Annotated in this window: 55 protein-coding genes and 1 pseudogene (2 of these 56 cut by a window edge); 17 read left to right on the top strand and 39 right to left on the bottom strand. The window is 33.1% G+C overall.

Translation table 11 applies throughout. The annotated features are described in order from the left end of the window. Both ACKI42_RS12840 and ACKI42_RS12835 read left to right on the top strand, forming a co-directional pair. Nucleotides 1-1,202, top strand: the end of a protein-coding gene (locus ACKI42_RS12840) for a fibronectin type III domain-containing protein (RefSeq protein WP_407405980.1). It extends 3,430 nt beyond the left edge of the window; only the last 1,202 of its 4,632 coding nucleotides appear in the window; its start codon lies beyond the left edge, outside the window; its stop codon occupies nt 1,200-1,202. A 514-nt stretch (nt 1,203-1,716) separates the two neighbouring features. Next, the gene (locus tag ACKI42_RS12835; protein ID WP_407405979.1) at nt 1,717-1,953 is read left to right on the top strand and encodes a hypothetical protein; all 237 of its coding nucleotides are present in this window, start codon (nt 1,717-1,719) and stop codon (nt 1,951-1,953) included. Between the two features lie 823 nt (nt 1,954-2,776). On the opposite strand, the gene ACKI42_RS12830 is transcribed toward ACKI42_RS12835, so the two are convergent. From ACKI42_RS12830 to ACKI42_RS12785, 10 genes are all read right to left on the bottom strand, one after another. After that, nucleotides 2,777-5,287: a M1 family metallopeptidase gene (locus tag ACKI42_RS12830; RefSeq protein WP_407405978.1), complete on the bottom strand. Its 2,511-nt coding sequence runs from the start codon at nt 5,285-5,287 to the stop codon at nt 2,777-2,779. Nucleotides 5,288-5,333: 46 nt separating this feature from the next. Continuing rightward, nucleotides 5,334-5,564: a hypothetical protein gene (locus ACKI42_RS12825; RefSeq protein ID WP_407405977.1), complete on the bottom strand. Its 231-nt coding sequence runs from the start codon at nt 5,562-5,564 to the stop codon at nt 5,334-5,336. Between the two features lie 59 nt (nt 5,565-5,623). After that, on the bottom strand, nt 5,624-6,943 hold the full coding sequence (locus ACKI42_RS12820; RefSeq protein ID WP_407405976.1) for a serine hydrolase domain-containing protein: 1,320 nt from the start codon (nt 6,941-6,943) through the stop codon (nt 5,624-5,626). Nucleotides 6,944-7,142: 199 nt separating this feature from the next. After that, nucleotides 7,143-7,937, bottom strand: a complete 795-nt coding sequence (locus ACKI42_RS12815) for a thymidylate synthase (protein WP_407405975.1) — start codon at nt 7,935-7,937, stop codon at nt 7,143-7,145. 50 nt (nt 7,938-7,987) lie between these two features. Beyond that, the gene (locus ACKI42_RS12810) at nt 7,988-8,638 is read right to left on the bottom strand and encodes a hypothetical protein (RefSeq protein WP_407405974.1); all 651 of its coding nucleotides are present in this window, start codon (nt 8,636-8,638) and stop codon (nt 7,988-7,990) included. Between the two features lie 11 nt (nt 8,639-8,649). After that, complete coding sequence (locus tag ACKI42_RS12805) at nt 8,650-9,090, bottom strand: hypothetical protein (RefSeq protein WP_407405973.1); 441 nt, start codon at nt 9,088-9,090, stop codon at nt 8,650-8,652. A 205-nt stretch (nt 9,091-9,295) separates the two neighbouring features. After that, entirely contained in the window at nt 9,296-10,642 is a 1,347-nt protein-coding gene (locus tag ACKI42_RS12800) for an alpha-amylase family glycosyl hydrolase (RefSeq protein ID WP_407405972.1), read from the bottom strand. Nucleotides 10,643-10,734: 92 nt separating this feature from the next. Further along, nucleotides 10,735-11,328 (bottom strand): IS1096 element passenger TnpR family protein, encoded by a 594-nt coding sequence (locus tag ACKI42_RS12795; RefSeq protein ID WP_407405971.1) that lies wholly within the window; start codon nt 11,326-11,328, stop codon nt 10,735-10,737. Between the two features lie 118 nt (nt 11,329-11,446). After that, nucleotides 11,447-12,490: a sensor histidine kinase gene (locus ACKI42_RS12790; protein ID WP_407405970.1), complete on the bottom strand. Its 1,044-nt coding sequence runs from the start codon at nt 12,488-12,490 to the stop codon at nt 11,447-11,449. Nucleotides 12,491-12,534: 44 nt separating this feature from the next. Continuing rightward, nucleotides 12,535-13,218, bottom strand: coding sequence for a response regulator transcription factor (locus tag ACKI42_RS12785; protein WP_407405969.1), 684 nt, complete (start codon nt 13,216-13,218; stop codon nt 12,535-12,537). A 187-nt stretch (nt 13,219-13,405) separates the two neighbouring features. On the opposite strand from ACKI42_RS12785, the gene ACKI42_RS12780 reads away from it, so the two are divergent. Both ACKI42_RS12780 and ACKI42_RS12775 read left to right on the top strand, forming a co-directional pair. After that, entirely contained in the window at nt 13,406-16,057 is a 2,652-nt protein-coding gene (locus ACKI42_RS12780; RefSeq protein WP_407405968.1) for a TonB-dependent receptor plug domain-containing protein, read from the top strand. Nucleotides 16,058-16,094: 37 nt separating this feature from the next. Beyond that, a complete protein-coding gene (locus ACKI42_RS12775; protein WP_407405967.1) occupies nt 16,095-17,288 on the top strand; it encodes a hypothetical protein in 1,194 nt (397 codons plus the stop codon). Nucleotides 17,289-17,370: 82 nt separating this feature from the next. On the opposite strand, the gene hemL is transcribed toward ACKI42_RS12775, so the two are convergent. The 4 genes from hemL to ACKI42_RS12755 form a co-directional block, all read right to left on the bottom strand. Further along, nucleotides 17,371-18,654 (bottom strand): glutamate-1-semialdehyde 2,1-aminomutase, encoded by a 1,284-nt coding sequence (hemL, locus tag ACKI42_RS12770; protein ID WP_407405966.1) that lies wholly within the window; start codon nt 18,652-18,654, stop codon nt 17,371-17,373. Between the two features lie 63 nt (nt 18,655-18,717). Continuing rightward, a complete protein-coding gene (locus tag ACKI42_RS12765) occupies nt 18,718-19,779 on the bottom strand; it encodes a glucosaminidase domain-containing protein (protein ID WP_407405965.1) in 1,062 nt (353 codons plus the stop codon). Nucleotides 19,780-19,796: 17 nt separating this feature from the next. Continuing rightward, nucleotides 19,797-20,705 (bottom strand): 1-aminocyclopropane-1-carboxylate deaminase/D-cysteine desulfhydrase, encoded by a 909-nt coding sequence (locus ACKI42_RS12760; RefSeq protein ID WP_407405964.1) that lies wholly within the window; start codon nt 20,703-20,705, stop codon nt 19,797-19,799. Between the two features lie 98 nt (nt 20,706-20,803). Next, entirely contained in the window at nt 20,804-21,130 is a 327-nt protein-coding gene (locus ACKI42_RS12755) for a hypothetical protein (protein ID WP_407405963.1), read from the bottom strand. Nucleotides 21,131-21,161: 31 nt separating this feature from the next. On the opposite strand from ACKI42_RS12755, the gene ACKI42_RS12750 reads away from it, so the two are divergent. The 3 genes from ACKI42_RS12750 (at nt 21,162) to ACKI42_RS12740 (ending at nt 23,307) form a co-directional block, all read left to right on the top strand. Beyond that, a complete protein-coding gene (locus ACKI42_RS12750; RefSeq protein ID WP_407405962.1) occupies nt 21,162-21,344 on the top strand; it encodes a DUF5522 domain-containing protein in 183 nt (60 codons plus the stop codon). Nucleotide 21,345: 1 nt separating this feature from the next. After that, the gene (locus tag ACKI42_RS12745) at nt 21,346-21,873 is read left to right on the top strand and encodes a DUF4136 domain-containing protein (RefSeq protein WP_407405961.1); all 528 of its coding nucleotides are present in this window, start codon (nt 21,346-21,348) and stop codon (nt 21,871-21,873) included. Between the two features lie 135 nt (nt 21,874-22,008). Next, nucleotides 22,009-23,307: an Ig-like domain-containing protein gene (locus ACKI42_RS12740; RefSeq protein WP_407405960.1), complete on the top strand. Its 1,299-nt coding sequence runs from the start codon at nt 22,009-22,011 to the stop codon at nt 23,305-23,307. A 423-nt stretch (nt 23,308-23,730) separates the two neighbouring features. Here ACKI42_RS12740 and ACKI42_RS12735 read toward each other — a convergent pair whose 3' ends face one another. Both ACKI42_RS12735 and panD read right to left on the bottom strand, forming a co-directional pair. Continuing rightward, complete coding sequence (locus ACKI42_RS12735; protein ID WP_407405959.1) at nt 23,731-24,753, bottom strand: lysylphosphatidylglycerol synthase transmembrane domain-containing protein; 1,023 nt, start codon at nt 24,751-24,753, stop codon at nt 23,731-23,733. Nucleotides 24,754-24,756: 3 nt separating this feature from the next. After that, entirely contained in the window at nt 24,757-25,107 is a 351-nt protein-coding gene (gene panD, locus ACKI42_RS12730) for an aspartate 1-decarboxylase (protein ID WP_407405958.1), read from the bottom strand. A 403-nt stretch (nt 25,108-25,510) separates the two neighbouring features. Between panD and ACKI42_RS12725 the strand changes: the two genes are divergently transcribed. Then, entirely contained in the window at nt 25,511-25,801 is a 291-nt protein-coding gene (locus ACKI42_RS12725) for an HU family DNA-binding protein (RefSeq protein WP_407405957.1), read from the top strand. A 66-nt stretch (nt 25,802-25,867) separates the two neighbouring features. On the opposite strand, the gene pdxH is transcribed toward ACKI42_RS12725, so the two are convergent. Then, on the bottom strand, nt 25,868-26,509 hold the full coding sequence (gene pdxH / locus ACKI42_RS12720; protein ID WP_407405956.1) for a pyridoxamine 5'-phosphate oxidase: 642 nt from the start codon (nt 26,507-26,509) through the stop codon (nt 25,868-25,870). Between the two features lie 24 nt (nt 26,510-26,533). On the opposite strand from pdxH, the gene ACKI42_RS12715 reads away from it, so the two are divergent. Both ACKI42_RS12715 and ACKI42_RS12710 read left to right on the top strand, forming a co-directional pair. Next, nucleotides 26,534-27,082: a YqgE/AlgH family protein gene (locus ACKI42_RS12715; protein WP_407405955.1), complete on the top strand. Its 549-nt coding sequence runs from the start codon at nt 26,534-26,536 to the stop codon at nt 27,080-27,082. A gap of 213 nt (nt 27,083-27,295) precedes the next feature. Next, nucleotides 27,296-27,778 (top strand): annotated as a pseudogene (locus ACKI42_RS12710) (N-acetylmuramoyl-L-alanine amidase). A gap of 71 nt (nt 27,779-27,849) precedes the next feature. On the opposite strand, the gene ACKI42_RS12705 reads toward ACKI42_RS12710, so the two are convergent. The 14 genes from ACKI42_RS12705 to ACKI42_RS12640 form a co-directional block, all read right to left on the bottom strand. After that, complete coding sequence (locus tag ACKI42_RS12705) at nt 27,850-28,668, bottom strand: aminotransferase class IV (protein WP_407405954.1); 819 nt, start codon at nt 28,666-28,668, stop codon at nt 27,850-27,852. 72 nt (nt 28,669-28,740) lie between these two features. After that, nucleotides 28,741-29,127, bottom strand: a complete 387-nt coding sequence (locus ACKI42_RS12700) for an START-like domain-containing protein (protein WP_407405953.1) — start codon at nt 29,125-29,127, stop codon at nt 28,741-28,743. Nucleotides 29,128-29,318: 191 nt separating this feature from the next. Continuing rightward, nucleotides 29,319-30,494 (bottom strand): aspartate aminotransferase family protein, encoded by a 1,176-nt coding sequence (locus tag ACKI42_RS12695; protein WP_407405952.1) that lies wholly within the window; start codon nt 30,492-30,494, stop codon nt 29,319-29,321. Between the two features lie 54 nt (nt 30,495-30,548). Further along, the gene (locus tag ACKI42_RS12690; protein WP_407405951.1) at nt 30,549-31,325 is read right to left on the bottom strand and encodes a hypothetical protein; all 777 of its coding nucleotides are present in this window, start codon (nt 31,323-31,325) and stop codon (nt 30,549-30,551) included. Between the two features lie 8 nt (nt 31,326-31,333). Then, nucleotides 31,334-32,155, bottom strand: a complete 822-nt coding sequence (locus ACKI42_RS12685) for a hypothetical protein (protein WP_407405950.1) — start codon at nt 32,153-32,155, stop codon at nt 31,334-31,336. Further along, nucleotides 32,155-33,051, bottom strand: a complete 897-nt coding sequence (locus ACKI42_RS12680; RefSeq protein WP_407405949.1) for a hypothetical protein — start codon at nt 33,049-33,051, stop codon at nt 32,155-32,157. The genes ACKI42_RS12685 and ACKI42_RS12680 overlap by 1 nt, the downstream gene beginning before the upstream one ends. Before the next feature lie 493 nt (nt 33,052-33,544). Continuing rightward, entirely contained in the window at nt 33,545-35,284 is a 1,740-nt protein-coding gene (locus tag ACKI42_RS12675) for an OstA-like protein (RefSeq protein WP_407405948.1), read from the bottom strand. After that, on the bottom strand, nt 35,285-35,761 hold the full coding sequence (locus ACKI42_RS12670) for a Fur family transcriptional regulator (RefSeq protein ID WP_407405947.1): 477 nt from the start codon (nt 35,759-35,761) through the stop codon (nt 35,285-35,287). It abuts the gene before it with no gap. Between the two features lie 79 nt (nt 35,762-35,840). Then, complete coding sequence (locus ACKI42_RS12665; RefSeq protein ID WP_407405946.1) at nt 35,841-37,832, bottom strand: KUP/HAK/KT family potassium transporter; 1,992 nt, start codon at nt 37,830-37,832, stop codon at nt 35,841-35,843. Between the two features lie 109 nt (nt 37,833-37,941). Next, nucleotides 37,942-38,925 (bottom strand): pyruvate dehydrogenase complex E1 component subunit beta, encoded by a 984-nt coding sequence (locus ACKI42_RS12660; RefSeq protein ID WP_407405945.1) that lies wholly within the window; start codon nt 38,923-38,925, stop codon nt 37,942-37,944. Nucleotides 38,926-38,968: 43 nt separating this feature from the next. Beyond that, complete coding sequence (locus ACKI42_RS12655; RefSeq protein WP_407405944.1) at nt 38,969-39,580, bottom strand: hypothetical protein; 612 nt, start codon at nt 39,578-39,580, stop codon at nt 38,969-38,971. Continuing rightward, nucleotides 39,581-40,081: an RNA polymerase sigma factor gene (locus ACKI42_RS12650; RefSeq protein WP_407405943.1), complete on the bottom strand. Its 501-nt coding sequence runs from the start codon at nt 40,079-40,081 to the stop codon at nt 39,581-39,583. Nucleotides 40,082-40,171: 90 nt separating this feature from the next. Continuing rightward, on the bottom strand, nt 40,172-40,588 hold the full coding sequence (locus ACKI42_RS12645) for a DUF2147 domain-containing protein (RefSeq protein WP_407405942.1): 417 nt from the start codon (nt 40,586-40,588) through the stop codon (nt 40,172-40,174). 125 nt (nt 40,589-40,713) lie between these two features. After that, nucleotides 40,714-42,642 carry an LTA synthase family protein gene (locus ACKI42_RS12640; RefSeq protein WP_407405941.1) on the bottom strand — a complete coding sequence of 643 codons (1,929 nt, stop codon included), beginning with the start codon at nt 42,640-42,642 and terminating at the stop codon, nt 40,714-40,716. Between the two features lie 88 nt (nt 42,643-42,730). On the opposite strand from ACKI42_RS12640, the gene ACKI42_RS12635 reads away from it, so the two are divergent. From ACKI42_RS12635 to ACKI42_RS12615, 5 genes are read left to right on the top strand one after another with little or no spacing between them, the layout of a single operon-like run. Further along, entirely contained in the window at nt 42,731-43,429 is a 699-nt protein-coding gene (locus ACKI42_RS12635; protein WP_407405940.1) for a CDP-alcohol phosphatidyltransferase family protein, read from the top strand. A 56-nt stretch (nt 43,430-43,485) separates the two neighbouring features. Further along, the gene (locus tag ACKI42_RS12630) at nt 43,486-44,250 is read left to right on the top strand and encodes an exonuclease domain-containing protein (RefSeq protein ID WP_407405939.1); all 765 of its coding nucleotides are present in this window, start codon (nt 43,486-43,488) and stop codon (nt 44,248-44,250) included. A 6-nt stretch (nt 44,251-44,256) separates the two neighbouring features. Next, on the top strand, nt 44,257-44,658 hold the full coding sequence (locus ACKI42_RS12625) for a DUF2007 domain-containing protein (protein ID WP_407405938.1): 402 nt from the start codon (nt 44,257-44,259) through the stop codon (nt 44,656-44,658). 46 nt (nt 44,659-44,704) lie between these two features. After that, nucleotides 44,705-45,310 carry a fumarylacetoacetate hydrolase family protein gene (locus ACKI42_RS12620; protein ID WP_407405937.1) on the top strand — a complete coding sequence of 202 codons (606 nt, stop codon included), beginning with the start codon at nt 44,705-44,707 and terminating at the stop codon, nt 45,308-45,310. A gap of 52 nt (nt 45,311-45,362) precedes the next feature. Further along, nucleotides 45,363-45,800 (top strand): universal stress protein, encoded by a 438-nt coding sequence (locus tag ACKI42_RS12615; RefSeq protein ID WP_407405936.1) that lies wholly within the window; start codon nt 45,363-45,365, stop codon nt 45,798-45,800. 83 nt (nt 45,801-45,883) lie between these two features. On the opposite strand, the gene ACKI42_RS12610 is transcribed toward ACKI42_RS12615, so the two are convergent. Beyond that, nucleotides 45,884-46,117 (bottom strand): hypothetical protein, encoded by a 234-nt coding sequence (locus ACKI42_RS12610; RefSeq protein ID WP_407405935.1) that lies wholly within the window; start codon nt 46,115-46,117, stop codon nt 45,884-45,886. A 42-nt stretch (nt 46,118-46,159) separates the two neighbouring features. Here ACKI42_RS12610 and ACKI42_RS12605 point away from each other — a divergent pair, with 42 nt between their 5' ends. Then, nucleotides 46,160-47,065 (top strand): DUF6427 family protein, encoded by a 906-nt coding sequence (locus ACKI42_RS12605; RefSeq protein ID WP_407405934.1) that lies wholly within the window; start codon nt 46,160-46,162, stop codon nt 47,063-47,065. Nucleotides 47,066-47,075: 10 nt separating this feature from the next. After that, nucleotides 47,076-47,660 carry a DUF3109 family protein gene (locus tag ACKI42_RS12600; protein WP_407405933.1) on the top strand — a complete coding sequence of 195 codons (585 nt, stop codon included), beginning with the start codon at nt 47,076-47,078 and terminating at the stop codon, nt 47,658-47,660. Between the two features lie 194 nt (nt 47,661-47,854). Here ACKI42_RS12600 and ACKI42_RS12595 read toward each other — a convergent pair whose 3' ends face one another. The 7 genes from ACKI42_RS12595 to ACKI42_RS12565 form a co-directional block, all read right to left on the bottom strand. After that, on the bottom strand, nt 47,855-50,710 hold the full coding sequence (locus tag ACKI42_RS12595) for a M16 family metallopeptidase (protein WP_407405932.1): 2,856 nt from the start codon (nt 50,708-50,710) through the stop codon (nt 47,855-47,857). A gap of 157 nt (nt 50,711-50,867) precedes the next feature. Then, on the bottom strand, nt 50,868-51,554 hold the full coding sequence (locus tag ACKI42_RS12590) for a hypothetical protein (protein ID WP_407405931.1): 687 nt from the start codon (nt 51,552-51,554) through the stop codon (nt 50,868-50,870). 516 nt (nt 51,555-52,070) lie between these two features. Beyond that, a complete protein-coding gene (locus ACKI42_RS12585; protein ID WP_407405930.1) occupies nt 52,071-53,405 on the bottom strand; it encodes a trigger factor in 1,335 nt (444 codons plus the stop codon). Between the two features lie 137 nt (nt 53,406-53,542). After that, nucleotides 53,543-54,106: a hypothetical protein gene (locus ACKI42_RS12580; RefSeq protein ID WP_407405929.1), complete on the bottom strand. Its 564-nt coding sequence runs from the start codon at nt 54,104-54,106 to the stop codon at nt 53,543-53,545. Nucleotides 54,107-54,132: 26 nt separating this feature from the next. After that, entirely contained in the window at nt 54,133-56,517 is a 2,385-nt protein-coding gene (locus ACKI42_RS12575) for a TonB-dependent receptor (protein WP_407405928.1), read from the bottom strand. Nucleotides 56,518-56,838: 321 nt separating this feature from the next. After that, on the bottom strand, nt 56,839-57,189 hold the full coding sequence (locus tag ACKI42_RS12570; protein ID WP_407405927.1) for a hypothetical protein: 351 nt from the start codon (nt 57,187-57,189) through the stop codon (nt 56,839-56,841). 97 nt (nt 57,190-57,286) lie between these two features. Then, nucleotides 57,287-57,671, bottom strand: partial view of an ABC-F family ATP-binding cassette domain-containing protein gene (locus ACKI42_RS12565; RefSeq protein WP_407405926.1) — the final stretch only. The gene runs 1,532 nt beyond the window's last position; 385 of the gene's 1,917 nt are visible here — the last part of the coding sequence; its start codon lies off the right edge, out of view; it ends in the stop codon at nt 57,287-57,289.

Here is a 57,671-nt window from a genome sequence, read left to right as displayed (position 1 = left end):
CAGGTAATGCTTCTTACTATATGGAATATAGAGAAGTTGGATCTGCTACATGGATACCAATTGCTCCAACCCCTCAACCTCCATTAAATACAATAACCCTTACTGGCTTGGGTTCTTATAAAACATATGAAGTAAGAATTGCTAATAAATGTAATGGTGAAACTACTCAAAATCCATGGTCGAATCCTCAAGTATTTACAACCATTAGAACCTGTGATATTGCGCCTCCAGGGCTTACCATTAATCAGCTTACACCAACATCAGCAGAAGTAACTTGGGAAGTTTATACAGGTACAGATGCTACTAATAACTACGTTCTAAGATATAGAAAAGTTGGCATCCCGAGTTGGACTACCATTCCAGTTGCTACCAATACCTACACCATCACTGGATTACTGGAATTGACAAAATACGAAATGCAAGTAGCTAATATCTGTAGTGGTAATCCAGGAGATTTCACTCCATTATACTATTTTATTACTCCAACCATTACGTATTGCCAAATGGCTTCTGCAGACTCTGCCTCAGAGTTTATCTCTAAAGTTACTGTAGAACCAACAGGTCAACCAATTATGACAAATACTTCATTAGGTTCTAATTATACCGACTATACAAGTATTGTTGCCAGCTTTGTACATGCAGTACAAGGAAGCACAGGTAATAAAATTACAATTGACAAAACAGTTACAGGTACAGAAGGTACAGGTGTAGCAGTTTGGATAGATTTCAATAGAAATGGATATTTTGATCTAGACGAAAGAATTTTGGCAGACGGACCCAACATGAAAACTAGTGTCACAGGTACGTTCTCTATTCCTTCTACAGCTTATGTAAGTAACACAGACTTCCAATATCTGGTAATGAGAGTTGCTTTGATGAAAGGAGGAATCCCTGTAAATTGTATGAATTTTGACAATGGTGAGGTAGAAGACTATACGGTAAGAATAGCTAAACAACCAGTAGCTAATATTATCGATACTACTGAAATCATTATCTACCCTAACCCTGTAAAATCTGTACTAAATATAAAAAATATTAGTAAAAAAGCTAATTATAAAATTTACGCTGCATCAGGACAAGTTGTCTCTACAGGACTTATTGTCAATAATAAAATTGATGTTAGCAGATTGATCAACGGAGTTTACGTGATCGACATCGAAGATGAAAAAGGAACCGCTCAGAAGAAATTCATAAAAGAGTAAATCTTATTTCAAATCTTAATAATGAAAGCTGTATCGTAATAGATACAGCTTTTTTTTGCCTAATTCTAACACTAAAATTTCACTACTCCATTTTTTTCCGTAAGTTTATTAACTCATACCATTAGACAAACCAAGATTTCCCGAATGAATTTTAATAGTATTGAGTTCTTTTTAGATCTATTGAGTTTATTATCAAATTCAAACAGCAAAACGACTTCCACAAGTAAAGATTATCGATTTGCTATCACATTCTCGTGTCTGTTCATTATCACTTCATTAATTTTACTGAGAGTGAATAAAGAAGTTTTTGTGTAGAGCAATTATTCTTACTCATTATTGCCTCTTTAATTTTAGGTTTAATAGCTTCATTAATCATTATATATCTAATGATTTTGTGTAAAATAATGAAACCACTAGAAGTTCAAAGTTTTGTATTCCTACTCCTTTCAACTACAGTTTTATTTACAAGCATTATAATTTTAATTAATGCGAAGATTAAAGTGATTCAATAGCTATGACGGAAAATTATATTCAATACTTGGAAGGTTATCATAAAGAAAATATTAATTTTTCTGATATTGAAAAAGCGATATCAGATATTCTAATAAGAGATAATGAGCATGGAGCTTTTTGGGTTTCTGTATACAAGGAAGAAGAATATGTGACTGAAACTGATCAATTTTTGAACGTAGCAGTCGTATTTAATGATTATCAAATAAACTATAAAGCGAAAAATTGGAAGGAAATATAGAAACTTTATCAACTACTTCTGGATGAAAAATTTGATACTATTCTACAAATCATCAAGCAATAATTCCTGAAAAATCAAAAACACATTTTCAATGATCATTACCCCACAATTCACCTTTAGAAAATGTAAAATAGCTGTCAAAAGCTTTAAGGTAGTGTTCAGAAGTTTCGGGGTAGAAGTCCGAAGCTTTAAAATCGTAGTCCGAAGCTTTAAAATCGCACTCCGAAGCTTTAAAATCGCACTCCGAAGCTCTAAAATCGCAGTCCGAAGACTCCAGGCGGCACTCCGAAGCATCCGGGAGGGCATCCCAAGTGCTTCTAAATGGGGATTTTAACATTTTGAGCCATTTGTAGAGAATTTGGATTGTGAAAAGAGAGTTTTTGTTAAAAATTTCATCAACTGGGATTAAAAATCCAACTATTCTTTAGAGAAAACGGAGTTTAGTTTTTGGGGATTCACTTTTACTATAATCAGAATTTGTTTTTCGAAGCGCTAAAATTTGGCTATTAAATCCCCTCATTTAATTGATGCTTTTTTTATCAACTCAAGTTTTTGTAAAACCAAATTTTGGGACAAATCTTAAAATAATACCATTTTGTCATTAAAATCATTGTAAAATATTGAACACCTACGGAGTTCTTTTTTGTATCGTTCTTTTCTGCTACACAGATATTACTCCATCGGAGTATTTTTATTTTCAGAAAATGCGAAGATAAAATGGTATAAGTGAGAACTCAGCGCAAGATTTTTTTTAATTTTAAACAAAATTATAACCACTGCAATTACAGTGGTTATATTCGTTTTGAGGAAATAATAACTCGTATTATTTGAAATTTTCAATCGCTTTATTTATCGCGTCAATCTGAGGATTTATACTAGAAGCTTTGCCAGGGTTTTGTTTTAGCAAGTCCATTTTCTGGGTCAAACCGCTTTTCAACATCTGAGATATCATCATTTTCACCTGAGGATTATCACCCATTTGTCCTTTAGCCTGACCTAATATTTTGGTTATACTCTCTGTAGCTTTCAAGTTATCCGAATTCATAATCCAATTGTATCCTTCTTCGGCAACTTTCCCTAATTCTGGATTTTGAAATTTAATAAAAGGATAAAAAGCAACCAAAGAAGAAATATTAGCCATCTGCGATGAAACTTTATTTTTTACGACTATTGGCAATAGCTGCGTAAGCATATCTTCTGAAGCCCCTTCTAGATCTATCTTATCTGCTAAAGCGTTCACTTTTGTAGGATCTGCAGCTACAATTGCTGCTAGAGAATTACCTTTTACAGAATTAGACACCGCCGAAACTCCTTTTTCGTACGTTGGGATGTACTTTTTGTCCTTCGTTTTTCCCAAAGCAGCTATTGCAGCTCCTTGTACCAAAGTTTTGGGATCGTTATTGGCTAACTTTTCAATATCTGCACCCAATGCTTTAAGCTGTTCAGCGTTGGATAAGTCTACCAATTCTAGCGCCTTTTGTCTTACTCTGAAGTAAGGATCCTTCAGTGCTGCTGCCAATAACTTGGTTGCTATAGGCGTTTTTCCTACTTGCTCTTTTATTGCCAATAAAGCATTATATCTGCTTTTCAGCTCCTTAGAGTTGGTAAACTGCATCAATAGTTGCTCTGGAGTTTTAGTTTCTGTAATCTCCGCTAACAAAACTCCATCAGCATTAATATTCACCAAATCTGGAGTTTTGGAGGCATCGAAAGTAAAGGTGTTATTTGCCGTAGCATTTACCCAAACTTGCTGTCTTTTTGGTTTCCCGTTATCATAAATATCTATTGCTAAAGGAAACTCGAATGGCTGATCTTGCGATTGATTGATCGTTACTGTCACTTGTTTTTTTACAGGTTCATAGGTATACTTATAATTTAATTTTGGGTTTCCACTTCCGAAATACCACTGATTAAAGAACCAATTGAGGTCTTTCCCAGAGACTTTCTCGAATGCCAATCTTACATCATGTGCTTCTGCACTATTGTACTCGTGAGATTTGAGATATGAAGTCATCCCTGCAAAAAACGCGTCATCACCCAAATAGTTTCTAAGCATATGAAGAATGCCTCCCCCTTTTTGGTAGGTTACAAGATCGAACACATCTTCGCGAGAATCGTACCCGAATCTCACTAAGTTTTTCTTGAAGTCTGTAGGATTGTGAATATAGTTGTTCACATCTTTCATTTGGTGATAATCTGCTTGGTCTTTCCCATATTTATGCTCGTTCCAAAGATATTCAGAATAGTTGGCAAAAGATTCGTTCACTGTAAGGTTACTCCAGCTTTCTGCCGTTACCAAATCTCCAAACCAATGGTGGAACAACTCGTGAGCAATAGTGTCTTCCCAAGTATTTTCATCAATAAGCTGACCCGGTTTTTGTAAAATATCACTTCCATGAAGTGTTGCCGTGGTGTTTTCCATAGCACCACTCACATAATCTCTACCTGAAATCTGCGCATATTTTGACCAAGGATAATCGTAGCCCAACTTTTTAGAGAAAAACTCCAACATTTCGGGGGTATTACCATAGATTTGTTTTGCATAAGGCTCATATTCTTTTTCAATATAATAATCTACGGCAATATTTTTCCATTTATCTCTTACCACTGCATACTCGCCTACACCCATAAAGAAAAGATATGTGGCATGCCTTTTATCCATTACCCAATGGTCTGTTCTCATTCCGTTTGTTTCTTTTTTAGACTCTTTCAGGAGTCCATTAGAAAGGGTAACGTATTTATCTGGTACCGTCATGTAAATTTCTTGCGTGGTCTTCTGATTCGGCTTGTCTATCGTTGGGAACCAAGCCGAAGAAGATTCGGTTTCACCTTGCGTCCAAATTTGTGTAGGCTTATCTGGGTCTTTTCCTTGAGCGTTGATAAAGTATAGACCTTTAGCATCATTTATTGCAGCACTTCCTGCTTGTTTTACTTCATTAGGACGAGAAGTATATTTGATGTAGACTGTATAATCTTGAGATTTGATATAGGTTTTATCTAAATTGATCGTTAGAATATCATTTTTATAATCATATTTTAGAGGTGTTCTTTTTCCGTTAACGTCTAGTGCAACTTCATGGATCAACATACTTTTTGCATCAAGAATCAACTCGTTGGTAGGGTAAAAGTAAGGCGAAGCGGTAATCCATTCTTCCCCATTCATTTGCTCTTTTGTATAATCAAAATTTACTTTAAGCTTGGTATGTTTTAGTTCTGTAACTTTGGTATGTGTTGCTCTATATACTTTTTCTCTACCGGAAGTTTCGGTTTGTGCATAGACATTAGAAGAGAAAATTGCTCCCAAAATGGCTATCGATAAAATGATCTTTTTCATTAATATATTTTATTTTTATTAATTAAATTTTAGGCAAAAAAAACAGTTACTTTTTTGGATTAGTTTTCACAAATACATCAAAGATATCATTCACCAAGGTTTCATAATCTCCCTTGTGTAATTGTTCTTTGGTTTTTGCAAACGCTTTTTTCAGAGCGCTTTCAGGATTTTCGTCATCTACAATTTCCACAGAAGCTACACCTTTTAGTTGTATAATGGCATTCTCTAGCATCTCCAAATTCACGTTTTCTTCTGTATTTATTTTTAAATATTTCATATTGAATCATTTTTGTGAAACGTAAAGTTACCTTTTTGTTGTTATTTTATAAATAAAAATTACTGTTTCTTAAATACATATTGATGAGAACCTTGAGAAAAATCCATGGTCTTTTTTTCTGCATCGAATTTCATTTTTATATGCGCAGTATCAAATTTGAATTCAGTGTTCGAAATAGCAGTTAAAGAAAACTGACCTTGCCCTGTAGCCTGAGCTTTCAAAACTCCATTTTCTGCAACTATATTGATGTCCAAAGGAAAACCGTCTGCTTTATACGTTCCTTCATATTGTTTTAGAAGAGCTGCCTCTACTTGAAATACATTAAAATCTGGCATTTCAAAATCCTGATTGCTAGCCACACTCAGCATATTAATAGAAATTTGGTTGTTATCATAATCCGATTGATTGGTAATAAAACTAATTCCCGCTTTCAACTCTGGAAAATAATATAAAGTAGATAAAAATTGATCTATCCCACCATTGTGTCCGTATCCCCAATATTTGCCGAAAGGTACTTTTGTGATTCCAAGACCATAGCCATCTACAAAATTTTTCATCTGTGAAAGACTTTCTTTGGAGACTAGTTTCCCATTTTCTAACGCAATAATAAAGGTAAGCAATTCTGAAGGCGTAGAAATAAGATTACCAGCGCCAATTGGAATACTCATATCTGTTTCATGCCATTTTACATAATTATTAATCTCGAATACATAAGATTTTGCCTGATTTTTCGACGTATCAATTCTTCCTCCTACTTTAGTTAATTTCAGTTTCAGTGGTTTTGAAATCTTATCCTGAATCAGCTCAGCATAAGATTTTTTGTAAATTTTTTCTAAAATAAAACCAAGCAAAATATAGTTGGAATTGCTGTACTCAAATTTTGTTCCTGGCGCAAAATCGCTAGGATATTTTTTGATGATGGTAATCAAACTACTTTCAGTTTGTGGCAAAGTATTATAATCCCAGTATTCTTTTTCGTCGGTAAGATTATGGATGCCACTTCTATGCTGAAGCAGATTTTCAATCGTAATACTTTTAGCATTGGTGAGCTCTGGGTAAAATTCTGAAAGTGTAGATGACAATTTTAGTTTATTATCCTCAATGGCTTTCATCACCAAAACAGCTGTAAAAGTTTTTGAGATAGAACCAATACGATATTGCGTATTCATGTTGGCCTTTTGCTTGGTGTCTACATCGGCAAAACCAACTGATTTCACAAAATTAGGTTGATCTTGTGTTGCCATCGCAAAACTTCCCATCACTTTGTGGTGCACAAACAAAGAGTCTAAATAATTAATTAATTTCTCTCTCTTATTATTTTGAGCAAAGAAAAGCGTGGAACAACTGATGGCTACTACAGAAAATACTTTTTTCATCATTTTTTTAAAGATTTTGTTTACACGAGATTTAAAACTATAATATCACAAAAGTGAGTATTTATGGTTTTAAACTATTAATTTGATGTCCTTGTTGTTTTAAGAATTTTATCAATTTTTAAACATCTTCATAAAATAAGTCTTTATTTTGCTAGATTTGTTACAAAAAAAATGAAGCCATTGAGACTTCATTAGGTTTACATTATATGGCAACTGGTGCCTTTATGCCTGGATGAGGCTCGTAATTTTCTAGTGTAAAATCTTCAAAATTAAAATCAAAAATATTTTTAATTTCTGGATTGATCTTCATGATTGGAAGTGGTTTTGGATCTCTAGAAAGTTGTCTTTCTACTTGCTCGAAATGGTTGTTGTAGATATGTACATCTCCGAAGCTGTGTACATAATCTCCAACTTCCAGATCGCAAACTTGCGCTACCATCATCAATAATAAAGCATAACTCGCAATATTAAAGGGTACACCCAAAAATACATCGGCACTTCTTTGGTACAATTGTAAAGATAGTTTTCCGTCTGCTACATAAAACTGAAAAAAAGCATGACAAGGTGCCAAAGCCATATTTGGGATCTCGGCAACATTCCAAGCAGAAACAATGAGTCTTCTAGAATCTGGATTTTTCTTTATCTGATCTATAACTTCCGTTATTTGGTCTACAATTTTATTGTCAGCTCCTTCCCAACTTCTCCATTGTGCGCCGTAAACAGGACCCAAATTGCCATTTTCATCAGCCCATTCGTTCCATATAGAAACACCATTATCGGTAAGATATTTAATATTAGTATCTCCTTTCAAGAACCAAAGTAGCTCATAGATAATAGATTTCAAGTGTACTTTTTTGGTGGTAACCAATGGAAAACCTTTGGATAAATCGTATCTTAACTGATATCCGAAAACACTGCGCGTGCCCGTTCCTGTTCTATCTGTTTTGTCGATTCCGTTGGTTTTTATGTGCTTTAAAAGGTCTAAGTAATTTTTCAAAGTAGGAATTTTTAGGAAGTCAAATTTAATGAAAATATATGAGGTAATTTCTAGTTTGATGTGGATACAATGACTGATACCATCTCTGAGTTGCCTTTTATAGATTTCAATTTTCCAAACTTCTGTTTATCAAAAGCTTGATTTTCAAAATAAGATAATTCTACTGCACCAAATTTTGTCACTTTATTAAAATTACCTTTATCGGTATACGATTGCCTTCCATAGTCTATAGATATATTGCCTATGGACTTTAGCTTACCCAACTTAGTATTATCTACAAAATCCTGTCCCCAGTAGTCAATAGATAAATTACCAATCGACTTTATTTTGCCCAATTTTTCAGTCCTAAAATCGTTCCAGTATTCAAATTTTATATCGCCAATAGATTTTAGCTTTCCAAAATCACCACTGTTGATATGGTAAGAATCGTAGTAATCTATTTTCTTATTTCCCAACATTTTTACCCTCATGAATTTCTCTTTATCAAAAGAATCGTTATCATAATACTCTACAGAATAGTCTGAATTTTTGGGATAAAAACGAGTAATATTTCCCTCAGAATCTATGGTTATTACAAAATCACCTAAGGTAACATCTACATTTTTTATAAGATATTGAGGAGATAGATACGCGGTTGTCTGTGCATGGGATAATAAACCTAACAGTAAGAGCGAAATAGAAAATAGATATTTTGAAACCATAATTTTAAACATTAGATTATTTCTTCAATAACTTGCTGAATTGTATTGATGCTAAATTGTTCATCTACTTTCATACCAAACATAGCTTTTACCAAAGGCGATTCCTCCGAAACCGTCATTATTTTTTTACCATCTAATACGATTTCGCCTACGGATACTGAGACATAAAATAATCCTTTGTTGGTCTTTACCAATGCACCGTTTTGAACCTTAGTACAAGGTTCTGCAGAAATTTTTGAAATCTTATTTTGTTGGAGAAGTGTCTCATTAAGATGCCTTTGTAGATTATTTATTTCTTGCTGAAGCATTTCTCTTCCTGTCTCATACTTATCACCCATAGAACTTTTGGTATCATTGCTAGATGCTCTAGTTTCTTCTATTAATGAAGTAAAAGTTTGAATTTTTTGTTGAATTTTATTCTTTACGAGATTTAAAATTTCAGATTTATCCATGATTCGACATCTAAATTGAGTTAAATATAAAAAGCGGACGTTTGCCCGCTCATATTATCGTAGTTTTTGTGCAAATTTTAGTTTAATAAGGTAAAATAATGGTTATCTAATCGAATTATTTATGCATCAAATTCAAATTTACAAAGTATTGTTAACATTGCATTCACTTATCAAGATTATCTATGTTAAGCCCTATTAATATTGATTATTTTTCAAATACCTGATAATCTGATACCTTGAAATCGAACTCTTTTCCCTCACTAAAATCTCTCTTGGTAAGATCAAACACGTTTTTGAAACTTCCAGATAATTTTTCATCTTCGATACTAAATTTTACAGGTTCTTTGGCTAAATTTAAAACAACCAAAACCTCATCTTTACCATTTTTCCTTAGATAAGCTAAAATTTTATCATTAGCAGTAGTATTAAGGAGATGAGTCGTAACTTTGGTATCGCCGCCACGTAAAGCAGGGTTTGATGATTTTAGATTTAATAAAGTCTTATAAAAATCTGCCATTTCATACGTTGTATTCCACTTAATGACATCTTTCTCGAAAAATTCTAACCTTTTCAAATTGGGAAGTTCTTGCCCTGAATAAAGCAAAGGAATACCATTCCAAGTTGCCGAAAATACAGCCATCGGTTTGGTAATCACTCCATATTTTTCATATTCTGTCCCATTCCAGGTATTTTCGTCGTGATTGGTGGTAAACCATGCTCTCATAGAATTATCTCCTATGTCCGAATATTTCTTAAGCAATTCTGTAAGATTCACCAGAGGTTCATTTTTTTTGTAATAATCTGCCGATTGGTGCATCCATTTCCAAGAATAGCTGGCATCAAACACTTTTCCGTATTCTGGATTTTCCAACTCGTCAAATTCCCCAATCCAAAATAAAGGTTTTACTTTTTCTACTTCCGGACGCGCTTGCTCCCAAAAATCTACTTCTACCCAAGAGGCAAGATCGCATCTGAAACCATCTATCTGAGTTTCTTTTACCCAAAACTTCATGGCTTCAATCATTGCTTTTCTCATTTCTTGATTTTTATAATCTAGCTCAATGATATCATCCATACCTGAAGCAATTTGAAATTTACCATTAGTATCTTTCAAATAAAAATCTGGATTAGATTTTGTCCAAACATGGTCCCAACCAGTGTGATTAGCTACCCAATCTATAATCACTTTGAAACCCAATCTGTGAGCCTCATTTACCATATGCTTGAAATCTTCTAAGTTACCAAATTCTGGATTAATGGATGTATAATCTGCTGCTGCATACTGACTTCCTAGGCTTCCCTTTTTCTTTTCTTGCGAAATGGGTGTTATTGGCATAAACCATAGCGTTTTTACCCCCATATTTTTCAAACGAGGCATCTCTTTTTCGAAAGCTTTAAAAGTTCCCTCTTGAGTATATTGTCTCAGGTTAACTTCATATATATTGGTGGTATGTTTCCATTCTTTCGGTAACTCCATATTTGTTGTGTTTTTTTGTGTAGTACAAGATAAAATCCCAATACTTAGTGCGGATAATAGTATTAATTTTTTCATTCTATAATTTTAGCAAAAATAGCAATTGTAAATTAAAATAGAGGGATAGAAAAAAACCCTGAATAAGAAATCCAGGGTTATATTGTTAATTTTTAAATGGTATCATCTTCTTCTTCTTCGAAAACATCATCATTAAAATCATCCTCCTCGTCATCATCAAAGTTGTCGTCCTCATCGGCAAAACTGTTACTTACCCCAAAGTCATCATCAAATCCAAAATCATCGTCCATCAAAGACATTGTTGATTTTTTATTTTTGGAACCTCCCGCTTTGCCATTTTTAATTGGAGCTTTTAGAGGTGCATTTCCAAATCTGTAGGTGGTAATTGGGTAGTTAACACCTTTTGTTTCATCGGTAATCTCTACCAACTCACAGAAAAACTCCCAAAGATCTAGTAAACCATATTGAAATTGGGTTTTATCTCCCAAAGTTTCAAAAGCTTCATCAATGTAAACGTCTGACATAATTTCGCCATCACCATCATCACTCATATCCTCCAAAGGTACACTCTTCACAATTGTGCCATCTTCTTCCAAAAGATTAAAAGTAGAAAGCTCTTCCCCACTAAGGTTGAAAGCACTTTTAATACCCAAATGAAGATTCCAAAGTGTTTGTTTTCCTTTAATTTCAATATCACGGAAAATATCTTCTTTTGTATCTAATATTACACGGATTTTGTAAACCATATCAATTATTACTATTACGTTTTGCCTAAATTTTTATTTGACCAAATTTCTGGTGCAAAGATATAATAAATGAAATTTCACAAAAAAATATTTCTCTACTTTTTAAACATTTTTTTCCTTACATTGATGGAAATTTTGCTTTTTCAAGCATGAAGCTAAATTTGGCTCCTTCCAAATAAGTGCTCTCTACTGTAATAATTTCTTTATGAGCTTCTAGAATATGTTTTACGATGGCAAGACCAAGACCGGAACCTCCCTGTTTTCTACTTCTACTACTGTCTACACGATAAAATCTTTCAAAAATTCTTGGTAGTAATTCTTCTTTTATTCCCATTCCGTTGTCGATTACTTCCACTAGAACTTTATTTTTAAGAACGATAGTTTTTACAATTACTTTCGCTTCTTGTCTATTGGCATAATGTATAGCGTTGGAAATAAGATTGATGAAAACTTGAGAGATTTTCTGTTTATCTGCCTCTACCAAAATTTGGTTTTGCAAAGTTTGTAATTGAAGAATGGTTGTATTTTTTTCAGCTTCTAGATCTAAAAGGTCAAAAATTTCTCTGATTAAAATATTAATATCAAAAACAGAGTGATTAAGATTAATTTCTCCAGCTTCTAGTCTATTTATCATATCCAGATCGTTTACAATAGCAATGAGTCTTTCTACAGAGATCTCTACCCTTTCAAGATATTTATCTCTAATATTTAGATCATCTACAGCTCCTTCTCTCAAAGTTTCTACATAGCCTTGTATAGAAAACAATGGTGTTTTCAGTTCGTGTGATACGTTACCTATATACTCTTTTCTATAACTTTCCATCTCCTTCATCATATCCATCTCCGTCACCTTTTGCTGATTGAAATCTGAGAATCTTTCTCCTAATTCTTTCAGGGTTATATTTTCCTCTGGGTTATAGGTGATTTCTTCAGGTAGAATTTTGGATATATTTCTTAATTGTTTTTTAGAATAATAGTTAAATAAGATCTTCAAAACAAAATAATTGAGGATGAATATCACCAGTACACTTGCTAAAAAACCTAGGCTGATATAAGAATCGTGAAAATATCTATCATTAAGGATTTGAAATAGATATACCAACAAAAACATCACTAGGGTAAGTAGTGATGATGATATAAAATTGAGTCTATAAAACTTCAATGTTGTAATTTTTTATTCATTAATAAAATAATAGAGCATCAAACTTATGGTTGTACAATTAGTTTGTAGCCAATACCCTTCAGTGTATGGATGGTACTGATCCCCAGTTTTTCTCTCAATCTACGGATGTGCACATCGATGGTTCTTTCTCCAACAATAACGTCATTACCCCAAACTTTTTCCAATATTTCTTCTCTTTTGAATACTTTTTCGGTATTAGACGCCAATAGATAAAGCAGATCGAACTCTTTTTTGGGCAGCAGAAATTGCTGATCGCTTTTGGACACTTTAAAATTATCTTTATCAATAGTCAGATCTCCAATTTTTATTAATTTGGTATTATCCGATACTTGCGATGTCAATTGCAAAAGGGCATTTACCTTAGAAATTAAAATTTTCGGCTTTATCAATTTTACCACATAATCGTTAGCACCTGCCTGAAATCCTGCCAACTGGGAAAACTCTTCGCTTCTTGCTGATAAGAAAACTATCAAAGTTTTTTGCAATTCTTTTATTTTGCGAAGTTCTTGGCATGTCTCTATACCATCTTTCTCGGGCATCATAACGTCTAATAGAATCAAATCTGGAATAATTTCCTTCGCTTTCTCTATCCCTTCGTTACCATTGGTAGCGGTATGAATATCGTAACCTTCCTTTTCAAGATTGTAAGAAAGAATTTCTAAAATATCCAGTTCATCATCAATTAAGAGAATCTTTTTTTGGTTCATTTTTAAATTTTACATTTCAAAGTTAACAAATTTTAACGGATATGATAACTAATTCCTTTTCGTTTACAAAAAGTTAATATAGATACCGATTCGTTAATGTTTAGTTAAGAAAAATTTAAATATTAATAAACCATTTACTCCACCTAACTTCTATTCCTTTGTTGCGAAGAAATTAGTAAAAAAAGAAATGAATTTTAGAAAACTGAGTATCGCTGTATTGTTCTTATCTACTTCTGGAACTTTATTTTATGCCCAAGAAAAAAACGATTCTACCAAAAGGGAAAAGAAATTGGAAGGTGTTGTAATCCGAGGAAATAGCAACAAAAAAACTGAAACAGCCGTTTTGGGAGAGCAAAAAAAAGCAATCGTACAAAAGCAAGCTATAAGTGCAGAAGAAATTTCTAGAAAAGGTATTTCTAATGTGGAGCAAGGGCTTACAAAGGTTACAGGTATTACTTCAGTTGAAGGTAGAGGACTTTTTGTAAGAGGTCTGGAAGAAAGATACAATTATCTTTTAATAAACGGTCTGGGATCGCCTTCTAACAATCCATTTCAGAAAATAATTGCTTTAAAGCAGTTCCCGACAGATGTTGTGGGCAAACTTAATATCTACAAAACATTTAATTCTAATCTTTACGGAGATTTTGCAGGAGCTACATTTGATATTGAAACTTTAACGATTGATAAAGCTTTTACAAAAATAGAATTTGGAGTAGGTTATAATACTTTATCCACTTTTAGAGATGGTTTTAAAGTTGCTGAGCATGCAGATGGAATAAATGGATATTTGGGACTAAATTCTAAAAACAGAAGATTACCAAATGAAGTAAGAAACTCTAGACCCAACAATTATATTTTCACTGCCACAGAATCTCAAAATTCCTTTAAAGACTCTTGGAATGTAGATAATGTGAAATCTATGCCCAATACAAGTTTCGGTTTTACAACTGCACAAAAAATAAAAATGGGTGAAGCGAGTACTTTGGGCGTTTTACTTTCTTTAAACCAAAGTTCAAAATTCGAGTATAAAGAAGGGGCAAACAACCAGTTTAGATCTCAAGGACAAAATTCGGGTATAGAAAACATCAATTATCTTACTCGTAAACAATATAATTACGAAACCGAATCTTCTGCACTATTGGGTTTAGCGTACAAGAACAGAGGTACAGCCATCAACTTTAATGCAATTTATTTGCAAAATTCTGATAATATTATTGAAGATAATTTGGGATACAAAGACCAAAAAGTACAAAATATAAATGATGGTTTTTTCCGAACAAATCAATTAGATATTTCTAGATTCTTGGATTTGCAACTTACAGCATCACAAAAAATAAATGATAGAAATCTTATAAAAGCAGGTATTAGTTATGTAAGTAATAATTATAGCCAACCCGACAGAAAAATCATCGAAGGAAACAGACGAGACCCAATCAGCGGACAATTGCTTCCCAACAACCAAATATTGATGAATTATGGTGGAAACAACCTTATTCGTCAGTATCTAGATGTAGATTCTAGATTTTACGGTTCTGCATTCGCAGAATATCAATTATCACTTGGCGAAAAGGGAGGTCGTAAAGAATACCCAATTCAGATTGCTCTTGGATATAATGGTTTTTCAGATTTTAGAAAAAATTCGTATCGTTTCATCTTCGGAAGACCTGTAAATGGATATGCTAATCCTTTTTTTGTAGTAGATGTAGACCAACCTCAAAATACATTCAACCAATCTATTGCAAACGGAAATATGCATTATGTAGAGGGATCGGATGTTTCTCAGTTTTACTCGAGTATTTACCAAATTGTAAATGCAGGTTATGCAAACATCAATTATAAACCGAATGAAACTTGGGACATTTTGTTAGGAGCTCGCTATGAGAAAGATATGACGCTTATTCGATATTCTAAACTTAGCGCCGAAACAAAGGAAAATTTAGATAAAACTAGAGATTTATTTTTACCATCATTAGCCATTAAAAAAGCTTTGAATAATAAAAATAATCTTAGATTTTCTTTCAGTAAAACGGTTACAAGACCTGTTCTTATAGAAACGATGCCGATAGAATACATTAGCCCAGACAATGTTTCTATTATTGGAAACAAAAATATTACTTCCAGTGATAATTACAATCTAGATTTGAAATGGGAGTACTTTCCTACCAACAAAGAGATGTTTGCAGTGAACCTTTTTGCTAAAAGAATTGATAATGCTATCGAACGTTCTTTAGCTCCATCAGCAAACGCTACTGGGACAACAATTACATTTTTTAATGCAAAAAAAGCTGAACTTTTTGGAGTTGAGTTAGAAGGTATTTTAAACTTAGGAAGAATTTCTGAATCCTTAGATAAATTTACTCTAGGAGCCAATGCAACCATTATGCATTCCAATGTTGAAAGAAGCCAACAACAATTGGATATGGAATCTCCCGAGTGGTTTGATAAGACTGGCGAAAAACTCAGAAAAAGAGGCTTGCAAGGAGCTTCTCCTTATACGATAAATGCAGATTTGAAATACGAATTCAAAAATAAAAACAATTTTGCACATACTTTTTCTATTGTTTATAATGTTTCGGGAAGTAAAATCTACGCAACTGGAGGCGCTGGAACAGACAATTATTACGAAAAACCTTTCAGCCAGCTAGACTTTGTGTACCAAGGACAACTAACTAAAAATTGGAATTTGAAATTTGCCGTTCAAAATATCTTAGATAGTAAATATAAAATTCTGATCGGAGAGCACAACTATACTCCACTCAATCTAGAGAACAATAACAATACGCTTACAGATTATTACAGAGGTGTAACCTTTAATTTTAACATTGGTTATACTTTCTAAAAATCATCAATTATTAATACATAAATCTACATATAAAATGAAAAAAACTTTTTTAACACTTAGCGCATTTACTTTGGTACTTGGACTTACTTTGAACTCTTGTACAATCGAAGTTAATGATGGTTTTGAAACTGTTAACGTACAGCCATCCAATACAGAGCTAAAAGGTGAAATAAAAAATGATATTACCTTCAAAAAAGGGAATTATACTTTAAAAGGTATTGTAAAAGTAACTGGAGGCGCTACCCTAACAATTGAGCCTGGAGCAACATTTACAATAGATACTTCTACTACAAGTGGTTTAGTAATATTACAAGATGGTAAAATAAACGCTGTAGGATCAGTTTCTGAGCCAATTGTATTTACTACTTCCACAAAAACGCCTGGAGATTGGGGAGGAATTACAATTTACGGTTCTGCACCAATAAAAGCAGTAAACGGAAATACTTCTGCTCTTTCTGAAGATGGAAATAACGTGTATTACGGAGGAAATGATGCCAATTCTAACTCGGGTACGATGAAATTTGTAAGAGTAGAATATGCTGGTAAAAAAATTGGTGATGGTACTTCTGAGACCAATTCTATGACTTTCTATGCTGTAGGAGCAGGAACTACTTTAGAAAATCTAGTTTCATATAAAGGTACCGATGATGGTTACGAATTTTTCGGAGGCACTGTAAGTGCCAAAAACATTATTTCTTACGGTAATTATGACGATTCTTTTGATTGGCAAGATGCTTGGAGCGGACAAAACAATACCAATTGGTTTGCTTTCCAAACGGGTACAGGAAATTTTGGGATGGAGATAGAAGCTTCTAGTAATGCAGACAATGTTGCTCCAAAAATATCTAATATCACATTAATTAGAAATGCGAATACAAATCCTGAAGCGGCAAATTCTCCAGAAATTTCTGCAATTCAATTTAAAAAGCAAGGAACAGGAATTTTCTCGAATGTATATATTAGTGGTTACAAAAATATTGGCACACAAAAATCATATGCAGTCTTAATTCAGGATGCTGCAACAGAAACAAGCCAAGTAAACACTGGAAAAATTGTTGTAAATCCTTTAACGTATCTTAATTCTGACCAACCAGGAGTTTGGGGATATGCTTACAATCCGAATGGTGCAAAAACATTTAGCAATACAACTACAGTAACCAAGGTTTCTCTTCCTGCTGGTGCTTGGGCAACAGTAGATGGCGTAAACCTTCTTACAGCTTTGCAATAATAATTTCAGAATAGTAGTTTTAATTAAAAATCCCCTTCAAATTTTCTTTGAAGGGGATTTAATTTTTAAGAATATCATTTAATTAAGAATACTGAAATTTTCTTACAGCTTCTAAAGTCATATCAATTTCTTTATCTTTTATCGCATCACTGATGAAATACGTTTCATATCCACTTGGTGGAAGATAAATACCATTGGTTAGCATCTGATGGAAGAAATTATTAAATAGTGAATGATTGGCTTGTTGCGCCTCATCAAAATTTGAAACCGCATTGATGTGGAAGAAAATAGACATCATAGATCCTTTTCTGTTGATTCTGTGTGCGATACCTTTTTCATTTAAAATTTTACCAATTTCGAAATCTAAAGTTTCTGTTGTTTTATTAATTCTCTCGAAGAATTTTTCATCTTTTTTTATGATTTGCAAAGTTTTCAAACCTGCTCTCATTGCCAAAGGATTTCCACTAAGTGTTCCAGCTTGGTAAACACCACCTTTTGGCGCCAAATGATCCATAATTTCGTTTCTTCCTGCAAAAGCCCCCACTGGAAGTCCTCCACCGATCACTTTACCATACGTTACCAAATCGGCTTTCACATTATACAATTCTTGTGCACCACCAAAAGCTAACCTAAAACCAGTCATTACCTCATCAAAAATAAGCAAAGCGCCATTTTCGTCACAAACTTGTCTTAAGTTTTGTAGAAAATTGTTTTCAGGAAGCACACAACCCATATTACCCGCTACAGGCTCTACAATGATAGCTGCAATTTGTCCTTCATTATGTCTGAACAAATCTCTTACTTGCTCCATATCATTATATCTAGCCAACAAAGTATCCTTTGCTGTACCTTCTGTAACTCCTGGAGAATTTGGGTTACCAAAAGTGGCTGCACCACTCCCCGCTTTTATTAAAAACGAATCTGAATGTCCGTGGTAACAACCTTCAAATTTGATGAATTTGTCTCTACCTGTGAAACCTCTCGCCAAACGTATAGCACTCATACAAGCCTCTGTTCCAGAAGAAACCATTCTTATTTGGTCGATATTTGGCACGTTGGAAACGATATATTTTGCAATTTCCGTTTCCAATTCTGTAGGAGCACCGAAAGAAAAACCTTTTTCAGCTTGCATTTTAAGCTCTTCTAAAACTTCAGGATGAGTATGCCCCAAAATAGCTGGTCCCCAAGAGTTGATATAGTCTACATAGGTATTATCATCTGCATCTGTAAGTATAGCTCCTTTTGCAGATTTCATAAAAACAGGAACACCTCCTACAGATTTAAATGCACGTACCGGAGAATTTACTCCTCCAGGGATGTATTGGTAAGCTTCATCAAATAAAGCTGAACTTCTTTGGTATTTCATTTTTTATAAGTTAAAAGTTGAAAGCTTAGATTATTTAATCATACACTAAACCCACAACCAATATTAATTTCTTGGTTTTTTATCAATGAGATAAATCATTTGTCCAGGAGTTGGATGGCTTCCCTCGTCCATACGATTTTTAGAATAAAGCTTATTGAGTTTTATACCGAATTTCTGAGCGATATCATGCATCTTTTCTCCGTTTTCAGCTTTATATAAAGCTGAATTTCCTTCAGAGTTTTTGGATTCTAAAAAGATAATATCATTTTTTGCTAACGATTCTCCTTCTAGTTCATTCCACTTAATCAGTTTGCCTTCACTAATCTTGAATTTTTTAGCAATAAATAGAAGATCAGTATCTTCTGGTATAACAATATATTTCAGGCCACCATTAGGATGACTTTTTATTAAGATAGAATTTAAAAGTTGTTGTTTAGTTTTTGCTTTAGCTACTTTAGGCGTAGCTTGTGCATATACTGGAGCCTTCGCCGGAGCTTTTACTACTAGTTCTTTCTCTTTTTCTTTTCTCTTATTTTTTATAGACTCAACCTGAGCGATAAAACCTTTATCCTCTTGTAAATTCGGATATTTTTTTAGCAATGCAAAAGCAACTTCTTTAGAATTTACATGATCGAATTCATACAATCGATGACGCTCTATTTTCCCAATAAGAATAGATGCATAACGGGGGTTAGTAGCATATCCTGCTTTTTTCAACCCATGAGCCCATGCTTTATAATCTTTCATGTCCAAAGAAAACAAATTCGTGTAATATTTTCTAGTCGCAAGAAATATAGAGTGATCTTCATAAGATTGTCTGGGATCATCATATACACGGAAACACTCATTTGGTGCATCATCAGTGTGTTTCATTGTTTTACCCGTCCAATTTTCCTTACATTTTATCCCGAAATGATTTTTACCTTCCAAAGCCAATCTGCTTTGTCCACCGCCCGTTTCTAGAAGTCCCTGTGCCAAAGTAATAGAAGCAGGAATTTTATATTTTTCCATCTCCTCCACTGCGTATGTCGCAAATTTCTGAATATACTGTTCTTCTGTAGTCCAAGTCTGAGCAGAAAATTTTGATAAAACTAAAAGGCTTACGAATAAAAAAAGTCTTTTCATGTTTTTCAATTATTATGTTAAATTAGTATTTGTCTATTTTGTTTTTTAAGCATCAAATTGGCGCCTCCAATTCCTTGCAAACCTCCTGTATGAAAGCATAAAACTTTACTTCCTTTAGGAAATTCTTTCTGATCAACCATTTGGAATACCTTCTTTATCATTTTTGCCGTATAAACAGGTTCTAGCGGAATATGGTACAGAGCCTTAAATTCATTAGTAAACTGAATGATCTCATCGCTTATTCTACCATAACCTCCATAAGATGCGTCTTTTAGAATAAAATTATTCCGATTGCTTAAAGCTAATATAGTATAGTCCAAAGAATCATCTCTCACCACTTTAAAACCAATAACCTGCTGATTATCTTCACAATATTTCGATATCCCTGCAATGGTACCACCTGTCCCTACTGCGGTGCAAAGATAATCAAAATCTTTTGTATCATTATTCAGCATCATTTTCACCCCTTGCACGGCATCTTCATTGGTTCCTCCTTCTGGTATTATGATAGCATCTGGAAATTCTTGTTCTAGCTTTTGAGCTAATTTATTTTTATCACGATACTCTTCTCGCGTAACAAAACGAAATTCCATACCGTTTTTTGAAGCAAATTGTAAAGTAGGATTTTCTTGCCATCTATCTAGTAGTTCTTCACCTCTAATAACACCTAACGTAGATGTTCCAGAAAGTTTCCCTACGGCTGAAACCGCAGCAATATGATTAGAAAAAGCACCGCCAAAAGTAATGATTTTAGGTTGAAAAAGGTTCAAACTTAAATAAGAATTCACATTATGAAATAATTTCCAATATTTATTACCCGAAATCTGAGGATGTACAAGATCTTCTCTTTTCATGAAAATCTCTATATCATTTTCAACTTTTATCTTCTGAATAGGAATTGAATTTTGTGGAATAGGTAAAATCATGCAGGTATTGAAAATTTTAAATTTGAAAAGACAAAATTAGGCCAAAAAAACATTTATAAACTCAAGTTTAATGATCATTTAATAGCAATTAAAAAGAGTTAAAGGTATTTCCTGAAACTTAGCAGTTTTCTATTTTTTAGATAATTGAGATTGCCTTCGTTAGCATAGGCTTCACGCTCGAAAGAGATAGCTCTGTAAGCCTTGTGTGCATCTTTTATTTTTACCAAATGATAATAATATTCTATTACGTACCAAAGATAAAAAAAGATAATAAACAGCTCCAATTGCTGTCTGATATGTATCTTTTCGTGGTTGATGAGTACCTTATTCTGTTTATCTTTAGCATTTCTAAGGATAATAAATGGAAATAGCGTAATGCCATTTATTTTTGTATTTTTGAGAAACTTTTGACACACAACAATCATAATAACAAATATAAAAGTTTTGTTTTAACTTATGGCACTATTTGATATCAAAGAAAATGAAGACTTTTACTATAATGAGCAAGGTTATAAGGTTTTTACAGAAAAATTTCATCTCAAAAGAGGACATTGCTGTAAAAGTGGATGCAAACATTGCCCCTATGGATATGATAAAAAGACAGATACTTTCATTAAACCATTAAAAAAAAATAAATAGAATGAAAAAATATATTTTTATTTTACTCGCTGCAACTTTAGGTTTGTCATCTTGTAGTCCTTTCCAAGTGCGTTCAGATTATGCTGATACCGCTAGTTTTACTTCTTACAAAACTTACAAACTTAGAGTAGACGATTTAAAACTAAATGATATTGATAAAGATAGAGTTCTGAATGAGCTTTCTAAGCAACTTCAATCTAAAGGTTTGTCTTCTGGAGAAAACCCAGATTTGATTATCAATGTAAAAGCAAACCACAAAAAAGTAACTGATATTAACCAGAGTAGCCCCTATGGGATGTATGGCTGGGGCGGAGGCTTTGGTTGGGGAATCGGGATGAACAGAACTTGGTCTAGCAACTATAACGAAGGTGCTGTAATTGTGGACATGATAGAAGCGAAAAGCAACAAATTGGTATGGCAAGGGATAGGAAGCGGAATCTCTGTAGATTCTCCGAAGTCTAAACAAAAGCAGATCCCTCAGATAATGGCAGAAATTATGGCTAATTATCCTCCGAATATGAAAAAATAATCTTACACAAAATGATAATCTTATCCGTTCTCACTTATTTGTGGAGCGGATTTTTTTTGTTTAAAATTAATTTAAAAATTTAAATCTTTAAAATAATACTTCTAATTTAGCCGTTACCATTTTAAAAAATAATAGATGAAAACATTTTGTACATTTATATTTACTTTTTTGATTACCAGTGTGTATTCACAAAACTCAAATAAAATTTACACTTCAGATATTGATAATTTTTGGACTGCGTATGATAGTATTCAGAAGTCTAAAGACTTCCACAAAAACATACAATTCATCAATACATTATATATCGAACCAGGTACAAAAGGACTGCATGCCTTTATGAAAGCTAGAAATTATAATGACAGTCTTTATGTTCAACTGATAAAAGATTATCCCAAATTTTGGAATTCGGTAAGACCACATACTTTAGAAATAAAAAATAAAACAACTGAACTCAATCTTGCTGTAGAAAAGCTTAAAAAACTATATCCAAATCTAAAGGATGCAGAAATGTATTTTACCATTGGTGGATTGCGTTCTGGAGGAACTGTAGATGGAAATAAAGTTCTTGTAGGTGCTGAAATTGCAACTGGTAATTCAACCGTGGATGTTTCTGAATTCGAGAATAGTTGGTTGAAAAATACCTTTGAAAAGCAATCTTTAGACAATATTGTTTACCTAAATATTCATGAATATATTCATACTCAACAAAATGGAGGAAATAATAGAGTATTAAACCAAAGCATAAAAGAAGGCTCTTGCGATTTTATAGCTCAATTAGCTTTGGATAAACCTATACAAACGCAGTACCTTAATTACGGTAGAAGGCGCCTAGCGGAGATAAAAGATTCTTTTCGAAAAGAAATGTTTTCTGCCAACTTGAACAATTGGTTGTATAATGGAAGTAAAAAAACTGAAAATCCAGATTTAGGCTATTTTGTTGGATATGAAATTTGCAAATCGTATTATCAAAACTCTGAAAATAAATCTGAAGCTATAAAAGATATTATAGAACTTAATTATAATGACGACCAAGATGTAGAACATTTTCTAATAAAATCTAAATTCTTTAGCGAAAAAATTGATAAAAATAAAATTATAAAAGAATATAATAAAAATTTACCAATGATAACTAAAATAGATCCTTTTAAAAATAATGCTCAAGCGGTAGATCCATCAATAAAAGAGCTTAGGATAACCTTTTCTAAGCAAATGGATACTAAAAATTTCTCTATTAGTTTATCGGAAAAAGGCAAAGAATATTTCCCAATTACAAAAATTAAAGGGTATGAAAATAATGATACAACATTGGTTCTCTTAATAGATTTAAAACCGAATAAAAACTACGAATTCATCATTAATAACAAAGGATTCAAATCCAAAGATGGTTACCCATTAAAAGATGATAAATATAGTATCCAATTTAAAACAAAATAATCTTACTTGATATTCCTACTACACCATCTAACCCAAAATAGCTCTCATCACCTTGTAATTTGTATTCATAAGTAATAAGGTAGAAATAAGAGATAGCAATGCAACGTTCAGTATACTAAAAGTAGAAGTCCGAAGCTTTAAAGTGGTCGTCCGAAGACTACGGGCGGCAGTCCGAAGCATCCGGGAGGGCATCCCAAGTGCTTCTAAATGAGGATTTTAACATTTTAAGCTAAAATATGAAGATGCTCATCAAAAACTCATTTTTATGGGAGAAATATTTCGAGAATATAAGTTCAGATTACAAAATCCATTGAGTTGTAATTGATAATAAAATGGCGATTTACAGAGAAATTAGCGCCAATAATCAACAAAAAAGGCTGATAATACACTAATTTTCAGCCGTTGTTTTATTTAAATATTTTTTTATAGATTTGAATTTTTGCTTAAATCATTTCTTGCTTTAGCCAACATTGGGATAGAAAGCAATCCTGTGGTAAGCATAATCACGATTTGCATCGGTAACGATATAAACGAATAAGTAAGACCAATTTCGCCACCTAACTCTGCACTTTTCCCCATAGAAAGGAATAATGCCATAAAACCATATTTTATTGCCAGATTAAAAGCACCAATACCTCCACTTGCAGGAATTATCATCCCTAATGTTCCTACCACGATGATGAAAAATCCGTCTGCAATAGTGAAATCTGAAGTTTCGGGTAGTGCAAAACAAACTAGGTAGGCTGCCATAAAATAGCTAACCCAGATGCCTAATGTGTACAATATAAATTTTCCTTTTTGTTTTAGCCTTAAAATTGAAGTAAGACCTTGCATAATGCCATCTATTACTCCGATTATTTTAGCTAATCCTGGTACTTTTGCTAATTTATTTTTAAATATAAAAAAAGAACTTACCGCAGCAATCATAGCTACTATTAAAATGATGATTTTTGTAGGATTTATTTCAATTTTAGAATTTTTGAAAAAAGAAACAATTACATCATACTTAAATATAAGCGTCAGTCCCAAAAATCCCATCATACAAACTAAATCTACTACTCTTTCTAGGATAATTGTACCAAAAGATTTGTCTACAGGCACTCTTTCTACACCATACAAAGCTGTTGCTCTTGCAACTTCACCACTCCTGGGAATGGTAAGATTCATTAGATATCCAAAAGAAATCGTCCAGAATGCATTAGCATTAGAAATTTTATATCCCATAGGCTCTAGTAGAAGATTCCATCTAATCGCTCTAAACCAATAAGCTAGTACACCGAATACTGCTGCAAATAAAACCCATATATAATTGGCTTTCGCCAATGATTTCTTTACAACTTTGACGTCAAAATCTTTCAGGGCAAGCCACAAAAAAAATCCTGCAAAAGCCAAAGATATTACGATGGTAACAATTGTCTTTAGAGGATTAGAAGGTTTGTTATCCATAGATTAGGTAAGAAGATTAGTCTGTTCGTCTGGAAAAACAATTTTGGGTTGAAATTGGTTGGCTTCCTCTGGCGTCATCTGTGCATACGCAATAATGATAATAATATCATCACGCTGTACTTTTCTAGCCGCTGGACCATTAAGGCACACTTCACCCGATTTTCTCTTTCCTTTGATAACGTAGGTATCAAAACGCTCACCGTTGTTTACATTCACGATGTATACGCGCTCTCCTACTACAAGTCCTGCAGCATCTATTAGATCTTCATCTATGGTAATACTTCCTATATAATTAAGGTCAGATGCCGTTACTCTTACTCTATGAATCTTAGATTTAAATACTTCTATTAACATGGTGCAAATTTATTAATAAAATTTTATAAAATCATTTTAAAATCAATTTTTAAAGCAATAGGTTGCCCTCTTTATAATTACCAAAGAAACAAAGTATTACAAGTTTAATTAGGAAGTTCATAAGCATATTTGAAATATAATTACACCTAAGTACCAGATTAACGATTTAATAATTATTAATTTTCAAATCTTATATTTGTAAAAGTCAATACAGACAAGGAGTTGGCATGATTTTAGATTCACGAAACCTATATTTTTGGCAATTATTAAAATTACGACTTATCACCAGAATTCGGGATAATATAAATTTATTTACAATTATTAATAAATAATTTGTGTAATTTGAAAATTGTTTTATATTTGTCTTACATCTAAATAACTAACATTTAATATAAAAAAAATTATGAACAAATCAGAACTAATCGATGCAATCTCAAAAGACGCTAGCATCACTAAAGTTGCAGCTAAAGCTGCTTTAGAATCTTTTATCTCTAATGTAACTGCTACATTGAAAACAAAAGACGGTAAAGTTTCTCTGGTAGGTTTCGGTACTTTCTCTGTATCTGAAAGAGCTGCAAGACAAGGAATCAATCCTGCGACAAAAAAACCAATCAAAATTGCTGCTAAGAAAGTAGCTAAGTTTAAAGCAGGAGCAGATTTGGCAACAGCTGTATCTGGTGTTAAGAAAAAATAATTTTATTTTACTTTAAAATAAAAAAACCTCGTATTAATACGAGGTTTTTTGCTTTTTGTATCTAATTTACGGAGCTAATCTAGATATTTTCCAATCCAAATTCTCCAATTGATAGATCAATCTATCGTGAAGTCTATTGGGTCTACCCTGCCAAAATTCTATCTCGTAAGGTTTCGCAATGTATCCACCCCAATTTTCGGGTCTTGGTACTTCAGAATTTTCATATTGTTGCTCCAATTCTTTTAATTTATTTTCTAAAAGGCTTCTATTTGGAATAACTTGGCTTTGGGGTGAAACTACAGCTCCTAGCTGGCTCCCCTTGGGACGAGAATGAAAATATCCATCGCTAAGGTTGGGCGCAATCCTCTCCAAATTTGCTTTTATAATTATTTGTCTTTCTAGGCTTGGCCAAAAGAAATGCAAACATGCTTTTTGCGTATTCTCTATAGCCAGTCCTTTTCTGCTATTGTAGTTGGTATAAAATACAAATCCTTCAAAATTGTACTCCTTCAGCAAAACCATTCTTGTACGTGGACATCCGTCATTTTCTACCGTTGAAACCGCCATAGCATTGGCTTCAGCCACCGCTGAATTCTGTGTAGCATCCAAAAACCAATCTCTAAATTGCTCTATCGGATTTTCTTTAATCTCACTTTCAATTAGTTGAGATTTTTCGTAGACTTTTCTATTATTGTGAAGGTTTTCCATTAATAATTTTTATTAAATTTGAGTATGAATTACTCATACAAAGGTAAAATATTAATCTCCACACCAGATATATCTGGAGATCTTTTTTCACGATCGGTTGTGCTGATCATTGAGCATGATGAAAATGGCGCATTTGGATTAATTTTGAATAAAAAAAATACCAGAATGAGTAAAAAATTCGAGAATTTTTTCGATTTTAAAATTGAAGTTTACGATGGTGGTCCTGTAGATAATGAAAAAGTATTTTTTATTATAAAAGGTGAAAAGGTATCCGACTCATACACTGAAATTAATGAGGATTATTATCTAACTGAAGATATAGAAATAATCATTAGTAAAATAATGAACAGCCAAATAAATATAGAAAACCTAAAGATTTTCTCAGGATATTCAGGTTGGTCATCGCAACAACTAGATAGAGAAGTAAAAAGGAAACTTTGGACGGTAGTGGATCTTTACAATATAGATTACACCCTACCCAACGACCAAACTTTGTGGCGTAACATTATGCAAAACTTGGGAGGAGAATTTCTGTTATGGGCCAATGCACCCGAAGATATTTCTTTAAACTAGTAGTAAGTTTTTATTTCTAAAAGTAACTTTAACAAACTTTAAGTATTTGTTATGTAATTTTTTACAACATTTTCACGTTATTGTATCACCAAAATACTAATATATGAAAGCTATTAAATTACTCGTTTTATCTCTTGCAACTACTGCAGCTTTATCTTTTTCGCCCACAGCAAAAAAAAAATCGTGATTGATGCTGGTCATGGCGGTACAGATATGGGTGCAATACGAGAGGGTATCGCTGAAAAAGATATCGTAATGGGAGTTGCCTCACAGATAAAAGAATTGAGCAGTCCATACAGTGACTATCAGATTATTCTAACTTGAGATTCTGATTCTTATCCTTCTTTAGGAGAAAGATCTGCGATGATCAACAAACTGAATCCTGAGATGGTACTTTCTTTACACCTGAATAGTTCACCAGGAAATGATAGTAATAAAAAAGGAGTAAAAATATACACTCAAAAAACAGACGCTTCAAAAGCTTTAGCTGAAAAAATTTCTAAAAAATTGGGAGCTAATAAGATTTCTGAAGAAAATATGCATATTTTGAGAGAATCCAAATCTACAGCAGTTTTGGTAGAATTAGGTTTTATCAGCAATAAAGAAGATCGAGATTATTTGAAAACTGAAGCCGCACAAAAAGAAATAGCGCAAAAATTGGTAGAAGTTATCACAGAAAAATATTCATTTATATAAAAAATTTTCTGAGCGTATCAGAATAAAACCCGATAAAGGACCATTATGTTGTTTATCGGGTTTGTCAATTATTAGAAGCTGCTTTTCCAGCTTTGTATCATCTCTTGAAAACGAGAATTTCCAAAAGGTTTATTTCTAATTTTTCCTACCGAGAAAATCCCTTTCTCTTCTGAAATTAATAAGATTTCTTCTGATTTTTGAGACTCGAAAGCAATAATTTCATGTTCTTGGATATCAGCCAAATTATTTTTGTGCAAATAGGTGATAAAATTCTCCATTAATGGTGAAATGTAAGCACCTTCTGTCTGCTTTGGCACCTTAATAATGTTGCCATCCAAAAATAATAAATTACCAGTAGTAGAACGGGCAATTCTTTTGTTAGGGTTAAGCAAAATCACCTCATCCAAATCATTTTCTTGAGCATAAATCTCTGCATAGATATTTTCCGGACAATGAACTCTAATATTACTTAGAAGATTACTATTTACATTTATTTCTTTGATCAAATCGAGCTCCAATGGACGATTATGAAGTGATAAAACATCATTCATTTCTAATACGTCATAGTAATAAGAAACCGAAGATTTAGACAAAGTGATGGCATCAGAGTTTCTGAAAACAAGGAAATTTATAATACCGTTTGAGATCCCTGCTTTTTGTATTACATTTTCATTAAAAATATTTTGAAAATATTCTAAAGTATAAGTAAGAGGTATATGCATTCTCATTTTCCTCATGGATGCCATCATAAAGAAATAGCATTCTTCATCCATTATTAAAGATGAGTTTCTAATAAAAAAAGAAACCTTCACAGCATCTCCCATTAGAAATGCTCTATTTTTTAGTTTTAAATCTTGAGAAGTAAAATATGTATTTTCCAAAGTTGTCATTGTTTATAAAAAAATAATGAACGATAAATCGTTCATCAGTTTTACCATTAAGTAGGCTGCTTCTAGTAATTACTAAGAAGCTCCCAATTTTATTCTAAGGTTTTCTATTAGGTTTTCCCAATATAAAGCGTTTTCTTCCTCGTCTCCTTCTTCGCAAAAATCTGTAATATTAAGAGCTAGGTCTTCAGTAATATCATCGATAGTAATGGTCATTTCAAAGAAATTTTTTGTTCCTTCATCCTCTTCCCATCTGAAACGAACGAACCCTTCAGGTTTATATCTTATAAGAGTTGCTTTCTCTTCTGGTCCTCCACCCCAACTAAAAAAGAAATCGTCCCCCTTTTCTATCACATCATCTGCAAACCATTCAGACAATCCCTCTGCACTTGCCAAGTATTCGTACAAAATCTCTGAAAGACAATGCATTGGGAATTCGTAATGGACTTTATGTTTAGCCATATAACTTATTTTTAACGTCACGCAATATATAAATTAATTTTTTCATAACACAAAATTCCACCTACATTTTTAGGCAATATGAATGATATTTATCAGAAATATTGATATTATTTTTTACATTTCCCAATTTCTTTGTATATTATCATTTACCTCTTTTCCAACAAAAGAGGTAAATGATTTATGATAAAATTTTAATTCTCGTTAAGTACTTCAAGAATAATGTTGCAGCCTTCTATAATTTCTTCCTTAGAAATTGTAAGCGGTGGAGAAATTCTTAAATATTCATTCCTATACAATTGCCAAAACACTATTAGACCTTTATCCATGCATCTTTTAGCCACATCTAATGTATAATTTGGGTCTTCTAAATTAACAGCCAACATCAAACCTTTTCCATTGATGTTTTTAATTTTTGGATGCACCAATAAGGACCTGAATAGTTCTTCTTTTGCTAGCACTTCATTCATCAAACCACTTTCGAGTACTTCCTTTAATGTTGCATGAGAAGCTGCGGCTATAAGAGGATTACCTCCAAATGTGGTGATATGTCCTAGTTTTGGGGAATGGGATAGAGTTTCCATTATCTTTCTAGAACTCATGAATGCACCTACTGGCACTCCTCCACCCATTCCTTTTCCCATCACCAGAATATCGGGTACAATCCCGAAATGCTCAAACGAAAATAACTTCCCTGTTCTACCGAATCCAGGTTGTATTTCGTCTAATATTAGCAACGCTCCTACTTCCTCACACCTCTTTTTTAGATTCAATAAGTAATTATCATCTGGCACTAGAAATCCCGCCGCTCCTTGTATCGTTTCAAGGATTACACAAGCTGTTTTTTCAGTAATTTGATCGAAATCTTTCTCATTATTGAATTCAATAAATGAGACCATTGGCAACAAGGGTCTGAATTCTCTCTTATGATATTCATTTCCGGAAACACTGAGTGCTCCGTGAGTATTCCCATGATAGGAGTTTTTGAAAGACACAATTTCTTCTCTTCCGGTGTATCTTTTTGCCAATTTCAAACTACCATCTATAGCTTCTGCCCCACTATTCACCAAATAGGTAATTTCTAAAGGATCTGGAGTTGCTTCCGCCAAAAGTTTACATAAAGCTACGGGTTTTTCTTGGGCGTACTCTCCGTAAACCATCACATGAAGATACTGATCTGCTTGTTCTTTTATCGCATTTACAATTTTCGGATGAGAATGTCCCAATGTATTTGCCGAAACGCCTGCTACAAAATCTAAATATTTTTTGCCATTCTTACCAAAAATATAACTTCCTTTGGCTTTTTCCACTTCAAAACCAGCTGCAAATTGCGTGGTTTGTGCCTGATATTTAAAAAAATCTTCTTGCATTCTTTTGAGAAATAAATTTAGGCAAAGCTAAAAAAAATATTATCCTAAGCGCAATTATAATATTTTTTCTACAGTTACGAAACTATTATTACTTACCGTAAAACTAGCAGAACCTCCAATTTCTGACAAAGTTTCTAGTGTTAAATAATCGCCTTGTTTTGCATATACTGTAAAATCCAAATTAACTTTGTTATTATTAGCATCATAATTTGCTATAGTTTCTAACAATTGAAATCTTTTGGAATCATTTACGAACATTGTAGCTCCTAGTCTACTGCTAAAAACTCCACCACTTCCATTAGTTAAATTAAGACTTACATTAACTCTATACAATCCAGTTTGACGTATATACAAACGATTAATATTTGGACTTGTAGTGAGCACATTCGTTTTCAATTTCAACGGATCTGCTAAATAATTAGTTTTATCTATTGTATTATTAATTGGTAGTAAAACTGTACCCGTGGTTGTTGAAACACTATTGATTCTAAATCTTGAAATATTGTCAGCTTCTACCTCGAAAGCTTTTGTCCATACTAAACCATCAAAAACCATGGCCTCACCTGTACTTCTTACAAACATAAGCATTCCTCGAAGCGCTTCAATCTTTGTTAAGGGAGCATTTGATCCTGTATAAGGTAAATCTATAAGCGTTGCTACAGTTGGTAGACCAAACCCTTTAATATTTGTTGTTTCTGATGCGTTATCAATATAAACCATAATCTGATCAGCAGGAACAATATTATTAGTTGTAGAATTTGTAAAAGTAACTTGAGCATTCAAAAGACTTCCATGCAATAAAACTCCAATTAAACATATAAGTAATTTCATAATAAGTATTATTTAATTAAGCGAAGAACCATAAAAGAATAGAGTGAGTCGGTATTAGTTGTATAAGCTGATAAAGAACCACCAGAAAGACTATTAGAGGCTATTTGTGGTACCACTCTTAATTCCGTACCCGCAGGCAGAGTGACTGTTTGAGAAAAGCTCGAGGTTTTATCACCACCTGTATCTATTATAAAAACCAGAGAATAGTTGGTTTTAGAAACGATAGATTGCCATTCTGACGATAAAGGATATTTGGCTTGTAAAGTTATTTTAAACTCAGTAAGCCCTGCTTGAAAACCAAAACTTCCTCCAGAAAAACCTAAAGAAACACCTACATCATAAAGACCTGACTGTTTCACAGTAAATGTACTTGAATTTTTAAGCCCTAAATGATCTATAAGAATTTCATTTCTATCATCAGCTTTCAAAAAAGTAGGTACGCTAGTTGAAAAACAAAAACCAATTCCAAACGAAATACAAGGAATAGATAATCCACTAGACACTCCCAGACGTGAAGCTTTTTTATGAAAAATACCTTGAAGCTGTCTAGAAGGGTTCCAAGAATATCCATCATATTTATAATACTGATCATCATCTTTATTATAAATTACACTTCCATTTAAATTAGCATAATCACTAAACAAATCCTTATCAGTAGATACATATTTAGGAAAACTTGTATAAGCATTCGCCGAAGTAAGAATCACTCCTTTACTTCCATCGAGTATTTTTATAATATTTTTATTGTTAGCCGTAGTTGCTCCTATAAAAACCTGCGAAAAGAAAAATTGTTGCATCAACAATAATCCAAAAATATAGAGTGTTCTCATTATTGCATATTTATTTTTTCAATGATAATTTCTGAATTTGCAGATCCTGTAGAATTCATAATAAAGTTTAAGGAACCAAGTCCGCTAGTACAAGCACCAGTACCGAAATTTTGATTGCCATAAAATTTCAATCTCACCTTATCTCCAGCATTAAAAGTTCCTACATAGGTAAATGCTAAAGTTTGCCCTACATCAATTGCAAAGGGCGCTAATGATGCTACTGACAAAGCTCCACTAGAACTATTATTAACAGTTTTATTAATCGGTCTAAATGTAGTATCTGCTAATGAACTCACCTCTAAATCTAATCTTGAGTATAAATTTATACTGACACCAAGACATAATGCAGTATTCACTTCAATTGGACCACTACTAAATGTGACGCGATATAAACCGCTTTCTAGAATATTGATAATATTACTGGTACCTGAACCTAAGCTAATTGAGGTAGACACATCGTTAAAACTAGGACTTGAAGTAGTAAAGTTAACATCAGCATTAGCACAGGTTTTATTTTGTAACGCACAAATTGCACAAGATCCACAATCTGTTGTGCTATTGCCACTTCTCACGAATCTTGCTATTCTATTGGATTTCATAGCACTTACGATCTTATCCGATATTTTCCAAGTTGTACCATCACTTTCTATAATACTTCCTGTTTCCTTATCGAAAATAATTGACCCCTGGGTTCCATCCACTGTGGTTCCCAAGGCGGAAGTTGGCAATAATGTTGAATTATTTACCCTTGGTAATCTTACCGCTTCATTATCTTGCTTTACATGCAATTGTGCTCTAGAATCTGGACGAAAGCTCATGTCTTTCGAAATCCCTACTTGCGCATAAAATTTCAGAGAACAAAATATAATTAAGAATGCTGTTATTTTTATCCACATAATTTGATTATTAATAAGCAAAAGGTAATAATTTTAATATAATATCCTTAAAATTATTTAATTATTTATAATTTTTACAATTTCAGAAAAAAAATGATAAATATTTAGTTAAAATTTTTATTTTCTCCATTAACAACACCGTAAATAATGCGATAAAATAAACACGAAAATTATTATTTGTATTAATTATAAATAAATTACGTCATATATATAAAGATTCCCCCTCTAATTTAACGGTTTAACCCCACACAATTAGCACTTTATAGAATTAACGACATCTATTGTATTCTAATTAAAAAATTTGAAACTACTAACTACACATTTAACAAATTCTTTATATATTATATAACTAGATATTAAATTGTTAATATTGGATTTTTAATGAATATTTTAAATAGAAATAGAAAATAATATAGTATAAAATTCAAATAATAGATTATCGCAAATATTCGCAAAAAAAAATAGACCTATGCTTTCATAGATCTATTTTTAATTATTGTTTTTTTACCCTTTTAGGCTTCTTAGCTTCTTCTTTTTCTCGAGCTTTATTAATGACGTCTTGAGCATTATTATAAAGCTCATCATCTGCCTCGTATTCGATTTCAGGATAATCTGGTGTATCTACCATAATGTCCTGCCATTTCCTGATACGATCTTTGGTGTTCCAATTAAATTCTGGAAATTTCTTTTGCTCTGGAGCAATTTTACTCATTGGATATAAAGTTGATGCAGCTCCGATAGAACAAGAAATTACGTTTAAACGTTGCTCCTCAAATAAAGCGCCAATAATACCACAAGAAGTGAGTGCAATACCAGTTCTTACATTTTCTTTTGTTTTTTCATTTTGCTCATCAACATATGTAATAGCTTGTGCATTGCCAATTACTTTGATTTCCTTTATTTGTTTGTCTTCATAATACACAGACATCAGTTTGCCTTTCACTTGGTTGAATTCATCCTTATTGGTAAGAGAATCTGCCTTACTAATAGCGAAAGCATTACCTAGAACTTTAAGAGAGTCTATATTTTTAGTTTCTGTATTTATGTATACTTCCACTTTATCACCAGTTACTTGCTTTTCTCCACTCCACAAGATTGGCGCAGTGTACATATGCATTACACCATCAGTTTCGTTGAACGCAATAGAATCTGCTCTTGCCTGAGCATTAGATTTATAAATTCTGGCTTTCTTGTAAGCTCTTAGAAACGTTTTCTTGATAGATTGTAATTCTTGTTTTTGGTAAGAAAGAATCTTCTCTGCCGCAAAATAGATGGAGTCTTTCTCAAGAATTTTAACAGCATATGGAGATTTGGTCATCATTGCAGAATCTTTTTTCTCAAAAATTTCTCCATAACCACCCTTCATATATCTTTTTTCTAATGGATCATCTATAGTTACGTTTCCTGTACCCGTCCCGAATCCCGTAATCTGATTAAAGTACAAATTGTCTCCCGTGAGGATCTTGTCATTATAATAAATCCTAGAATTTTTGGTAAGAAAAGCTTCTTTAGAATTCATATTGTAAGTACCCATTTCGGTAATAATTCTATTTTTAGGATTTTTCTTATTAGTTATAGTAGTATAACCGTTGATATCTACAACATTGGTATTTTGGTTCTGGACCACATTTTCACCTACCAATGTATAATCCTTGTCATCTATTTTTACGGTACCCGATAAATCTATAGTTCTAGATGTCAACAAATAGGTACCAGTTTTAGAATAAGTAACACTTTTACCATCATCTATCGTTCCACCAGTATTATAAAAAGCTTTATTAGAAACTCTGTCATAGTACATGGTTTCTGTTTTTATAATGGTCCCTTTAGAGTCATTTAGTACTACATTCTTTCTTGCAACACCCTTTTGTGTAACCCCATCATACTCCATTTCTGCTGCAGTAATAACAGATCCATCGCTATTCGAGAGTCTTGTATTACCAATTGCTTTTACAAAATTTTCCTCTCTATAGATTACTACCTCATCAGCACTCAGAATAGAACCTTGATGTTCTATCTGAACGTTGCCTACCAAATATTCGTTACCATCATATTTGGTATCTTTCTTCATTTCATCAGCATTAATGATTCTTACAGTATTATTAACATTAGATTTCTGAGGTATCCCATTGTTTGTATTTTGCAAATAAGGATCTCTTTGCACAGGGTTTTTTGTTTCCTGAGCAAAAGAAATTATGGTAAAAAATAGAAAAAGAAATAAGAACTTTCTCATCTACTGCTCATTCTTAGTACCGTAAAAGTACAGAGAGTGTGATGCGATTTTCACTCCAAATGCTGACTCTATAGCCTCTTTAATCCCTTGTATTCTAGGATCACAAAACTCTATAATTTCCTCAATTTCTTTATCCGAATCTTTTTTATAAATAACAAGGTGATCGTGTTGCTTATCAAAATAAGATTTTTCGTAGGAAGATGATGTCAATGTTTTTTCACCAAATTGATGCTTACGAATAAGACCTGCATCCAAAAATATCTCTATTGTATTATAGATAGTTGCTTTAGATACATGGTATTTTTTCTGCATCATAAGTAAATATAAATCATCTACGTTGAAATGATGTTCCATACCATAGATTTCTTCTAAAATAGTATAGCGTTCTGGCGTATTACGAAATCCCTTTTCTAGCAAATAATTTCTTAATACGTCTTTTATCAGAGTTATATTTTTTTCTTTTTGTAAAGTATCCATTCAATATTATATACTACAAATTTATCGAATTTTATTTAAATAAAATCTATTGATTAGAATTCAATGCTACTATTAAAAATTATAAATTATGACGAAAAAAATCGGCTTGTTCAATTTTTTTAACACTCACTGTTTCCTCAGTAAGTGGCGCAGATTCTACAACAACGTTGTGCACATTAACCCCCCAAGCCTTGAAATCATCGCTTCCAATATACTTCACAAAATTATATATATTAAGTGTAATTTTCTGTTTTACGGTTAAAAGTATATCGTTTATATAGGTATTATCTATGACTACATACTTTAAATCTGGTGGAATATTGTGCGCACGCAATGAAGGATGGCTACTACGTGATGGTATCGTTCCGTCAGCCATGAGATCTTTCAGAACCATATTGAAATAATCGTTGATTCTACGGTCTACTTTAAAACCTAACAAGAAATTCACTTTATAGATTGTTCCTGGTAAAATTTCATCAATGGTATATTTAAATGTATAGGGATCTTCTTGGTTTACTATGCTCAGAATAAAGTAATGATCGGCTCTTTTCGGCTGCTTTTTAATTATTGAATAAATAATCTTAGATTCTATTTCGTCATTTCTTTTTGCTCTGCTTAGATAGGCTAAATTGGTACAATATTTCGGAATAGTTTCATCCAGTTTCATATCTTTAATAATTGAAACGTATTTGCTAATTTTAACAAAATTAATAAATTGGGCTTTGATCAGTCTACCGTTATACCATGCATACATACAGACTGCAATAAAGCCTCCTAAAACCATTGTTAGCCAACCACCATCTACAAATTTGAGAACATTAGCATAGAAAAATCCAATTTCTAACGTAAGATATACAATTGCAAAACCGATAATGAAAATCCTGTTCACCCTACTCCTACTCAGCCAATAGATAAGAAGAATGGTAGTCATCATCATTGTGATGGTAATGGTAAGTCCGTACGCAGCTTCCATCTTCTCAGATTCTTTGAAAAAGATTACTACCACAAAGCATAATACCATCAACCCCCAGTTGATTCTTGGAATATACATTTGTCCTTTGATCCCTGAGGGATAGGAAATTTGCTGGTTGGGCCAGAAAGAAATAGACATTGCTTCCGAAAACATGGTAAAAGATCCTGTAATAACTGCTTGACTCGCTATAATTGCTGCTAATGTTGCTAAGATTACTGCTGGTAAAACTGCCCATTCTGGCATGATTCCGAAGAATGGATTGACCCCTGTAAAAACTTTTTCATAATTATTAAGAAGCCATGCACCTTGTCCCAAATAATTAAGGATAAGCATTATTTTAACAAAAATCCAGCTCACTCTAATATTTTTCGCTCCACAATGTCCTAAGTCAGAATACAATGCTTCTGCACCAGTAGTACACAAAAACACCGCTCCCATAATAACAATTGCGCTTGGAGAATGCGTAATCAGGTTATAAGCATACATTGGGTTGAATGCTTTAAGTATTTCTAAGTGATCTAAAATGTGAACAGTGCCGAAAATTCCTAGTCCCAAAAACCAAGTGACCATAATTGGACCAAAAAACTTACCAATAGATGCTGTACCAAATTGCTGAACTACAAATACAATAAATAAAATAATCAGCGTAATGAATACTACAGGAGTTTCGGGATTGTATATTTTTAGCCCTTCTATAGCAGACATTACGGTAAGAGAAGGAGTAATAACACTATCTGCCACCAAGGTAGAACCTCCGATAATGGCAATGATGTAGAGCCATTTCTTTTTGAGTTTTTTCACTAATGAGTATAAGGCTAATATTCCGCCTTCTCCCTTGTTGTCTGCACGCAGAGCAATGATTACGTATTTTATGGTCGTTTGTAAGGTAAGCGTCCAAATAATACACGAAAGTGCGCCTTCTATATATTCATCAAAGGGCATTGTCCCTCCTAGTTTCCTAGCATTTACAATAGCCTTCATCACATACAGAGGTGAGGTACCAATATCTCCGAATACAATTCCGAGTGATACGATAATTCCTACGAATGATAGTTTTTTAAGGTTGATGTGGTGACCTCCATCTGTAACTTCTGCCATTTTAGCTTTATAATTTTTTGAATGCGCAAATGTATACTAAATTTATCACCTCGAGCATAAATAGTGATGAATATAATAAATGAAAAAACTTCCTTTCGGAAGTTTTTTTCTATGATTTAACGTACATTGCTTTTTTAATCTCTTCTTTTACTTTTTCAAGTTTTGGAAACCATTCAGCAAACAAAGCTGCTGAGTAAGGAGCTGGAGCATCTGGTGTAGTGATTCTTTTAATAGGAGCATCCAAATAGTCGAACGCTTTTTGTTGTACCATATAAGTAATTTCTGATGATATAGAGGCAAATGGCCAAGCTTCTTCTAGAATTACCAATCTATTTGTTTTTTTCACTGACGCAATAACAGTATCAAAATCTAATGGTCTTACGGTTCTAAGGTCAATAACTTCTACAGAGATTCCTTCTTTTTCTAAATCTTCAGCAGCTTGGATCGCCAACTTCATGATTTTTCCGAAAGATACCAAAGTTACATCAGTTCCTTCTTTTTTGATATCTGCTTTCCCGATTGGCAAGTAGTACTCTTCCTCCGGAATTTCCATTTTGTCACCATACATTTGCTCAGATTCCATAAAGATGATTGGATCGTTATCCTGAATTGCAGATTTTAATAAACCTTTTGCGTCATAAGGGTTAGACGGTACTACCACTTTAAGACCTGGGCAATTGGCAAACCAATTTTCGAATGCTTGAGAGTGCGTTGCTCCCAATTGTCCTGCAGAACCTGTAGGTCCACGGAAAACGATTGGGCAATTCCATTGTCCTCCACTCATCTGACGGATTTTTGCTGCATTATTTATAATCTGGTCGATACCTACTAATGCAAAGTTAAATGTCATATATTCCACAATTGGTCTATTTCCATTCATTGCAGCACCTACAGCAATCCCTGTAAATCCTAGTTCCGCAATGGGTGTATCGATCACTCTTTTAGCACCAAACTCATCCAACATTCCTTTAGAAGCTTTGTATGCACCATTATATTCTGCAACCTCTTCTCCCATTAAAAAAATGGATTCGTCTTTACGCATTTCCTCGCTCATTGCTTGTGCAATTACCTCACGAAAAGTATATTCTGCCATATTTATTTGAAAAATTTATATTACAAAAGTAATTATTTTCCTTTTATAATGCATTACTTTCTTCCAACTTTGTAAGCTCTGTGTAATTTAATTTAAGTTTATTGAGAAGTTTTCCGTACGTTTTTTTGTAAATTAATATTAGAATACCGGTAAAAGCCGAAGACATTAATACAAACATTAAATAAGACGTAAATTTTGGTGTCACATTTTCAGGACTCACAGAATATTTTACGCCTTCTTCAGCAGACTCCCATCCTGCTAAAAGGTGATGAACATGGCTTTCAAAGTCTATTAAAATATCATAAAGTATAATACCTAATGTTAAAATGACGTATAAGATTACATAATTTCTCAATCTCAGAATATTCTTCATGAGTTTTTTCACATTGTCTTCTGTCCTAATTTTGTAATAACCATAAATCATTAATCCAACAAAAATGATAAAAATAATATAACGAGAAATTGGATAATTAAAAGTATAAAAATAATCAAATGACATCCAAATAAATATCTCGAATAACCCAATTCCAAAAAGCAAATGCGAAATGGAAATTGATTTTTTCTGAATCATTTTATAAACTTCCTCTTCTGAAAATTTCTTATAATCTCCTATATTGGTTTCCCAATCTTTTTTTAGTAATTCTAAATCGTCCATTTATTTAATTTTTGAGATAAGGGTTTTTAAATTATTTCTTGCTCTGTTCATTTTCACTCGAGCATTGCCTTCTGAAATTCCGAGAATCTCACCTATTTCTCTATAGGATTTGTCCTCCAAAAACAACATTATCAAAGCTTTTTCAATATCAGAAAGTTGATGTATAGCTTGGTACATTATTTTAATTCTTTCCTCTTTCTCTTCCTTCTCAGACTGAGATATTTTTATGGTAGAAATATCGATATCTGAATTGACAGAAATTTCTTTTTTATTTCTCCTGAACAATGAAATAGCAGTATTTAAAGCAATTCTATACATCCAAGTTGAAAATTTAGCTTCTCCTCTAAAATTCCCAGAAGACCTCCACAATTGAATAGTAATTTCTTGGAAAAGATCTTCATGATCGTCTTTATTGTCAGTATATATTCTACATATCTTGTGTATAATCCCTTGATTTAAGGTGATTTCATTAATAAATTTTATCTCCAATTGTGATTTCATACTTTATAAGTGGGAAAAAAAAAAATTCGTTACAATAAAAAACAAAAAAACACCTCAATGAGGTGTTTTTAATAAAATATCAGGTGAATATTAATTTACTTTTTCCCAAGTTTGCGTTTTCATGGCGATTCCCATGATGATTGCTTTTACCTTTAGTTTATCTCCTTCTCTTACCAATGCTGTTTTATAACTCTTCCCATCCTGAGGGTTGGTAATGGTTCCATTTACAAATTCATTTCCCTCTTTCTTAAGACCCCGTATAATTTCTAATCCAATTAAAGGTTTATTTTTTCGGTCATCTTTACAATTTACACAACTATTATTACTTGGTTTAATCAACAATTGATGAACTTTACCATAATACTTACCATCCGATTTTTTGTATATCTCTACGATAGATTTTGGTTTTCCAGTTTCATCATCAATTGTTTTCCATTTGCCTTCAATTTGTGCGAATGACATAATGCTAAAAAGTGAAAGTACAAATGTTGCTGCTATTTTTTTCATTGTTAATTTATTTAATTGTTACCGATTTGATAATAAAACTTTATTAAAGTTAAAAATATAAATAATTTTCCTATCTAACCAACTATTTTACTATACAATGCATACATATAGTCCAAATTTCACCTTTAATCGAGCTTTCTATTGATCACTCTGTCCATATAGTCCTGATACCAAGCCTTCGCGAGCATCTTACCTTTGGTAACTTCCGCATTATTTATTTTTGAAACCAAATTATTTTCAAAGCCCAAATCTGTCTTATCGTACACTCCAATGATTTCTTTCCCATCAAAACGGTACATATAATTGCCAATGATAAACTGCTCCGAGGTAGAATCAGAATTTACTATCAAAGAAGGATATTTCTTATCACTCACCAAACTTCTTCCCCAACTTCTTATTTTCTTGTGGTAACCCATTAGATCTGCTAATGTTGGATAAATGTCAATTTGTTGTGCTTCCTCATTATTGATCCCTTTCAAATTATACTTAGAATTCGGCGAATAAAATACCAATGGAACTGCAAAACGATTCATGGCTTTTTCATATTCCGAATAATAAACTTGGTTGGTATGGTCTCCGGTGAAAACAAATATTGTATTGTTGTACCAAGGTTGCTTTTTCGCCGTTTCAAAATACTTTTTTATCGCATAATCGGTGTATTGAATGGGCTCATGCATTGGAATATGTCCTTTTTTGAACTTTCCATTGTACTTTTCTGGAATTTTGAAAGGATGATGAGAAGATGCCGTAAAAATAGTTGCCATAAGCGGTTGAGTTTTCCCAACATTTCTAGCAAAGTATTGCATAAATGGCTCGTCCCAAATGGCCCACATTCCGTCAAAATCTTTATCGTTATTGTACTCATCTTTCCCATAATAATGTTTAAATCCAAGAATATTTCCGAAACCTAAAAATCCCATAGATCCATTGGGCGCACCATGATAAAATGAAGTATCATAGCCCATATCATTGCACACGGAAACCAAAGATTGGATTTTCTGGTTAGAATAGGGCGAACTGGTGAACGCATCTGTAAGGCTAGGTATACCAGCCAAAATACTGCTCATCCCATGGATAGATTGTCTTCCATTAGCAAAAGTATTAGGGAAAATAAGACTTTCGTTCGCCAAACTATCTAAAAAAGGAGTGTAAGAAACATAATCTTTAATCACTTTATCTTTATTGAAAGCACCTGAATATTCTCTTCCAAAAGATTCAACAATAAAAATTACAATATTAGGTTTCCCTTCTACCTGACGATCATAAATTTTGTAAGGTTGAATTTCATTTTCTATAAATTTTTCATCTACAAAATGTACTTCCTTGAAATTGTTGGTTCCTAATGTTCGGAAAAAAGAAAATGTACTATTGAGTACAATATTACCTTGCAATGGGGTTTTCACAAATTTGTTAGCATCCACTAGATTGATGGGCCTTGTACTATGTTTGAAATCTCCACGTATTCCTCCTATTACTAAAATAGCTGTAATACAAAGACTTAGAATTGAAAAAGCAAAATAGGGAATTAGTTTTTCTGGTTTTTTTTCTTCAATATTAATCTTTTTATATAAAAATACCCACGATGCTAGCGATAAAATAAACCAAATTAATACAAACGGATGTTCTTTAACGGAAATCAAGAAAACTTGTCCGATATTAGATTCATGTTGTGCTACTTGAAAAGCCGCAGACGTCAATCTAGATTGAGAAAATTTGTAATACACAAAATCTCCAAAATTCATAGAATAAGCAATCCCATTGGTTACAAAATAGATCCAAAACAATACTTTTTGAAAAATAGGTTTGGTATTGATGATTATTGGAATCAAACTCAATAAAATAAACAAAGCATTCACGTACAAAATAGCTGTAGTATCGAACGCGGTGCCATGATAAGCCAAACTCAAATAGTCAGAAACGCTATCTACCTTGATGATATCTTTATTGAAAAACCAAAATAAAAGTCTTGCCAACTGATAAAAAACAAACGCTAGAAATAGTCTGTATCCTAAAACTAAGATTTCTTGCTTTCTAAATTCTCTAAAAAATTTCATGGCACAAATTTACATCAAATTCGCATTATTGTGATTTTTGATAAGAATAATTAAGGTTAAAAATTATAAAAACAGTAATTTTGCTTTTATGAATTTCATTAAAAACAATCTTGCGAATGCCATTACACTTGGAAATTTGTTTTCTGGCTGTATTGGTGCGGTACATCTTATTTTGGGCGATTACCAAACCACTGCGATATGCATAATCGTATCCTTGGTTTTAGACTTTTTCGATGGTTTCATTGCACGAGCCCTAAAATCCAATTCCAATCTGGGAGTTCAACTAGATTCTCTTGCTGATATGGTGAGTTTTGGATTTATTCCGGGTCTTACGATGTTTGTGGCGCTTACAGAAAATCATTTTGAAAACATCCCTTGGTATTATTATTTAGGATTTGTAGTTACGCTTTTTTCTTGTCTAAGATTAGCAATTTTCAATCTAGATGAAGAGCAAAAATACTATTTCAAAGGGTTGAACACTCCTTCCAATACCATATTATTATTCGGGATGTATTATGCCTTTAAAGAAAACCATAGCTTTAGCTTTTTATTTGAAAACCACACTTATTTGCTTATTCTTACTGCAATTTGTTCATGGCTTTTGATCAGTCCGATAAAAATGATTGCCATGAAGTTCAAATCCATGAAATTGGAAGACAATTATCCAAAAATAGCTTTACTTGTCGGGGCAATTATCCTTCTTTTGATTTTCAAAACGATGGGGATTCCTTTGGTCATTATCTATTATATGATTATCTCTATAATATTTCAAAAACAACTTAAATAATTTTTTTGATTTTTAAACAAATCAAGAAACGATCAACCTTTATTTTACTTAAAAAAATGAATTTAAAACTCTATAAACCGCTTTGTATTTTTGATCTTGAAACAACAGGTATCAATGTAGGTAAAGACAGAATTGTAGAAATCTGCATCCTAAAAGTAAATCCTGATGCATCTAGAGAAAGCAAAACTTGGAGAGTGAATCCGGAAATGCCAATCCCATTACAAGCAAGCGAGATCCACGGAATTTACGATGAAGACATAAAAGATGCACCAACCTTCAAAGAAATTGCTTCTAAAGTAGTAGAAATGATAACTGGAGCTGATTTGGGAGGTTTTAATTCTAACCGTTTTGATGTTCCATTATTGGCTGAAGAATTATTGAGAGCTGGATTAGATTTTGATCTTACGAGATTCAAATTGGTAGATGCACAAACTATTTACCACAAGAAAGAACCTAGAAATCTTGGTGCAGCTTACCAATTTTATTGTGGTAAAACAATAGAAAACGCTCACTCCGCAGAAGCTGATGTGATGGCAACTTTTGAAGTTTTGGACGCGCAAGTTGGAAAATATGACGATATACCGAAAGATATTAATGCATTGAGCGAATTTACTTTCCATAATAAAAATGCAGATTTAGCAGGTTTTATTGGGATCAATGCCAACGATGTTGCCGTATTTAATTTCGGGAAATATAAAGGACAAGAAGTAAAAGAAGTCTTCAAGAAGGACTTGGGCTACTACGGATGGCTTCAGAATGCCGATTTCCCATTGTATACCAAAAAGGTATTTACAAAAATCCAGCTTTCGAGCAAATTTTAAATAAAAATGAACAACTTAGTTAAATTCAAGTTTTACGAAAACGCGCTAGAAGCAAATAGAGATAAGCAAATCTTGGCAGAAAATGATATCCAAAGCTTTATTGCCAACGAGCAAACTATACAATCAGATTGGTTGCTTTCTCAGGCATTAGGCGGCATACAACTTCAAGTTTTTGAGAATGACTTGGAAAAAGCACAAGCCATTTTGAATGATTATCACGACAATGAATCTGTATCTTTGGAGGTAGAGCACACTTTGGAAAAGCCAGAATTTAACTTTGTTTGTCCGAAATGTGGTTCCAACCATATATATAGAAATAATAAAGCGACAAGTTTTTTCGGAGCTTCTTTGCTAAAGAGCCATCAATTTGTTTGTTACTATTGCGATAATGTGTTTGATCATGAATAGCATTTCTATTTTAAATTATTATTAAACAAACTAAAACCAACCTTCGATGAAGATAATCTGCATAGGAAGAAATTATAGCGAACACGCGAAAGAATTGGGAAATGCAATACCAGAGCAGCCTGTAATTTTCATGAAGCCTGATACGGCATTATTAAAAGGCAACGATTTTTATTTGCCAGAATTTTCTAATGATATACATTATGAACTAGAAGTTGTAGTGAAAATATCGAAACCTGGAAAATACATCCAAAAAGAATCTGCACACAAATATTATGAAGAAATTGGGTTGGGGATAGACTTCACTGCGAGAGATCTGCAAGCCGCCTTGAAATCTAAAGGCTTACCCTGGGAACTCGCGAAAGGTTTTGATGGTTCTGCGGTAGTAAGCGAGTTTTTCAATAAAGAATCCTATAACTTGTCGGCTTTAGAATTTACTTTAGAAAAAAACAAAAAAGCGGTACAGCAAGGAAACACCAAAGATATGTTATTTTCCGTGGACGATATCATAGCATTTGTATCCCAATATTTTACATTGAAAAAAGGAGATATTATTTTTACAGGAACTCCAAAGGGTGTTGGTAAGGTTTCTGAAAACGATATCTTGGAAGGTTACCTGGAAAACCAAAAGGTGTTAGATCTAAGAATTTTATAAGATATTTACTCTAGTTATTTTTTACTATCTTTAGTATATAAATTTTGAAGCCATGATAAATATTGTATTACCAATAGATTTTGGAGAAAAAACAGAGCAACTAGTGGCAGGTGCTATCGCATTTGCAAAACAAGTACAAGGAAAAATAAGTCTGATTCATATTGCTCCTACAGACTTAGGATTTACTTTGGGCGACATGGGATATCAATATTTCCCTGAAATTGAGGAAAACGGAATACGTGAAGAGCTCATACTCTTAAATAAAATTAACCAAAGAATCTTATCTGAAAGGATAGATTGCGAGCATATAATGAAACAAGGGATTGCTAAAGAATTAATTCTGGAGCATGCAAAAACTAAAAATGCAGATTTTATCGTGATGGGATCCCATGGAAGAAGCGGAATATATGATGCCTTTGTAGGTAGCCTTACCAAAGGAATTACCAAAAGTTCTCCTATCCCTGTTTTGGTATTACCAATACACGACTAAAATAAAATTGATTCAATATTCATAAAAAAAAGACCGATCAAATATAAAACATTGATCGGTCTTTTTATTATAATACCAATTATTTAACCTTCTTTTTTGTAGATTTTTGGGTCATAATAAGGGTGTTTACCCTCAGTTGGAGAAAAATAGGCTTTGTCTTTGTCTCCTCCAAGTGTCACCACCAAGACATAGCACCAATATGTGAACAATGCACAGCAAACTGCAAACAAAATCCAATTCAATAAATTTCCAAAGGCATCGTAAAAACCGAAAGCCCATGTGAAAACATCACTTAAGAATAGAAAGAAAGACGTCATTATTTTCCTTTTTTAAATTAACTTTGTACAAATTTATAAAAAATGTTTAGATTACTTTCAAAAGAAAGCAATATATTTTCAATACCTGTGTATATATGTTTTCTTCTTTTTATAGTAATTATTTTCAATATACTGAATTTCAGTACTTATGAGGCAATTATCACTGGAATTACATTTCTGGGAGTTGCCTTGGGATATTTTTGTTTTAATGCAATAGCACTTAATTATCAACGACATTTGCCATTATTCTTATATTCCTTTTTTATATTTGGTTTATTTCCCGGAAAACTAGATATAGGTATCGCGGTAGCTTTACTTACCAACTCTTTTCTATTGCTCTTACTCACAAGTACAGACGATGATCTTCGCAAGAAATCTTATGTTTTGGTAGGTTCTATATTGGCACTCAATTTTATATTTTTGCCCACTACATGGCCGCTTATTGTATTTGTACTGATCCACCTCATCGTGACTTCTGAGCGCATAGGCCTGAATATTTTCAGATTTCTACTTGGGATGTTGCTCGTGGCGATTAGCTATTTTTCTATTATGTTTTACTTGAATTTTAATTCTTGGGATCCAGATTATTTACCCTTCGGAAACATCCGTGTAAAAGATGATTATACACCACTATTTCCGTTGATACCGATTGCCTTAATGCTCATTTATTCGGTGATAGATCATTTTAATAATTATAATAAAAAAAGCCCTGTTAGTAGATATAAATATACTTTTCTATTGGTTTTCACGTTGGCACAATTGGTTACCATTATACTATATATGAATACAACCTATGAGTATTTGTTGCTTTTGGCATTCCCAGTTACCATTATACTCAGCAGAATGCTCAGGTTTTTACCTAAATATTGGATGCAAGAATGTTTTTTCTGGCTTATTATAATATGCTTAGTGATTTATAAAGCAGGGAACCATTTTATGTTGTTTTAAAAAAAAGATTATGATTCAAATAGACGATAAATTAATTTCTGAAGATATTTTTTCTGAAGAATTTGTGTGCAACCTAAGCAAATGTAAGGGTGCATGTTGTGTAGAAGGAGATGTAGGTGCACCATTAGACAAAGACGAGTTGGTGATTTTAGATAATATTTATGACAAAATAAAGCCTTATCTTACAGAAGATGGTATAAAAGCTTTGGACGAACAAGGCACTTGGACTACCGATCCAATGGATGGTATGTATGTAACGCCCATGATAGAAGATGCAGAATGTGCTTATGTAACCTTTGATGATAGGGGAATAACCAAATGCGGTATTGAAAAAGCCTATGAAGATGGCGCTGTAGATTGGCAAAAGCCTATTTCTTGCCACCTCTACCCTATTCGTGTTACAGAATATTCATCATTCACTGCGCTAAACTATCATGAATGGCCTATTTGCAATGATGCTTGTACCATGGGTAAAGAACTGAAAGTACCCGTTTACAAATTCTTGAAAACCCCTCTTACCAGAAAATACGGAGAAGATTTCTACAATACTCTTACACTCGTAGCTGACGAATGGAAAAAGGAAAATGAAGGATAAGTGAGTGGGAGGGTTGGAAAGGTTTTAGGCTTGGAGGGTTTTAGCGTTTTAACTTTCTAGCTTTCTAAGCTGAATTACATATTAAACTTTAGAATTTTTACTTTTCACTTTAAAATTCTCATTTAACGAAATAAATAAAAACCACCACAGGCATTTCAGTGGTGGTTTTAGTTTTAGTAAAAGGCTATTACCCATTATTTCACAACCGTAGTGGTTGTCATTTTCGTAGTTTCTGACTTTTTAGGAGTGTTTTCCCAACCATCCTCTGGCATTAAAGTAGCCACAATTCTGTTTTTGGTAAGATATTTTTTGGCAACATCTTGCAGATCTTTTACGGTAAGTGCCTTCACTTTATTTTGATAATCTAAAATTTGATACTTATCAGAACCATCATATTGGTTTTTAGTCAAATAGTTGATCCAATAATTATTGTCTTTCATATTCGTTTTATCGTCATTCAGCTCTCCTTCCTTGAATTTATCTAGATCTTTTTGGTCTGGTCCGTTATCTACCAATTTCTGAATTTCTGCCAAAGCACTTTTCGTCAATTTATCAGCATTTTCTGGTCCACAAGGGAAACTTACGGTAAAGTTGTAGGTGCTATAAGGCATTTTGTTCATGCTTCCTCTAGCTCCACCACCATAGATACCACTTTCGTCTTCACGAAGTTTTTCTATAACTTTGATGGTTGCTACTTCTCCTAAGGCAGATAATGCCAAAGCTTCTTTTTCATTGTATGGTGCTTCTCCCGAGAATGCAATCTGAACCATACTCTTAGGATCTTTTCCTTTTTTGTACGTTCTGGTGAAATCTCCTGTAACATTTCTGTATCCTGTATCTCTATATTTAGTAGTTTTTCCTGTAGATGGTAAACTTGCCAAATATTGCAATACCTGAGTTTTGAATTGCTCATCAGGAATATTTCCTACAAAATAGAATTCGAAGTTTCCAGCATTGGCAAATTTCTCTTTATATACATCATATGCTTTTTTGTAATCTGTATTCGCCCATTCTTTTTCAGATGGGATAATGCTAATAAATCTAGGATTGTTTTTGTTTAAAAATTTAGCATGCTCGTTACTGAAATACGTCTGAGGATTAGAAAGCATATTATCCGTCATTGCAGATTGCTTCATCTTGAACGCATTAAAGGCTTCTGGGCTATAATTAAGACCAGTAAAGTAAGCATACACCAATTCCATCGCTGTCCCGAGATCTTTCTGAGAAGAACGTCCAGAAATACCATCCACATAAGTAGAAATAAATGGATTTACACTTACTTGTTTCCCTGCTAAATAATTGGTAAGGTCAGATTTAGACAAACCATTTATACCCGCTTCAGTAAGCGCATTGAAAGCAAATTGAGTCTTGTTGTAGTCGGTATCGTTTAATAAAGAGCTTCCTCCCAAACTTCTAGCTGTGAAAACAATTTCATCATCTTTGAAGTCTGTTTTCTTGAACGTCACTTTTACACCATTGCTCAATGTATAAGTAGTAGTTCCTAATTTTGCATCAGTATCAGTTTTCGTAATTTTCCCTTCAGACTTGAATGGTTTTACCAAATTCTTCACTGTTTCTTTTTCCTGATAAGGTTTTAGATCTGCCATCTTTACATTATCAAAGGTTTTCAATACCATTGCTTCTGTAGGCATTGTGATATTATCCTTTTTCGGACCCGTAATAACAATTACTCTACTATCATCTTTCACCATATTTTTGATGACCTCATTAGTTTGTGACAAGGTTATTTTAGGTAAAAACTTCTTGGTGTCTTCATATTCCCAAGCGATACCTGGAATAGGTTCTTGTTCTAGGAAGTTTCTTACATATTCGTCTACTAATCTATCACTTTCTGTTTTGTCGCGGTTGTTGTAAGAGCGCTCTAGATTAGATAATAATTGAGACTTTGCTCTATCCAATTCACCTTGTGTAAACCCAAAACGCTTCGCTCTTTCAGTCTCTTCTAATAAAACCTTTAGTGCATTTATTTGTTCTCCATCTTTCGTCATAGCAAAACCTTGAAAAGCTTCTTTGGTTCTTGCATACGTTCCACCATGATATACAGATCCGAATGTAAATGGAGGATTATTAGAATTCACCAATTCTCTCAATCTATTATTAAGCATTGTAGAAGCTAAAGATTCTATTATACTTTGGTTGTATTGCTCTACGGTTACGTCGGGCTTATAAGAATCTTTATCCTTCATGATAAACTGCACCATAGAGTTTGTCGCATCCGGATCTGTTTCAATTGCTACCAGCGTTTCAGCATGATTTGGCAAATCGTAAGTTTTTCTATCTCTAGGTTTTGTCGGATTTTTGTATTTGCTAAAATTGGTTTTAATCTTTTGTTCCACCTCATCTACATTGATGTCTCCCACTACTACCAATGCCATAAGATCTGGTCTGTACCAATCTTTATGAAACTGTCTTACCACATCGGGTTTGAAGTTTTCTAAAACTTCTTTGGTACCAATAGGCAATCTTTCAGCATACTGAGATTTGTATAATAGTTTGGGCAAATATTTATCAGACATTCTTTTGTCCGCTCCCAAGCCAAGCCTCAATTCTTCTAGCACTACGCCTCTTTCTTTATTTATTTGTTCGTCGGTAAGAGTAGCATTGAAAGCCCAATCTTCCATCACTTTAAGCCCAGAATCTAGATTACCAGGTTTGTCCAAAGGTACAGGCAACATATACACGGTTTCATCAAAACTTGTATAGGCATTAAGGTGCTGACCGAATTTTACTCCAATAGATTGTAGAAAATCTACCAATTTGTTGTCTGGGAAATTTTTGGTACCATTGAAGTTCATGTGCTCCATAAAGTGAGCAAGACCTCTTTGGTTTTCGTCTTCAAGGATAGAACCTGCATTGATGGCTAAACGGAAGTCTACTTTTTTTTCTGGCATTGTATTTTTTTTGATATAATACTTCATGCCGTTAGGGAGTGTACCTGTTCGTACCGAAGCATCTACGGGAATGGTTTGTGCAAAGCCATTAGCTGAGGCCATGAAGACAACGCCTAATGATAATAAAATTCTTTTCATAAATAATATATAAATTTTGTGCACTAAAATTATACATTATTCACAATTTATCCTCATATCAGATAATTATTTTTAGTTAAAATTGAGTTAAATTTTAATATCTACCAAAAAAAACTAGAGCAAGCCCTAGTTTTCCTATTCTGTGTATCGGGTTGTATTATTGAAAATCTGCCTCAGAAACCCCACTGTTGACGGTGATTTTACTTGTTTTCACTACAATATTTTGTCCATTGCCTTCTGCTTCCATTTGCTCAGGAAACTTCAATCCATCTACCTCTTTGTAAGATTTGATGGTCATATTTACCCCACCTATATTTGTTTTGTACAAGAGCCCAGTAGCTGTATCAAAATACAGTTTCCCTCTATCTGACGTCAAAACATTATAATTTTTGTTATCTATTTTCTCTACTGAATTGGTATAAGTAGTGTCACCAAATCCCAATGCATCAATCGTTTTTGCTTTCTTTAGTTCTTCTATCTTATCTTGTGGAAAATCTGTTTTTGTCCCCATTTGGTCCATATATCCTTTATTTCCATCAAATACAGTGGTTACCTTTTGCCCCATTACTGTCTGCACAGACTTGAATTTGTTGCCCATCTTTTTAGTGACTGAGATAATATCCATTCCTTGTACGCTTATTTGCTCTTCTGTAATGATAGATTTTACAGCTTCCAATTTGGCTTTTCCTCCCAAAGCAGTAAGATAATTATCCAATATAGTTTTAGAGTTTACCTCTGCTACTGCAGGTTTTGCAGATTCTAACTTTGTTGTAGCTTTTTTTTGTGCAGATACTGCTGTAGAGAAAAGCGTAACGCAAAGGAAAGGTATGATGATCTTTTTCATATGTTTAAATTTTAGAAGGTAAATATAAGAATATAGATTGATTCTGAAATAAGAGATTTTATATGATATTTTAAAAAAAATAAGGAGATAATATCCTAGATAAGGCAGGCACGTCCAAACCTTTTATAATAAGTAGTTTTCATCACCTAATGAAATGAAAGAAAATTTATATTGTAATAATTAAAAAACTCATGCGCATGAGTTCCGCAATTCATGCGCATGAGTTTGACAATTCATGCGCATGAAATATGAGATTCATGCGCATGAATATTTTAAGCCTAAATAACAAAAGCAAAAAGATATTTAATTTTAAATAAATTTAAGCTGAAAATTTAAAAGAATCCTGCAATTAGTACCAATATTTTAAGAATAAAAATTAAAAAAATAGTTACAATTAATTTTGAAAGGATTGAGATTACTTAAAGCAAAAATCTCTACTCTTTACAAAAAAACTTAATACCAAAAACAACAAAACCCACCGAATGGGTGGGTTTTGTTTATGTATAAGAAAGAAAATTACTTCTTCAATTCTTCTAAAAATTCGTCGTGAGAGATCACAGTTTCTTTTTTAGTCGCTTTTTCAAGAATTACATCTTTCAATTTAGCCATACCTACTTCAGAAGAGATTTGTCTTACTTGATCTTGATCTTTCAACATCTCAACTGCGTATTTCTGGATTTCTTCATCACCTAAGTGGTGAATACCATAGATAGCCAATTGGTTTCTTACCATCAATTCAGCTTGAGCTAAAACGTCAGCGTAGTCTAACTTCACTTCGTTCTCCGTCATCAATTTACCTTCGATGATTTGGAATTTCAATTGGTTTTTCTCGTTTTCAAGAATTAGTTTAGCTTGCTCCTCAGTTTGTACTGTATCGTTAGAGAATACCAACCATTTTACTAAAAATTCTTCTGGAAGTTTTACTTCTTCTTTTTCAGTAATTTGCTCTAAGATTTTATTTACAAAATGTACATCTGCATTCTGTTGGAAGTACTCATCTAGCTCAGTTTTCACTTTAGCTTTTAGTTCTTCTTCAGTTTTGATGTTATCTGCACCGTATACTTTATCGAATAATTCTTGATTAAGTTCTGCTAAGTTCAAAGCATAAAAATCTTTTACTTTAACTTCTACTTCAGAGTGGTGTAGGTGTTCTACTTCTTCAGTAGAGAAACCTAAAGCTTTAGCTAATGCTTCGTCACCTGCAAGAGTTTCTTTAGAAACCTTTACAGACTCGTCCATTTTCAATGCTTTTACCAATTTAAAAGCTTCTTTGTTTTCAGCAGAGATGCTTGCTTGTTTTGGAGCATGGTTGTGCTCACCTTCAGCGCCTTCTTCTACTACCTGAGAAATTTCTAAAGCAATGTAAGAATCTTTGTTGATCTTATCTTGAGGAACTTGCTCAGCGAAACGCTTTTGCATGTTTTCAATGCTCTTTGTAATTTCTTTGTCAGACGCTTCTACTTTGTAGTGTAGCGCTTCATATTTGGATAAATCTATAGTAAATTCTGGTTCGTATCCTACTTCAAAAGAAACTTCAAGCTGATCTGCGTTATGATTGAAATCATTTACAGGCTGAGGTACTGGTTGACCTACTAGTCTCAATTTGTTTTCGTTGATATAGGTATTCAAAGCATCAGAAACTTGTTTGTTGATTTCTTCGAATGCAATTCCTGCTTCATATTGCTTTCTAACCATACTCAAAGGCACTTTCCCTTTTCTAAAACCAGGAACTTGTGCATTTTTAGCATAATTAATCAATTGCTTTTCTACTTTTTCTTTGTAGTCAGATTTCTCCAATGTTACTGTAAGTAATGAACTTACATCATCATGGTTTTTTGCGGTAACCTTCATTATTGATTAAAATTTTAGGTTGCAAAAATAATGTTTTTTTTCTTAAAATCACTTTTTCTGTACATTATATTAAGATTTAAATAAAAAAGACATCCTATAAAAGATGCCATTTGTTCAATTTTATATAAAGTACTCAACTACTCGTGCACTTCAAGGGTAATATCTACATCTGTTTCTCCGCCATTGGTTTGTCCTAGCTGGTTTGTAGCAGATGGATAATTCTGGTTTACTGAAGTAGCACCATGAACCAGCTTAATGTTCATTTTTCCTGTAGATTGGGCAGAATTGATAGTCCATTCTGTTTTCAGACCCAACTTTTGTCCGTCTGTTCTCACCAAGTCATTAGCTGCTCTCATCACGATGATATTTGCATTGGCAGGAGAATAGGTAATGAAATGATGGTCTTTTTCCTCTTCTATCTCATGTGACGAGTGATAATGATCGTCATGCTTTATTTGGAAATCCAATTCTGCAAGATAAATATCTCCTGCATGCACATGCAAGTGGTTATCTGTTTTTCCAGAAATTACATTTACCGTTTGTACATCTGTAGCATCATTTTTATTAGTCAGTTTCAATACTATTTTACCTATTTCGTCGTGCTCATGCACATCTTCAGGAATGCTGTCGTTATCATTTCTACAAGATAAACAAATGATTGAAAATAAAAATACGAGTGATATATTGATGAATTTTTTCATTTTAATAAAATTTAAAAAAGTTGTTGTTAAAAATTATATTTCAAAGTAAGTACGAAGTTCCTTCCAGGCTCGTACATATAGTATCTCAATCTATTCAGATATTCACGATACTCTGTGTTAAAAATATTATTGATTCTAAAATTGATATTCATATTCTTGAAAATATCAACACCCATTGATGCATTAAACAAAGTGTACGCAGCTGGCGTAGAACTGAAATCTACTGTCTCGCTCGTTTCCACCCCATCCTTAATAAAAGTTACAGGCAAATCTCTTATCGGAAATCTGTTTTGCTTAAACACGTTTTCGTTTTCTATAGTAACATAAAAATGAGAAGGTTTATCAAGATTCAATTCTATCGAGTTTCTAAGCTTTGTAGGCATCATCAAAATCAATGATTCATCGTTAGACAAATCATCTCCTCTCAAAATGCTAAATCCAGACTTCCATTTTAAATGATCCAAAATAGAAAGCTCAGCATCTGCATCCAAACCATACATTCTAGACTTAATTTGCTGATACGTCCAAACTGGGAAAACACCTCTATTGGTGCTCACTACACTTGTAGGAACTTGATTAACGAAATTGTTCGAAATCATTAAATAAGGATTCAATTCTACATGAAGACCTTTCAAAATATCGAAGTTTCCAGCCACAGCAAGATTAAAATTATATATCGTTTCTTTTTTGATGTTTAAATTTCCTTCTTCCATAATCGCCGCAGAATGATGCAATCCATCTGAAAAAAGTTCTGCAGGATTGGGAGTTCTATCCGCTCTAGAAATATTTAATTTAAAATCTAAATTTTGCATAGGTCTATAGTTAAACCCCAAATTGGCTGAGAAATTATGATAATCTAAAATAGGTCTTGTAAGCGTTCTACTTCCAGATTCATTTACAAAAAAGCTCGGAAAAGTAGATGCATATTGGTCTTCCCATTTATCAGAATCATAATATTTGTAAGCATCATATCTGCTAAAATCGTATCTCGCTGCTACTTCCGCATTAAGTTTAGCATTAAATTTATATTTGAATACCGAAAAAATTCCTGCATCATATTTATAATAATCAGGGATTAGTCTTCTCGCTTTGGTTGCAGGATTGGGAAAATTATCCTGAAACGCACCTGAAATTCCACTTTCTAAACTCCAGTTTGAGCGTTCTACCAAATGTACCAAACTTGCAGAATGCGTGATTAATCTTAGATCCATAGACGCCAAATCATTCAGTTCTCCTCTTCGGATGTCATATTCTTTTCTACGATTTTGCTGATAACTATACTGAAAAGTCAACTTCCCGAAATTTGCAAATCGTTTGTAAGCAGAAATCTTGGCAATATGATGCGCTACGTTTTGTTTTGGATTGTCTATATCATAAGAAAACTGATTTAGATAATACGATTGTCCGAAATTAATGGCATTATAAAAATCTTCCGGGCTCGCTAAATGCGCACCTCTATAGATCCCAAATTCCTGATTGATGCCACTGTAAGAAACATCAAAACCTTGCATAAAACTATGTTTCCCAAAAGAAAAATTGAAAGAATTTACTTCTGCACCAGTGTTTTGAAGCGTGTGATGAGGCACATACAAATCTCCCAATTTCTTGTAGCTTCCACCCGTTTTCACATACCAATCTTGCTCCCACGATTTCAGAATATTAGCCGAAAGTTCGCCACCTCTTCCATTAGATATTGCAGAGAGTTTTACATTTCCCATTATCGTATCTTTTTTGGGAATCGCCATTGGCTCCATGATTACGACACCGCCTACTCCATCATTTCCGTACTTCAATGCTGAAGCACCTTTGATGACATCTATATGTTCGAAATCATTGACATCAACATTCGGAGCATGCTCCACACCCCATTCTTGTTCTGCCATTTTCACCCCATTATTAAGAATAGAAATCCTACTCCCATACAAACCATGTATCACAGGTTTTGATATATTATTTCCTGTTTTCAAAGCGGTAACTCCAGATAACCTAGACAGTAGATTACCCAAATTCTCGGAAGAGTTTCTTTCTATATCCGACTGAGAGAGCGTTTGCATAATCACAGAACCTTTTGTTTTGTGATTGCTATGCAAAGTAATAGTTTCTATAGAACCTTCGTGATGTTCTAAAGTAATAGACAAATTAATATCCTGCGTGATGGCAATATTTTCAGTATAATCATCACAATCTGGATGTTTCGCAATAAGTGTATAATTGCCAAATGGCACTTTACGAATAGAAAAATGTCCGCTTTTATCTGTTTTGGCAGAATATCCACCAAGCTTTACTACGGCATTTTCTAAAAATGATTTATCATGAAAATCTTGTACAGTACCCTGTATGGTAAATGTTTTCTGCGCAAAGGTGATTGCAAATCCAAACAGGATAAGCAAAAAGCTATATTTAAATTTCATTTTTTTTGAATGTAAATTTTAAGACATGCTTCGTTTATTTTAAATCTTATTTAAATAAAATTATAACCTCATCGCAAAACCTCAACAATTAAAAATTTTAAAATAGAAAATGAATTCTAAGATAAAAATCATAAAAGAAGGTTCTCGAAAATCGGTTTAGTACATCTATCAATGAAAAAGATAAAAAAAACGAATAAGATTGTCTGATTAAGTTGTAAGTAAAATTCTATTGTAAGCTACGATAAGTCCATCTGTACTCTTTAAACAGAGGGTACAACGAAACACTTTTCGTAGAAAAGAGAATTTTTAAGAATAGATAAATTAAGAAAAACTTGGTGGACCCCGAAGTTGAAAGGTAAATTTGGTTTGAGACCAAATAAACTCCTGAACGGTGAAAATCTGTGCAACATCGTGCGTATAATTTTCACATAAGAACACAAATTCTTCAGGTACAAGGGTATTGCCTGTCGCATGAAAATGACAAGCCAAACAATCGCCGCCCTTTTCTAGTGTTTTGTTTTCGGAAATGTTATTTTCAGATTTTTTCAGATGAAATCCTGCAAATACATCCGAAGAACTGTGACTATGAAAACTAGAAAAGAACAAAGCAAAAAAGTACACTCCAAGCAAAATCCTGGATAGGTACGTTTTAAAATATTTATTCTTCTTCATATTCATTCGCCAAAAGTAAGAATTTTAAATAAAAAAAACGGCTTATTAAGATTAATAATCATTAATAAGCCGATGTTATGTTATTTAATTTAAAAAATTAATCTAGTTGCGTGCCTAGATACTCCCACTCTTGTAGAGCAACATCTAGTTCTTCTTTGGTTGCATTGTATTTTACTAATGTTTCTTCAGAAGGATTTTCAGTTGTAAAAGAAGCTTCCATTTTTTCAATGTGGGTTTCTAGCTCAGAAATTTTCTCTTCTACTTTTCTGAGTTTATTCTGAATGCTTTTTTGCTCTTTGCTAATTATAATAGTCTGTGGCTGTACTTTTGGAGTAGGTTTTATTTCTACTTTTAGTTCCTCATCGTGTAGTTTTGCTTTCTCGGCAGAGATTTCTCTTATCGATTCTTTTTGTCTGTATGCAAGATACTCATTCACACTTCCTAAGAATTCTTTCATCCTCCCATCGCGGAACTCATAGATT

Origin of the sequence: Chryseobacterium sp., assembly GCF_045629545.1 — a bacterium.
Lineage (GTDB): Bacteria > Bacteroidota > Bacteroidia > Flavobacteriales > Weeksellaceae > Chryseobacterium.
This window is presented reverse-complemented; position numbering and strand designations above follow the sequence as displayed.

Bases quoted from the DNA above. Each gene is read 5' to 3' on its own strand.
- ACKI42_RS12835 (WP_407405979.1), top strand. From the start codon at position 1,717: ATGACGGAAAATTATATTCAATACTTGGAAGGTTATCATAAAGAAAAT.
- ACKI42_RS12830 (WP_407405978.1), bottom strand. From the start codon at position 5,287: ATGAAAAAGATCATTTTATCGATAGCCATTTTGGGAGCAATTTTCTCT.
- ACKI42_RS12825 (WP_407405977.1), bottom strand. From the start codon at position 5,564: ATGAAATATTTAAAAATAAATACAGAAGAAAACGTGAATTTGGAGATG.
- ACKI42_RS12820 (WP_407405976.1), bottom strand. From the start codon at position 6,943: ATGATGAAAAAAGTATTTTCTGTAGTAGCCATCAGTTGTTCCACGCTT.
- ACKI42_RS12810 (WP_407405974.1), bottom strand. From the start codon at position 8,638: ATGGTTTCAAAATATCTATTTTCTATTTCGCTCTTACTGTTAGGTTTA.
- ACKI42_RS12805 (WP_407405973.1), bottom strand. From the start codon at position 9,090: ATGGATAAATCTGAAATTTTAAATCTCGTAAAGAATAAAATTCAACAA.
- ACKI42_RS12800 (WP_407405972.1), bottom strand. From the start codon at position 10,642: ATGAAAAAATTAATACTATTATCCGCACTAAGTATTGGGATTTTATCT.
- ACKI42_RS12795 (WP_407405971.1), bottom strand. From the start codon at position 11,328: ATGGTTTACAAAATCCGTGTAATATTAGATACAAAAGAAGATATTTTC.
- ACKI42_RS12785 (WP_407405969.1), bottom strand. From the start codon at position 13,218: ATGAACCAAAAAAAGATTCTCTTAATTGATGATGAACTGGATATTTTA.
- ACKI42_RS12780 (WP_407405968.1), top strand. From the start codon at position 13,406: ATGAATTTTAGAAAACTGAGTATCGCTGTATTGTTCTTATCTACTTCT.
- ACKI42_RS12775 (WP_407405967.1), top strand. From the start codon at position 16,095: ATGAAAAAAACTTTTTTAACACTTAGCGCATTTACTTTGGTACTTGGA.
- hemL (WP_407405966.1), bottom strand. From the start codon at position 18,654: ATGAAATACCAAAGAAGTTCAGCTTTATTTGATGAAGCTTACCAATAC.
- ACKI42_RS12765 (WP_407405965.1), bottom strand. From the start codon at position 19,779: ATGAAAAGACTTTTTTTATTCGTAAGCCTTTTAGTTTTATCAAAATTT.
- ACKI42_RS12760 (WP_407405964.1), bottom strand. From the start codon at position 20,705: ATGATTTTACCTATTCCACAAAATTCAATTCCTATTCAGAAGATAAAA.
- ACKI42_RS12755 (WP_407405963.1), bottom strand. From the start codon at position 21,130: ATGATTGTTGTGTGTCAAAAGTTTCTCAAAAATACAAAAATAAATGGC.
- ACKI42_RS12750 (WP_407405962.1), top strand. From the start codon at position 21,162: ATGGCACTATTTGATATCAAAGAAAATGAAGACTTTTACTATAATGAG.
- ACKI42_RS12745 (WP_407405961.1), top strand. From the start codon at position 21,346: ATGAAAAAATATATTTTTATTTTACTCGCTGCAACTTTAGGTTTGTCA.
- ACKI42_RS12740 (WP_407405960.1), top strand. From the start codon at position 22,009: ATGAAAACATTTTGTACATTTATATTTACTTTTTTGATTACCAGTGTG.
- ACKI42_RS12735 (WP_407405959.1), bottom strand. From the start codon at position 24,753: ATGGATAACAAACCTTCTAATCCTCTAAAGACAATTGTTACCATCGTA.
- panD (WP_407405958.1), bottom strand. From the start codon at position 25,107: ATGTTAATAGAAGTATTTAAATCTAAGATTCATAGAGTAAGAGTAACG.
- ACKI42_RS12725 (WP_407405957.1), top strand. From the start codon at position 25,511: ATGAACAAATCAGAACTAATCGATGCAATCTCAAAAGACGCTAGCATC.
- pdxH (WP_407405956.1), bottom strand. From the start codon at position 26,509: ATGGAAAACCTTCACAATAATAGAAAAGTCTACGAAAAATCTCAACTA.
- ACKI42_RS12715 (WP_407405955.1), top strand. From the start codon at position 26,534: ATGAATTACTCATACAAAGGTAAAATATTAATCTCCACACCAGATATA.
- ACKI42_RS12705 (WP_407405954.1), bottom strand. From the start codon at position 28,668: ATGACAACTTTGGAAAATACATATTTTACTTCTCAAGATTTAAAACTA.
- ACKI42_RS12700 (WP_407405953.1), bottom strand. From the start codon at position 29,127: ATGGCTAAACATAAAGTCCATTACGAATTCCCAATGCATTGTCTTTCA.
- ACKI42_RS12695 (WP_407405952.1), bottom strand. From the start codon at position 30,494: ATGCAAGAAGATTTTTTTAAATATCAGGCACAAACCACGCAATTTGCA.
- ACKI42_RS12690 (WP_407405951.1), bottom strand. From the start codon at position 31,325: ATGAAATTACTTATATGTTTAATTGGAGTTTTATTGCATGGAAGTCTT.
- ACKI42_RS12685 (WP_407405950.1), bottom strand. From the start codon at position 32,155: ATGAGAACACTCTATATTTTTGGATTATTGTTGATGCAACAATTTTTC.
- ACKI42_RS12680 (WP_407405949.1), bottom strand. From the start codon at position 33,051: ATGTGGATAAAAATAACAGCATTCTTAATTATATTTTGTTCTCTGAAA.
- ACKI42_RS12675 (WP_407405948.1), bottom strand. From the start codon at position 35,284: ATGAGAAAGTTCTTATTTCTTTTTCTATTTTTTACCATAATTTCTTTT.
- ACKI42_RS12670 (WP_407405947.1), bottom strand. From the start codon at position 35,761: ATGGATACTTTACAAAAAGAAAAAAATATAACTCTGATAAAAGACGTA.
- ACKI42_RS12665 (WP_407405946.1), bottom strand. From the start codon at position 37,832: ATGGCAGAAGTTACAGATGGAGGTCACCACATCAACCTTAAAAAACTA.
- ACKI42_RS12660 (WP_407405945.1), bottom strand. From the start codon at position 38,925: ATGGCAGAATATACTTTTCGTGAGGTAATTGCACAAGCAATGAGCGAG.
- ACKI42_RS12655 (WP_407405944.1), bottom strand. From the start codon at position 39,580: ATGGACGATTTAGAATTACTAAAAAAAGATTGGGAAACCAATATAGGA.
- ACKI42_RS12650 (WP_407405943.1), bottom strand. From the start codon at position 40,081: ATGAAATCACAATTGGAGATAAAATTTATTAATGAAATCACCTTAAAT.
- ACKI42_RS12645 (WP_407405942.1), bottom strand. From the start codon at position 40,588: ATGAAAAAAATAGCAGCAACATTTGTACTTTCACTTTTTAGCATTATG.
- ACKI42_RS12640 (WP_407405941.1), bottom strand. From the start codon at position 42,642: ATGAAATTTTTTAGAGAATTTAGAAAGCAAGAAATCTTAGTTTTAGGA.
- ACKI42_RS12635 (WP_407405940.1), top strand. From the start codon at position 42,731: ATGAATTTCATTAAAAACAATCTTGCGAATGCCATTACACTTGGAAAT.
- ACKI42_RS12630 (WP_407405939.1), top strand. From the start codon at position 43,486: ATGAATTTAAAACTCTATAAACCGCTTTGTATTTTTGATCTTGAAACA.
- ACKI42_RS12625 (WP_407405938.1), top strand. From the start codon at position 44,257: ATGAACAACTTAGTTAAATTCAAGTTTTACGAAAACGCGCTAGAAGCA.
- ACKI42_RS12620 (WP_407405937.1), top strand. From the start codon at position 44,705: ATGAAGATAATCTGCATAGGAAGAAATTATAGCGAACACGCGAAAGAA.
- ACKI42_RS12615 (WP_407405936.1), top strand. From the start codon at position 45,363: ATGATAAATATTGTATTACCAATAGATTTTGGAGAAAAAACAGAGCAA.
- ACKI42_RS12610 (WP_407405935.1), bottom strand. From the start codon at position 46,117: ATGACGTCTTTCTTTCTATTCTTAAGTGATGTTTTCACATGGGCTTTC.
- ACKI42_RS12605 (WP_407405934.1), top strand. From the start codon at position 46,160: ATGTTTAGATTACTTTCAAAAGAAAGCAATATATTTTCAATACCTGTG.
- ACKI42_RS12600 (WP_407405933.1), top strand. From the start codon at position 47,076: ATGATTCAAATAGACGATAAATTAATTTCTGAAGATATTTTTTCTGAA.
- ACKI42_RS12595 (WP_407405932.1), bottom strand. From the start codon at position 50,710: ATGAAAAGAATTTTATTATCATTAGGCGTTGTCTTCATGGCCTCAGCT.
- ACKI42_RS12590 (WP_407405931.1), bottom strand. From the start codon at position 51,554: ATGAAAAAGATCATCATACCTTTCCTTTGCGTTACGCTTTTCTCTACA.
- ACKI42_RS12585 (WP_407405930.1), bottom strand. From the start codon at position 53,405: ATGAAGGTTACCGCAAAAAACCATGATGATGTAAGTTCATTACTTACA.
- ACKI42_RS12580 (WP_407405929.1), bottom strand. From the start codon at position 54,106: ATGAAAAAATTCATCAATATATCACTCGTATTTTTATTTTCAATCATT.
- ACKI42_RS12575 (WP_407405928.1), bottom strand. From the start codon at position 56,517: ATGAAATTTAAATATAGCTTTTTGCTTATCCTGTTTGGATTTGCAATC.
- ACKI42_RS12570 (WP_407405927.1), bottom strand. From the start codon at position 57,189: ATGAAGAAGAATAAATATTTTAAAACGTACCTATCCAGGATTTTGCTT.